At 38.1% G+C, this 57671-nt stretch carries 54 protein-coding genes, 2 tRNA genes and 1 other RNA gene (2 of these 57 only partly in view); 25 read left to right on the top strand and 32 right to left on the bottom strand.

Annotated elements, in window-relative coordinates; genetic code table 11:
* Both ACUXZ4_RS07690 and ACUXZ4_RS07685 read right to left on the bottom strand, forming a co-directional pair.
* Window positions 1–260 carry the 5' portion of a tetratricopeptide repeat protein gene (locus ACUXZ4_RS07690; protein ID WP_464972624.1) on the bottom strand. It extends 595 nt beyond the left edge of the window, so the window shows 260 of its 855 coding nt (coding positions 1–260); it begins with the start codon at window positions 258–260; the stop codon falls past the left edge of the window.
* Between the two features lie 18 nt (window positions 261–278).
* Window positions 279–1058: a Zn-ribbon-containing protein gene (locus ACUXZ4_RS07685; protein ID WP_464972623.1), complete on the bottom strand. Its 780-nt coding sequence runs from the start codon at window positions 1056–1058 to the stop codon at window positions 279–281.
* Window positions 1059–1147: 89 nt separating this feature from the next.
* On the opposite strand from ACUXZ4_RS07685, the gene ACUXZ4_RS07680 reads away from it, so the two are divergent.
* The 3 genes from ACUXZ4_RS07680 to ACUXZ4_RS07670 are packed head-to-tail and all read left to right on the top strand — an operon-like array spanning window position 1148 to window position 4912.
* On the top strand, window positions 1148–1471 hold the full coding sequence (locus ACUXZ4_RS07680; RefSeq protein WP_464974017.1) for a YqcC family protein: 324 nt from the start codon (window positions 1148–1150) through the stop codon (window positions 1469–1471).
* Window positions 1464–2180: a tRNA pseudouridine(65) synthase TruC gene (gene truC / locus ACUXZ4_RS07675; RefSeq protein WP_464972622.1), complete on the top strand. Its 717-nt coding sequence runs from the start codon at window positions 1464–1466 to the stop codon at window positions 2178–2180. Before ACUXZ4_RS07680 ends, truC begins: the two co-directional genes overlap by 8 nt.
* 41 nt (window positions 2181–2221) lie before the next feature.
* Window positions 2222–4912, top strand: a complete 2691-nt coding sequence (locus tag ACUXZ4_RS07670; RefSeq protein WP_464972621.1) for a copper-translocating P-type ATPase — start codon at window positions 2222–2224, stop codon at window positions 4910–4912.
* A gap of 258 nt (window positions 4913–5170) precedes the next feature.
* On the opposite strand, the gene ACUXZ4_RS07665 is transcribed toward ACUXZ4_RS07670, so the two are convergent.
* The gene (locus ACUXZ4_RS07665) at window positions 5171–5887 is read right to left on the bottom strand and encodes a YwiC-like family protein (protein WP_464972620.1); all 717 of its coding nucleotides are present in this window, start codon (window positions 5885–5887) and stop codon (window positions 5171–5173) included.
* Window positions 5888–5987: 100 nt separating this feature from the next.
* On the opposite strand from ACUXZ4_RS07665, the gene ACUXZ4_RS07660 reads away from it, so the two are divergent.
* The gene (locus ACUXZ4_RS07660) at window positions 5988–6338 is read left to right on the top strand and encodes a RidA family protein (protein WP_464972619.1); all 351 of its coding nucleotides are present in this window, start codon (window positions 5988–5990) and stop codon (window positions 6336–6338) included.
* A gap of 500 nt (window positions 6339–6838) precedes the next feature.
* Here ACUXZ4_RS07660 and ACUXZ4_RS07655 read toward each other — a convergent pair whose 3' ends face one another.
* The 3 genes from ACUXZ4_RS07655 to ACUXZ4_RS07645 form a co-directional block, all read right to left on the bottom strand.
* On the bottom strand, window positions 6839–9868 hold the full coding sequence (locus tag ACUXZ4_RS07655) for an autotransporter family protein (protein WP_464972618.1): 3030 nt from the start codon (window positions 9866–9868) through the stop codon (window positions 6839–6841).
* 411 nt (window positions 9869–10279) lie between these two features.
* Complete coding sequence (locus ACUXZ4_RS07650; protein WP_464972617.1) at window positions 10280–10825, bottom strand: KdsC family phosphatase; 546 nt, start codon at window positions 10823–10825, stop codon at window positions 10280–10282.
* 9 nt (window positions 10826–10834) lie between these two features.
* The gene (locus ACUXZ4_RS07645; RefSeq protein WP_464972616.1) at window positions 10835–11770 is read right to left on the bottom strand and encodes a KpsF/GutQ family sugar-phosphate isomerase; all 936 of its coding nucleotides are present in this window, start codon (window positions 11768–11770) and stop codon (window positions 10835–10837) included.
* 114 nt (window positions 11771–11884) lie between these two features.
* On the opposite strand from ACUXZ4_RS07645, the gene rnpB reads away from it, so the two are divergent.
* Window positions 11885–12265, top strand: an RNA gene (rnpB, locus tag ACUXZ4_RS07640) — RNase P RNA component class A.
* Between the two features lie 63 nt (window positions 12266–12328).
* Here the strand turns inward: rnpB and ACUXZ4_RS07635 are convergent.
* The 5 genes from ACUXZ4_RS07635 to hldE form a co-directional block, all read right to left on the bottom strand.
* On the bottom strand, window positions 12329–12664 hold the full coding sequence (locus ACUXZ4_RS07635) for a carboxymuconolactone decarboxylase family protein (protein WP_464972615.1): 336 nt from the start codon (window positions 12662–12664) through the stop codon (window positions 12329–12331).
* A gap of 49 nt (window positions 12665–12713) precedes the next feature.
* Window positions 12714–13850 carry a molecular chaperone DnaJ gene (dnaJ, locus tag ACUXZ4_RS07630; RefSeq protein ID WP_464972614.1) on the bottom strand — a complete coding sequence of 379 codons (1137 nt, stop codon included), beginning with the start codon at window positions 13848–13850 and terminating at the stop codon, window positions 12714–12716.
* A 202-nt stretch (window positions 13851–14052) separates the two neighbouring features.
* On the bottom strand, window positions 14053–15633 hold the full coding sequence (gene prfC, locus ACUXZ4_RS07625) for a peptide chain release factor 3 (protein WP_464972613.1): 1581 nt from the start codon (window positions 15631–15633) through the stop codon (window positions 14053–14055).
* Between the two features lie 107 nt (window positions 15634–15740).
* Window positions 15741–15817, bottom strand: a tRNA-Val gene (locus ACUXZ4_RS07620).
* Window positions 15818–15904: 87 nt separating this feature from the next.
* A complete protein-coding gene (gene hldE / locus ACUXZ4_RS07615) occupies window positions 15905–17335 on the bottom strand; it encodes a bifunctional D-glycero-beta-D-manno-heptose-7-phosphate kinase/D-glycero-beta-D-manno-heptose 1-phosphate adenylyltransferase HldE (protein ID WP_464972612.1) in 1431 nt (476 codons plus the stop codon).
* A gap of 134 nt (window positions 17336–17469) precedes the next feature.
* On the opposite strand from hldE, the gene ACUXZ4_RS07610 reads away from it, so the two are divergent.
* The 8 genes from ACUXZ4_RS07610 (at window position 17470) to ACUXZ4_RS07575 (ending at window position 23326) form a co-directional block, all read left to right on the top strand.
* The gene (locus tag ACUXZ4_RS07610) at window positions 17470–18405 is read left to right on the top strand and encodes a Kdo(2)-lipid IV(A) acyltransferase (RefSeq protein WP_464972611.1); all 936 of its coding nucleotides are present in this window, start codon (window positions 17470–17472) and stop codon (window positions 18403–18405) included.
* 178 nt (window positions 18406–18583) lie between these two features.
* Window positions 18584–19411 carry a 2,3,4,5-tetrahydropyridine-2,6-dicarboxylate N-succinyltransferase gene (gene dapD / locus ACUXZ4_RS07605; protein WP_464972610.1) on the top strand — a complete coding sequence of 276 codons (828 nt, stop codon included), beginning with the start codon at window positions 18584–18586 and terminating at the stop codon, window positions 19409–19411.
* A 134-nt stretch (window positions 19412–19545) separates the two neighbouring features.
* Window positions 19546–20139, top strand: a complete 594-nt coding sequence (locus ACUXZ4_RS07600) for a histone (protein WP_464972609.1) — start codon at window positions 19546–19548, stop codon at window positions 20137–20139.
* A gap of 116 nt (window positions 20140–20255) precedes the next feature.
* Window positions 20256–20726, top strand: coding sequence for a 6,7-dimethyl-8-ribityllumazine synthase (gene ribH, locus ACUXZ4_RS07595; protein ID WP_464972608.1), 471 nt, complete (start codon window positions 20256–20258; stop codon window positions 20724–20726).
* A gap of 1 nt (window position 20727) precedes the next feature.
* Window positions 20728–21156 (top strand): transcription antitermination factor NusB, encoded by a 429-nt coding sequence (gene nusB / locus ACUXZ4_RS07590; protein ID WP_464972607.1) that lies wholly within the window; start codon window positions 20728–20730, stop codon window positions 21154–21156.
* Window positions 21157–21202: 46 nt separating this feature from the next.
* Window positions 21203–22198 (top strand): thiamine-phosphate kinase, encoded by a 996-nt coding sequence (gene thiL / locus ACUXZ4_RS07585; protein WP_464972606.1) that lies wholly within the window; start codon window positions 21203–21205, stop codon window positions 22196–22198.
* 2 nt (window positions 22199–22200) lie between these two features.
* Window positions 22201–22689, top strand: a complete 489-nt coding sequence (locus ACUXZ4_RS07580) for a phosphatidylglycerophosphatase A family protein (RefSeq protein ID WP_464972605.1) — start codon at window positions 22201–22203, stop codon at window positions 22687–22689.
* A 7-nt stretch (window positions 22690–22696) separates the two neighbouring features.
* Window positions 22697–23326, top strand: a complete 630-nt coding sequence (locus ACUXZ4_RS07575) for a homoserine/threonine efflux transporter (protein ID WP_464972604.1) — start codon at window positions 22697–22699, stop codon at window positions 23324–23326.
* Between the two features lie 27 nt (window positions 23327–23353).
* Here ACUXZ4_RS07575 and matP read toward each other — a convergent pair whose 3' ends face one another.
* On the bottom strand, window positions 23354–23800 hold the full coding sequence (gene matP, locus ACUXZ4_RS07570) for a macrodomain Ter protein MatP (protein WP_464972603.1): 447 nt from the start codon (window positions 23798–23800) through the stop codon (window positions 23354–23356).
* Between the two features lie 138 nt (window positions 23801–23938).
* Between matP and ACUXZ4_RS07565 the strand changes: the two genes are divergently transcribed.
* Window positions 23939–25696 (top strand): AAA family ATPase, encoded by a 1758-nt coding sequence (locus ACUXZ4_RS07565; RefSeq protein ID WP_464974016.1) that lies wholly within the window; start codon window positions 23939–23941, stop codon window positions 25694–25696.
* A gap of 122 nt (window positions 25697–25818) precedes the next feature.
* Window positions 25819–26349: a 3-hydroxyacyl-[acyl-carrier-protein] dehydratase FabA gene (gene fabA / locus ACUXZ4_RS07560; protein ID WP_464972602.1), complete on the top strand. Its 531-nt coding sequence runs from the start codon at window positions 25819–25821 to the stop codon at window positions 26347–26349.
* 43 nt (window positions 26350–26392) lie between these two features.
* Here fabA and smrB read toward each other — a convergent pair whose 3' ends face one another.
* Window positions 26393–26902 carry an endonuclease SmrB gene (gene smrB / locus ACUXZ4_RS07555; protein WP_464972601.1) on the bottom strand — a complete coding sequence of 170 codons (510 nt, stop codon included), beginning with the start codon at window positions 26900–26902 and terminating at the stop codon, window positions 26393–26395.
* 73 nt (window positions 26903–26975) lie between these two features.
* Here smrB and prmB point away from each other — a divergent pair, with 73 nt between their 5' ends.
* Window positions 26976–27908: a 50S ribosomal protein L3 N(5)-glutamine methyltransferase gene (gene prmB / locus ACUXZ4_RS07550; protein WP_464972600.1), complete on the top strand. Its 933-nt coding sequence runs from the start codon at window positions 26976–26978 to the stop codon at window positions 27906–27908.
* Between the two features lie 62 nt (window positions 27909–27970).
* On the opposite strand, the gene recN is transcribed toward prmB, so the two are convergent.
* Window positions 27971–29647 carry a DNA repair protein RecN gene (recN, locus tag ACUXZ4_RS07545; protein ID WP_464972599.1) on the bottom strand — a complete coding sequence of 559 codons (1677 nt, stop codon included), beginning with the start codon at window positions 29645–29647 and terminating at the stop codon, window positions 27971–27973.
* A gap of 72 nt (window positions 29648–29719) precedes the next feature.
* Window positions 29720–30610 carry an NAD(+) kinase gene (locus tag ACUXZ4_RS07540; protein WP_464974015.1) on the bottom strand — a complete coding sequence of 297 codons (891 nt, stop codon included), beginning with the start codon at window positions 30608–30610 and terminating at the stop codon, window positions 29720–29722.
* A gap of 143 nt (window positions 30611–30753) precedes the next feature.
* Between ACUXZ4_RS07540 and grpE the strand changes: the two genes are divergently transcribed.
* Window positions 30754–31371: a nucleotide exchange factor GrpE gene (gene grpE, locus ACUXZ4_RS07535; protein WP_464972598.1), complete on the top strand. Its 618-nt coding sequence runs from the start codon at window positions 30754–30756 to the stop codon at window positions 31369–31371.
* A 51-nt stretch (window positions 31372–31422) separates the two neighbouring features.
* Here grpE and ACUXZ4_RS07530 read toward each other — a convergent pair whose 3' ends face one another.
* The 5 genes from ACUXZ4_RS07530 to ACUXZ4_RS07510 are packed head-to-tail and all read right to left on the bottom strand — an operon-like array spanning window position 31423 to window position 36827.
* A complete protein-coding gene (locus ACUXZ4_RS07530) occupies window positions 31423–32220 on the bottom strand; it encodes a peptide ABC transporter ATP-binding protein (protein ID WP_464972597.1) in 798 nt (265 codons plus the stop codon).
* 2 nt (window positions 32221–32222) lie between these two features.
* Window positions 32223–33275: a peptide ABC transporter ATP-binding protein gene (locus tag ACUXZ4_RS07525; RefSeq protein WP_464972596.1), complete on the bottom strand. Its 1053-nt coding sequence runs from the start codon at window positions 33273–33275 to the stop codon at window positions 32223–32225.
* Between the two features lie 9 nt (window positions 33276–33284).
* Complete coding sequence (locus tag ACUXZ4_RS07520) at window positions 33285–34172, bottom strand: ABC transporter permease subunit (RefSeq protein WP_464974014.1); 888 nt, start codon at window positions 34170–34172, stop codon at window positions 33285–33287.
* The gene (locus ACUXZ4_RS07515) at window positions 34165–35133 is read right to left on the bottom strand and encodes an ABC transporter permease (protein WP_464972595.1); all 969 of its coding nucleotides are present in this window, start codon (window positions 35131–35133) and stop codon (window positions 34165–34167) included. The genes ACUXZ4_RS07520 and ACUXZ4_RS07515 overlap by 8 nt, the downstream gene beginning before the upstream one ends.
* Window positions 35130–36827, bottom strand: a complete 1698-nt coding sequence (locus ACUXZ4_RS07510) for an ABC transporter substrate-binding protein (protein ID WP_464972594.1) — start codon at window positions 36825–36827, stop codon at window positions 35130–35132. Before ACUXZ4_RS07510 ends, ACUXZ4_RS07515 begins: the two co-directional genes overlap by 4 nt.
* Window positions 36828–36937: 110 nt before the next feature.
* Here ACUXZ4_RS07510 and ACUXZ4_RS07505 point away from each other — a divergent pair, with 110 nt between their 5' ends.
* The 3 genes from ACUXZ4_RS07505 (at window position 36938) to ACUXZ4_RS07495 (ending at window position 40468) form a co-directional block, all read left to right on the top strand.
* Complete coding sequence (locus ACUXZ4_RS07505; protein ID WP_464972593.1) at window positions 36938–38347, top strand: YcjX family GTP-binding protein; 1410 nt, start codon at window positions 36938–36940, stop codon at window positions 38345–38347.
* 11 nt (window positions 38348–38358) lie between these two features.
* Window positions 38359–39426 carry a TIGR01620 family protein gene (locus ACUXZ4_RS07500; protein ID WP_464972592.1) on the top strand — a complete coding sequence of 356 codons (1068 nt, stop codon included), beginning with the start codon at window positions 38359–38361 and terminating at the stop codon, window positions 39424–39426.
* A 70-nt stretch (window positions 39427–39496) separates the two neighbouring features.
* A complete protein-coding gene (locus ACUXZ4_RS07495) occupies window positions 39497–40468 on the top strand; it encodes a sigma 54-interacting transcriptional regulator (RefSeq protein ID WP_464972591.1) in 972 nt (323 codons plus the stop codon).
* A 2-nt stretch (window positions 40469–40470) separates the two neighbouring features.
* On the opposite strand, the gene hflX is transcribed toward ACUXZ4_RS07495, so the two are convergent.
* The 6 genes from hflX to tsaE all read right to left on the bottom strand — a co-directional run bounded on the left by hflX (window position 40471) and on the right by tsaE (window position 46972).
* On the bottom strand, window positions 40471–41844 hold the full coding sequence (hflX, locus tag ACUXZ4_RS07490; protein WP_464972590.1) for a ribosome rescue GTPase HflX: 1374 nt from the start codon (window positions 41842–41844) through the stop codon (window positions 40471–40473).
* Between the two features lie 2 nt (window positions 41845–41846).
* Window positions 41847–42116 carry an RNA chaperone Hfq gene (gene hfq, locus ACUXZ4_RS07485; protein ID WP_464972589.1) on the bottom strand — a complete coding sequence of 90 codons (270 nt, stop codon included), beginning with the start codon at window positions 42114–42116 and terminating at the stop codon, window positions 41847–41849.
* Between the two features lie 66 nt (window positions 42117–42182).
* Complete coding sequence (gene miaA, locus ACUXZ4_RS07480) at window positions 42183–43127, bottom strand: tRNA (adenosine(37)-N6)-dimethylallyltransferase MiaA (RefSeq protein WP_464972588.1); 945 nt, start codon at window positions 43125–43127, stop codon at window positions 42183–42185.
* Window positions 43124–44941: a DNA mismatch repair endonuclease MutL gene (gene mutL, locus ACUXZ4_RS07475; RefSeq protein WP_464972587.1), complete on the bottom strand. Its 1818-nt coding sequence runs from the start codon at window positions 44939–44941 to the stop codon at window positions 43124–43126. The genes miaA and mutL overlap by 4 nt, the downstream gene beginning before the upstream one ends.
* 2 nt (window positions 44942–44943) lie before the next feature.
* A complete protein-coding gene (locus ACUXZ4_RS07470) occupies window positions 44944–46488 on the bottom strand; it encodes an N-acetylmuramoyl-L-alanine amidase (RefSeq protein WP_464972586.1) in 1545 nt (514 codons plus the stop codon).
* A gap of 7 nt (window positions 46489–46495) precedes the next feature.
* A complete protein-coding gene (tsaE, locus tag ACUXZ4_RS07465) occupies window positions 46496–46972 on the bottom strand; it encodes a tRNA (adenosine(37)-N6)-threonylcarbamoyltransferase complex ATPase subunit type 1 TsaE (RefSeq protein ID WP_464974013.1) in 477 nt (158 codons plus the stop codon).
* A gap of 265 nt (window positions 46973–47237) precedes the next feature.
* On the opposite strand from tsaE, the gene ACUXZ4_RS07460 reads away from it, so the two are divergent.
* Window positions 47238–47720, top strand: coding sequence for a Dps family protein (locus ACUXZ4_RS07460; protein ID WP_464972585.1), 483 nt, complete (start codon window positions 47238–47240; stop codon window positions 47718–47720).
* A gap of 99 nt (window positions 47721–47819) precedes the next feature.
* On the opposite strand, the gene ACUXZ4_RS07455 is transcribed toward ACUXZ4_RS07460, so the two are convergent.
* Together ACUXZ4_RS07455 and orn are read right to left on the bottom strand one after the other, a co-directional pair.
* Window positions 47820–47895 (bottom strand) — tRNA-Gly (locus ACUXZ4_RS07455).
* Between the two features lie 89 nt (window positions 47896–47984).
* Window positions 47985–48533 carry an oligoribonuclease gene (gene orn / locus ACUXZ4_RS07450; RefSeq protein WP_464972584.1) on the bottom strand — a complete coding sequence of 183 codons (549 nt, stop codon included), beginning with the start codon at window positions 48531–48533 and terminating at the stop codon, window positions 47985–47987.
* Between the two features lie 83 nt (window positions 48534–48616).
* On the opposite strand from orn, the gene rsgA reads away from it, so the two are divergent.
* Window positions 48617–49663: a small ribosomal subunit biogenesis GTPase RsgA gene (gene rsgA / locus ACUXZ4_RS07445; protein ID WP_464972583.1), complete on the top strand. Its 1047-nt coding sequence runs from the start codon at window positions 48617–48619 to the stop codon at window positions 49661–49663.
* Window positions 49664–49715: 52 nt separating this feature from the next.
* Here the strand turns inward: rsgA and trhP are convergent, their stop codons facing one another.
* The gene (trhP, locus tag ACUXZ4_RS07440; protein WP_464972582.1) at window positions 49716–51101 is read right to left on the bottom strand and encodes a prephenate-dependent tRNA uridine(34) hydroxylase TrhP; all 1386 of its coding nucleotides are present in this window, start codon (window positions 51099–51101) and stop codon (window positions 49716–49718) included.
* A 116-nt stretch (window positions 51102–51217) separates the two neighbouring features.
* Between trhP and ACUXZ4_RS07435 the strand changes: the two genes are divergently transcribed.
* Both ACUXZ4_RS07435 and thiQ read left to right on the top strand, forming a co-directional pair.
* The gene (locus tag ACUXZ4_RS07435) at window positions 51218–51778 is read left to right on the top strand and encodes a TorD/DmsD family molecular chaperone (RefSeq protein WP_464972581.1); all 561 of its coding nucleotides are present in this window, start codon (window positions 51218–51220) and stop codon (window positions 51776–51778) included.
* Between the two features lie 3 nt (window positions 51779–51781).
* Window positions 51782–52411 carry a thiamine ABC transporter ATP-binding protein gene (gene thiQ / locus ACUXZ4_RS07430; RefSeq protein WP_464972580.1) on the top strand — a complete coding sequence of 210 codons (630 nt, stop codon included), beginning with the start codon at window positions 51782–51784 and terminating at the stop codon, window positions 52409–52411.
* 66 nt (window positions 52412–52477) lie between these two features.
* Here the strand turns inward: thiQ and mrcB are convergent, their stop codons facing one another.
* From mrcB to znuC, 3 genes are all read right to left on the bottom strand, one after another.
* Complete coding sequence (gene mrcB / locus ACUXZ4_RS07425; RefSeq protein WP_464972579.1) at window positions 52478–54826, bottom strand: penicillin-binding protein 1B; 2349 nt, start codon at window positions 54824–54826, stop codon at window positions 52478–52480.
* A gap of 73 nt (window positions 54827–54899) precedes the next feature.
* Entirely contained in the window at window positions 54900–55685 is a 786-nt protein-coding gene (znuB, locus tag ACUXZ4_RS07420) for a zinc ABC transporter permease subunit ZnuB (protein ID WP_464972578.1), read from the bottom strand.
* Window positions 55686–55698: 13 nt separating this feature from the next.
* Entirely contained in the window at window positions 55699–56493 is a 795-nt protein-coding gene (gene znuC / locus ACUXZ4_RS07415; protein ID WP_464972577.1) for a zinc ABC transporter ATP-binding protein ZnuC, read from the bottom strand.
* 194 nt (window positions 56494–56687) lie between these two features.
* On the opposite strand from znuC, the gene mepM reads away from it, so the two are divergent.
* On the top strand, window positions 56688–57671 hold the 5' portion of the coding sequence (gene mepM, locus ACUXZ4_RS07410; RefSeq protein WP_464972576.1) for a murein DD-endopeptidase MepM. It continues 480 nt past the right edge of the window; only the first 984 of its 1464 coding nucleotides appear in the window; the start codon lies at window positions 56688–56690; its stop codon lies off the right edge, out of view.

Below are 57671 nucleotides of genomic sequence, written 5' to 3'. Positions count from 1 at the left end.
TCTTTGAATAAATAGGTTGTTGGCAACGCTTGAATACCAAATTGCATGAGAATATTTTGCTCGGTTTCGCAATTCACTTTTCCTAGTAAGAATTGCCCTTGGCATTGTTCACAATACTGTTCAAAAAGTGCGGTGAATTTTAGCGAAGTTTCATGACTTGGCGCATAAAACACAATCGCCAGTGGCGTGTTTTGCGAACGTTGTAAGATTTCTGTGAGGTTGTGTTCAGTTACATCAATAATATAGTTGCTCATGTTCATTCCTTTAAAATGTATTATTTATAAGCAATTCCAAGAAATATTTGATACAAGACGACAAGTATCACATTTAAAATGAAAAATATCTAATATTGGAGTGGATAATGTCCATTTCCCTTGGCAAATAGGACAACGACGTTGTTGTTCTTGCTCATAATCTTTGGCACCGACGCGATATAAATAGTAATAGGTGGGCGTGCCTGTTTGTTGTTCCACTTCTTTCGCCAAAGCATAGCCATGCTTAAATAAATGGCTATCAACATTGGAAATTTCAAGTAGCGCCTGTTGTTCAAGGGTTGAACCATTCATTTGTAGCTGATCGCAAGCTTGCCAATTTTCTTGCCATTTTATTAAATCCATACTTAAGTGCGGTTGATTTTTTAAGGATTTATACAAAGGGATTGGCGCTAAATTTTCCCCATTATGCAAGGGTGAACAGGATTGCAAATGAGTAGTATAAAGTACTTGCCAATCAATCTGGTCTTCATTGGTTTGATCAGAATTAAAGTCTTCCGCCACAATTTGAAAACTCTCTAAATTTACACCGCACTTTTGTAACTTTGCTAAGCAATCTTGCACAGGTTGGTTGTTGTTATCAAATAATAAGCTATGTTGTTCGGGGCAAATGACACGAATACCAAAACCATTACTTTGTTCTTGTTCCGCTAAAAATAAGGGGATTTCACGCCCTATAATTTGCCCGTTATAACGCCATTGATCAATTAATTGATTTAATAACAACATTTGTTGTTCATTTTGTTGGGTTTGATTATGCGTGAAAAAAATATCGATTATGTACATAGGGGTTGAATTTTGCTTAGCTTGTGCAATATATTAGCACATCAACGATTAAAAAGCTTAAATGGCTTTCTGAAAACGCTAACGCTATGATGAAAAAACAAACGCAAAAATATTTAGATCAACTCCAACAAACCTTGCAAGAACTTGCCTTTTGGCAAAGTATGCCGCCTTCGGCAGAAGCCTTATCTAGCACTGAACCTTTTGCTATCGATCATTTAAGTGCAACGGAATGGTTGCAATGGATTTTTATTCCAAGAATGACCGCACTTTGTGAGAGTGAGCTACCATTACCTCGTAATATGGCAATATCGCCTTATATTGAAGAAGCATTGAAAGATCACGAGCAATTGGCGAAATTGTTAGCGCCAATTCTTGCGATTGAACAGTTATTACAAGGCGAACAACGTGCTTGAAATTTTATATCAAGATGAGTTTATCATCGCGGTAAATAAACCTGCGGGAATGTTGGTGCATCGCAGTTGGCTCGATCCTCATGAAACGCAGTTTGTGATGCAAACATTAAGGGATCAAATTGGACAACATGTTTTTCCAATTCATCGCTTAGATCGCCCCACTTCAGGTGTTCTATTATTTGCTTTAAACCCTGAAATTGCCAATTTGTTGTGCCAGCAATTTGAAAATAAAGTGGTAGAAAAGTCTTATTTGGCTGTGGTGCGTGGCTATTTAACGGGCGAGGAAAAAATTGATTATCCTTTGAAAGTACAAAGAGATAAAATTGCGGATAAGTTTGCTCAGCAAGAAAAAGAAGCACAAAGTGCGGTGACAATTTATCAAGGTTTACAACAAGCTGAAATGCCTTGGTCGGTAGGAAAATATCAAACATCGCGTTATTCTCTTGTGCGTTTAATGCCACAAACAGGGCGAAAACATCAGCTTCGTCGCCATATGAAGCATATTTTTCATCCTATTTTGGGCGATACTCAATATGGTGATTTACATCAAAATCGCGCATTAACTCAGCATACAGAAGTTGCGCGATTAATGTTGCATGCAGAAAGGCTAGCTTTTTCTCATCCCGTAACAGAACAACACTTGACCATTCAAGCAGGATTAGATTTGCAATGGCAAAGACTGTTTGAACGGTTTAATTGGACTATTTAATTTATTGTTAGATTGGCAAATATCAAATTAAGGAGAATATTATGTCAACAATTGTTTTAGCATTAGGCGATCTCTCTTGTGGACATTGCGTTAAAGCAGTGCAAAAAGTGCTAACAAATATGGAGGGCGTAGAGCAAGCAGAGGTAAGTTTACAGTTTGCCAAAATCGTGGGCGAAGTCGATGCGCAAAAATTAATTGATACTATTGTTGAGGCTGGTTATCAAGCCAAACTTGCACAAGCGGACGCTTTATTGGCGTTATCGGGTTTGAACTGCGGACACTGTGTGAAAAGCGTGGAAAAAGCTTTAAGTGCGGTGGAAAATTTGGATGTTTTTGAAGTCAGCAAAACTGAAGCTAAACTTTATGGCAAGTTAGATGTAAACAATGCAATAAAAGCCATTATTGACGCCGGATTCGAGGCGGAATTAGTGACTAGCCCAAAGTCTGATCTACCAACACAAACCTGTACAGAGCCTGATCCTGTGGTGGTAGAGCTAAAAAATGATCAGGCAATCAATGACGAGCTGCCACAATATCATTTTCTATTGACGGGAATGAGCTGTGCAGCTTGTGTCGCTAAAGTGCAAAAAGCCATACAAGCAGTGGACAATGTGCAATATGTACAAGTTAATCTTGCTGAATCCACTGCATTAGTCAATGGTGAAATCGATCCTCAACATGTAATTCAATCTGTTGTTCATGCGGGTTATGGTGCAGAACTCATTGAAGATGAACAAACTCACCGAGAAAAGCAACACCATTTTATTCAATCGGAAATAAAGCAACGTCGTTGGCAGGCCATATTGGCTTTATTGGTTGGATTTGGCTTGTTTTTCTGGATGATTTTGGGCGGACAAACACAAGTCACGCCACAAAACCAGCAAAATTGGCTCATCGTTAGTTTCGTTGTTCTCGTTGTTATTGGATTAACTGGTGGGCATTTTTATCGACGAGCTTGGCAAAATTTACGTAATCGTACCGCTACCATGGATACTTTAGTCGCCTTAGGTACTGGTATGGCTTGGCTTTATTCCACTGTACTGGTATTGAATGTGGATTTTTTCCCAGAACATTCTCGCCATCTGTATTTTGAAAGTAGCGCTATGATTATTGGATTAATCAATGTGGGTAAAATGCTTGAAGCGAAAGCGAAGCAACGTTCTTCTAAGGCGTTGGAACGCTTATTGGATTTAACCCCTAAAACCGCGAGAGTTGTGGGCGAGCAAGGTGAATATGATTTGCCTATTCAACAGGTACAAACCCAGATGATTTTGCGTTTACAGACTGGAGATCGTGTTTCGGTTGATGGTTCAGTTATTCAAGGTGAAGCTTGGATTGATGAGAGTATGCTTACTGGTGAGCCATTGGCGATACATAAGCAAATTGGCGATAAGGTCAGCGCCGGAACGGTAGTCAATGATGGGACCTTATTATTTCGTGCAGAGCAGGTCGGTAAGCAAACCAAATTAGCCAATATTATTCGTTTAGTGCGTCAGGCACAAAGTAGTAAACCTAAAATTGGGCAATTAGCTGATCAAATCGCGAATTGGTTTGTGCCAGTGGTGATTGTGATTGCACTCATCGCTGCGATAACTTGGTATTTAATTACCCAACAAATTGCCTATGCTTTTGTGGTTTTAACCACCGTTCTTATTATTGCTTGCCCATGTGCTTTAGGCTTAGCCACTCCAATGTCGATTATTGCTGGCGTTGGTCGTGCGGCAGAATTAGGCATATTAGTTCGTGATGCCGATGCGTTACAAAAAGCATCACAAGCGGATACCATTGTTTTTGACAAAACCGGTACGCTAACGGAAGGTAAGCCGCAGGTGACGGACATTTATACCTTCAATGGTTTTGATGAAAAAAGTGCGGTGCAATTTGCGGCAAGTTTGGAGCAAGGGGCGAATCATCCTTTAGCAAAAGCCATTTTGGATTATGCACAAGACATGGCATTGGAAGAACCACAACAATTTAGTACATTAAAAGGGATGGGGGTAAAAGGGCATATCGCTAACAAAATGGTGCTGTTGGGCAATGCAAAATTTTTACAACAGCACGAAATTGATGTACAAATTGCGGAACATGAATTTACTCAACTCTATCATAAAGGTGCCACTGTTGTTTTCTTAGCCATCGATCTGCAACTTGCCGCAATTTTTGCTATACGTGATCCATTACGCCAAGAAACTGTGACAGCTATTCAACGTTTGCATAAACAAGGCTATCAATTGGTCATGTTGACGGGGGATCAGGAAAAAACAGCTCAAGTTATTGCAAAAGAAGTGGGGATTGAACAGGTAATTGCAGGTGTATTGCCGGAAGGAAAAGCGCAAGCTATTCAACAATTACAGCAACAAGGACTAAAAGTCGTGATGGTTGGCGATGGTATTAATGATGCTCCGGCACTGGCACAAGCGGATGTGAGTATTGCGATGGGAAGCGGTAGTGATATTGCGATTGAAACCGCTGAATTAACCTTAATGCGACATAGCATTGACGCCATTGCTGATTCTTTATCTTTGGCTAAAGGCACTTTACAGAATATGAAACAAAATCTATTTTTTGCCTTTATTTATAACAGCTTAGGGATTCCTTTGGCAGCAGGCGTATTCTATCCTTGGTTAGGTGTATTGCTTAACCCAATGGTTGGTGGCGCAGCTATGGCATTTTCATCCATCACCGTTGCTAGCAATGCCAATCGCTTATTACGTTTTAAACCTAAATCTTAAAAAAGTGCGGTAGAAAATACTAAAGTTTTATCTTTGGGATGAAGTTAATCTTAATGATGGATATTTAACCAAATAAAAGATGTGTTTTGATTTAAATCAACTAATGTTTATCTTTTACTTTGAGAACAGGGAACTTTTCTGTATTATCACACACATCAGGTCAAGTGCTTGATAATTCATAAAGTTCCTAAATAAAATAATCTTAATAAATAGCTAAACTACTTTCCTACCACCTCAGTTGAGGTGGTTTTTTTATGTCTACAAAGTAGCAATTAATAATGTAATAAAAAATTGCAGCGAGATTGCCATTTCAATTAAGCCAATCTGTTTAGTGGATAATTTTTGCGTAGGAAGTATGACTGCACGAATTAAAGCTGGCAAAAATGTGAGGGCTAAGAAAAGTTGTTGTAATGCTAAAAATACTATGATTAAAACACAGTGAAAGAGAATGGAAGAAAATAAATAATAGGGATTTTTTCGTTCTCGTAAGACGGATTTGACATATAGGGTTACGCCGATAAAAAATAAACTTGGGAAAATAGCTGTCCAATAAATTTGATCATCAACTTGGCGATGAGGAAAATAATAGGCTGCCATTCCTACAACAGCAAAAATAGAGATAGCATTTAAATCATTGAGCAATGCACGTTCATCTTTTTTCTTCGCATAATAAATGCTGATTAAACTGAGAGGAAGAATGGCAAGGGCAAAATAAATCAGCTGCCAATTATGTAAAAACGCAGGAGCAGAAAAAATGAGACAAGCGACACCATAAATCATTGTCCATTTTCGATACAGCTCAAGATTTCTACCTTTAAACAAATTTAGAAAAGGGTAGGTCATTAAATATAGACTAAACCACGCGAGTAGTAGAAAAAAATGCTGCCAAATAGGATCGGAAAGTAACATGCCGTATAAAAATGGCATTAATGCCATGACAATTGCGCCATGTTGATTTGAAATTAAGAGTTTCATAATTGAATGCGAAAATTTATTTTTGGTAAAATTTTAGTGGGTTTTTATTTAAATTGGTATAAACTTTTTGCGTAATTTTATTAAAAAATAAGGAGAGAAAATGAGTATTCAACGCTTTCATGTGGGTAAACGTTATTCTGAAGTCGCGCTGCATAATGGTGTAGCATATTTAGCCGGACAAGTGCCTGAAAATACAGCAGGACAAGCAATTTATGAACAAACAAAAGATGTATTAGGTTTGATTGACAAATTGCTTGCCGAAGTGGGGACAGACAAAAGCCGAATTTTAATTGCGCAAATTTTTCTAACAGATATGAAAAATTACGCAGAAATGAACCGCGCTTGGGATGAATGGGTAGCTGATAACAATGCGCCACCGAGAGCCTGTGTAGAAGCAAAATTGGCTGATCCAGATTGGTTAGTGGAAATTGTGGTGACAGCCGCAGCATAATAAAAAGCGCGGTCAAATTTCCCAGTATTATGTAGCAGTTGTAAAAAGACTTAACTAAAAAACATACAGTCCTTATCAAGGTGCATTCTTTGATAAGGATTTTTTATGATGATTAATTCTGATTTAATTGTTAGGTTAGGGTAAGAAATTAAACACTATCAGAAAGAATATAAGTCGATTATTGTATGAAGGAAATTGAATTACGTTCATTGCCGAAATAGTGGAGCAAGCAGACGGAATGGCAACAGGTGATGTAAATAGTATTTTTGATTTAAAATCAGCAGCTCTTCATCAAGGCATATTGTTCTTCTTTCAAAAGAGATGGTTGAGATAACCAAAGTACTCATGATTGAGTGCGCATAAATAGATCTGATAGTAAGATAAAAAGAGCGGTGGATTTTCAGAAAGTTTTGAAAAATCCACCGCACTTTGTTTAGATTAAATTATCAAGGGGGGCGAACATTGTGTTTAACCCTCTGATAATCTGTTGGTTATATAACTTACCAGCTATAACGCACGCCAATATGTCCATTGTAGGATTTGCGTGATACGCTTGAATCACGGTGTACACGGTTGCGATCTTGGATGCCAATGACATAGCGTGCGTCCGCATAGACACTTAAGTTTTGGTTGATTGGGTATTGTCCACCTAAACCAAACTCTGCCGCTAAGTCGCCGAAACGCTCTTTCACTTGTTCTCTTCCTACTTGGATAGTGCTGCCTTTACCTGATAAGGTTTGGATTAAGTTAGCAGTAAAGTAAACTTGTGGGCTGTTTTTGTCTAAAGTTTCAGACCAGTTTACTCTCACACCTAAACGACCCACTAGGCTGTCTTGATGGGATTTTTTCACTTGTCTAATGCCATCGTTAAAGCCGTTTAACCAAATGCTTTGGTAGCTTAATTGGGCTTGTGGCTCTACGGTCACTTGTGGGTTGAGTAAGTGGTATGGTTTACCCACTTCAATAGACGCCCCTAAGCCGTAGCCGTTTTGCTTCACTTGCGTGTTGCCACTGCGGTAACGGTTTTGTAACCAAGACACTTGTCCAACTAAGTCAAGGTAAGCCCCTGCTGGACTATAGTATGTGTGGTAGCCACCGATTGAGAGCATGTCAGATTTAGCGCTGCCAGTGAACTTATTACCAACCACTACGCCATTCTCTGCGTTGTATTTATCAAAGAACTTGCTGTTTGCCCAACCGTACGTGAAAGTTAAGCCCGTGTGTTGTTGGCTCTTGTCGTCGTTAAGTTTGAAATCAATATCACGACCGAATTGTACAAAACCTGATTTTACATCTGCACCAAAACGATCTCTGCCTTGAAGTGCAGTGGAATCTAGGTTCATTCTGCCCCATACTTGATTGAGGGCATTGCCGTTTTCCCAACCTGCGTTGCGTTGTTCGCCCACACGTTCATGTAATTTACCTAATTGCGCTAAGCCCATTTGGCGGTTGATGAACGGTTGTTGAACATAACCCACCACAGGTTTGCTGATAATATCAACAGTTTCGGGTTCAACTGGTGTAGTTGGTGCCACTGGGTTGTCTGGATTAACTGGATTGCTTGGGTTAGCAGGGTCGCTTGGTTTCGCTGGCGGTGTTGGCGTTGGTAATTTCGCTTTCAATGTCCAGTAGTAGCTGTTGCCTTCACGTTTTAATTGTGCCTCGCCTGCGTTAGTGGTTTCCGCGCTACCTGTAAATGTACCTGAGTCAGTGCCTTTCACAGTTATCACTGGGTTATTAAAGCCACCATTTTTCTCGGCTTCTGCACGTGTCACATCACCTAAAATTTTATTCGGTACCACAACGGTAGTAGCGCCAGTGGCATTACCTTCAATCACAAGTAAGTCATTTTTCTGTACATCAGGGTTGTTCCAAACCGATTTAACTAACACTTGTGAACCTACTTTACCTTCGTAGTTGCCTTTAATGGTCATCTTCGCTTCAGGTTGGTCTGGTGGTGTCGCATTGACAAGGTCAATTTTGCCCTCATTAACCACGTTGTAGCCTACCGTTGAAGTAGCTGTGTTTGGTGCTAACGCCAGTTTACCTTGTGTACCAATGGTCATATTGCCTAAGCCGTCATTGGGTTTTCCACTTAATAAATCACCTGTTAGGGTTAAAGTTGCTTCTTTGTCTTTTGCAACATTAATGGTTGTCCAGTTGCTGATTTTAGTATTATTCGGTTCGCCTGCTACAGTTGAAGCACCTGTTAAATTTTGATTTAATACGAAAGTGTTTTCTTCGCTATCTGACAGCGATTCGCCACTATCAAGACCGCCATTAATTCTAATTAAATTGGCAATATCAGTACCAGAAAGCGAAAATTTATCATTTCCCTTTCCCATAACAATATAGCCATTAAATATCCCAGCCGAGGAGGTCATTTGGTCATCACCATTTTGGGTATAGATGCCTCCAAGAATTTCACCTGTATTCTGAATCAGATCATTACCTTCTACAGTAATAATTGAAGTATCAACATCCTTATTACGATTAATCAACTTTCCTGCATTCGTAATATGTACTGGGGTCGTCTTACTATAGTCATTAAATGTAATAGCTGCGAAGCCTGTTTTATCTTCTATTTCAATTACACCGTTTTCTGTATTTTTTATAACAATTGTTGCTGTTGGCGAATGTTCAGTGAATCTGAGTAAACCAATTCCTATATAAGAAGATTTAATATAATGTTGATTGGTTATCTCAATTGTTTGCACATTTTGATTGATCTTCTGAAGCTCAATACCTACTGCATACTTAGTTGAAGACGAAGTTATATTACCTGAATTTATAATTCTTACTTTTTCCGAATCAGCCCCCCAAACAGTCACTCCCAATGCATCACCTTGTGAATTTTTGACATTAATATTTCCACTATTGATGATCTCAATCTCTTTACCAGCACCTGTTATCGCTGATATAGAATTATTTGGTGTGTTGGCTGTGATATTAATTGTCCCTTTGTTCTCAGTATAGGCTTTTGCAAATTTTGCATTGTTTGCAATACCCAAAATAGCACCTGATTTTTGCTGTGCATCAGCGACAATAACGTTAATTACCCCCGTAGTATCATTTAAAAAAGAGTTATCTTGATTTTGATTATTATTATTTAAATAATAAATATTTACTGCCGCATTGGAACTATTTATTTTTTGAAGTGATTTTGCATTTTGCCAGGTAATTGTGCCTCTATTAATGCCTGAAAATGCGGTTGCGCTATTTCGCGTAAAAATAGGCTCTATCCCGTCAGAAGAACTGATGTTACCTTCATTAATTAATGTTGTATTAACATCAGAGATAATTTGCGCACCATTATCTCCTGCACATATTACTGTAGTACGTCCGCTTGCGGATAAATTTGGATCATGAGTACAAGCTGCAATGCTGTCATTAGATAATATGAATAAGAAACTACCGAGGATTATTCCACAACTTTTATTCATGATTTTATGGCTTTTACCCAATTCAGATATTGCATAACTTAAGCCTGTATTTGGGTCAAATTTTGTTTTAAAAATGTGATTTAGCATAAATCTTCCTTTATTTTGCGTAAATGGTTGGTCAACACCAAACTTGCTATTAGAGAATTAGGTCAGACCTCATGAAAAGTCCTAAATTTTAATCCTATAACTTGTCATTTGCAAGGTTGTGTTTTTGTGAATATGCCCCTTTGTTATATTGAGATAACTAGGAGTCAAATGTCATCTTTTTGATCCGGAAGTGCTGATGCATTAATGATTATTTTTACCATTGTTGAGAATGAAACTCGATGTCTTATTGCTTGAAAGATTAGTTGTATTTAGTTATAAGAATTTGCAGCTTAATAAGTTGATTAGATAGTCCAACTTTTTCTGGGCTGATCAGAAAAGGCTTTTTATTATCCACTCACAATATAAAAATTTGCGGTCAAATTTCCTTTATTTTTGACCGCGCTTTTTAAGTTATTGTGCCATATTTTGTACTGATTTTAGGAAACCGGCAGCGGTGGCGTAAACGTCGGTTTTGCCTTGTGCCATTAAAATCATGTCTGACATTTCACGAAAGGCGCCTTTGCCTCCGCCTAAATTAAGGACGTAGTCCGCGCAATCTTTTACATAGTTAGCCGAATCAGCTACAGCAAAAGATAAGCCGCAAACCGCAAATGCGGGAAGATCAACACTATCATCACCGATATAAGCGGTTTGTTCTGGTGTGACGCCAGCTTGCTTCATTAATTCATAACAAGCTGTTTCTTTTTCTAATTTGCCTAATAGAGCAAACTGAATGCCTAAATCGGCAATTCGTTTCTGTAAAATCGGAGAAGAACGTCCTGAAAGTACAGCGACTTGAATACCTTGTTCAATCAGCATACGAATACCTAAGCCATCACGCACATGAAAACTTTTAATCGCTTCGCCATTGGCATCATAATGCAATAAACCATCGGTCAATACACCATCAACATCTGTTATCACTAATTTAATCTGTTGTAATTTTTCTGTGAGCATATTGATTCCTTAGCTTGAGAATTCAATTAAACCGACTACTTGCTGATTATCATCTAATACCACTAATGAATGGATTTTTTTCTCTTTCATAAAGCTTTCAGCGGCGGATAAAAATTCATTTTGATGAATGGTTTTTGGATTTTTGGTCATTAGATCCTGTGCTGTTTTATTGAGCGTATCTGCCCCATTGGCACTTAATGCACGTCGAATGTCACCATCGGTAATAATGCCTTGTAGTTTTTTATCTTGCATAACTAATGCCACGCCCATACGCCCTTCATTCATAATGGTTAAGCAATCAGTAAAGCTAGTTGAAGGTTCGGTCACAGGTAGGCGCGTTTGCATTTGATCTTTTACGCGACATAATAAACGACGACCTAATGAACCACCTGGATGGAATTTAGCAAAATCAATAGGCTGGAAGTTGCGTGCATGAATCAGCGCAACAGTTAGTGCATCGCCTAAAGCAAGAGTGACAAGAGCAGAAGTCGTTGGCGCTAGATTATTTGGGCAAGCTTCACGATCAATGGTGATATCTAAAACATAGTCGGCGTGTTTACCTAAAGTTGATTTTTTATTACTGGTTAGTGCAATGATTTTATTACCAAAATTCTTTAAGCTTGGAATCAGTTTGTTGACTTCATCGCTTTCGCCACTGTAAGAAATCAATACGACGATATCAATAGGTTTTAACATGCCTAAGTCGCCATGGAATGCTTCTGTTGGGTGTAAAAAGAAACTTGGCGTGCCTGTAGAAGCCAAACTGGCGACAATTTTTTGTCCGATTAAGCCCGATTTTCCCACGCCTGAAATGGCGACACGTCCTTCACATTGTAGAATTAATTCAACCACTTCATTGAATGTGTTATCTAAGTTTTGGCTCAATTTCGCTAATGCTTGTTCGGCAATAGTGATAGTTTGACGACCATTTTGTAAATGATTCATATTGTTCATCTCACAAGTGCGGTTAAAAAATTAAAAGTTTTAACTTGATGTTATGCCTGTATTTTAGCGTAAGTTTTCGTTTCACTCTAGGGAAAATTCCGTTATACTACGCCTTGAGTTAGTCAGACAATCGCTGGTTTATTGAAGCCCTTAACCGTTGTTTAACGACCTAGTGGGACAAGTAGACGAGAGGAAAGTCCGGGCTACATAGGGCAGAGTGCCAGGTAACGCCTGGGGGGCGTGAGCCCACGACAAGTGCAACAGAGAGCAGACCGCCAACTTCGGTTGGTAAGGGTGAAAGGGTGCGGTAAGAGCGCACCGCATGGCTGGCAACAGTGCATGGCAGGGTAAACTCCACTCGTAGCAAGACCAAATAGGAACTCAATGGGTGTGCCCGCTCAGAGTTCGGGTAGGTTGCTTGAGCATACATGCGAATGTGTGCCTAGAGGAATGATTGTCCAACGACAGAACCCGGCTTATCGACTGACTCATTCCAAATTTTAACCGCTGATTTTATCAGCGGTTTTTTTATGTGATGAAACGTTTTAAAACAGAATATTATTTCTGTTTTTCAACTGCTTCTAATGCTCTTAATGAATAAGTATAAGCAGCACCGGCATTTAATGCGATTGCTGTTGCTAATGCACCTGCGATTTCACTTTCTGTTGCACCTGCTTTAGCTGCTTCTGCTGCGTGTACGCTGATACAACTTTCACAACGCGTGGTTACTGCAACGGCTAAGGCAATGAGTTCGCGTGTTTTCAAATCAAGTGCTTCCGCCGCAGCTGCTTGATTAAGTGCTTTATAAGCGTCCAACATTTTTGGATGCTTTTTACCTAATTCCGCAAAAGAATCCTTAACAAGTGCGGTGTGTTCTGGCCAATTTTGAAACATAACAATCTCCTATATGATGATTTGTTGGGTTGTTTTAGATAAAAAGAGTTTATTTACCTAAATTATCAAAGAATTTTTTTACACCATCAAAGAAGTTAGAGGATTTCGGGCGTTGTGCATTTTGTCCTTCCAAACTTTTCTCCAGTTGTAATAGTAATTCTTTTTGCTCTTCATTCAGTGAAACAGGGGTTTCAATAATCACTTTGCAAATTAAATCGCCGCTGTAACCTGTGCGCATGGCTGAAATACCTTTGCCTCGCATACGGAACATTTTACCACTTTGTGTGCCTTCTGGGATTTTTAATTTAACGCGTCCATCTAATGTTGGCACGTCAATTTCCCCGCCAAGCGCGGCTTGTGTAAAGCTGATTGGCACTTCACAATAGAGGTTATTACCATCGCGCTCGAAAATATGGTGATCTTGAACATGAATTACCACATATAAATCGCCTGCAGGTGCGCCATTTTCGCCAGCTGCCCCTTTGCCTGCTAAACGTAATTGATTTCCTGTATCAACACCCGCTGGAATTTTAACTGATAGATTTTCGGTTTTATGTACTCGTCCATCGCCATGACATTTTTTACAGGTTTTTTCGATTTTTTTCCCTCTACCATGACAGGTTGGACAGGTGGTTTCTGTCATGAAGAAACCTTGTTGACGACGAACTCGACCTGAGCCATGACAAGTTGGACAGGTTTCTACTTTAGATCCTTTTTCTGCACCAGAGCCATCACAATGATCACAATGTACTAAAGTACGAATTTGGATATCTTTTGTTACGCCTTTCACCGCTTCTTCTAAGGTGATTTCAATATCGTAGCGTAAATCATCTCCACGAACTACACGTTGGCGACCAGATCCGCCACCAAACATTTCGCTGAAAATATCTTCAAAACCACCGAAGCCACTAAAACCGCTGAAACCTCCGCCAAAGCCGCCAGCACCACCAAAACCACCTTGTTCAAAGGCTGCATGTCCATATTGATCGTAAGCGGCGCGTTTTTCTTTATCGCTTAAAATTTCATAGGCTTCTTGAATTTCTTTAAATTTTTCTTCTAAGGCTTTATCCCCTTTTGTGCGGTCGGGGTGATATTTCATTGCTAGTTTTTTGTAAGCTCGTTTGATGGTTTTCTCATCAGCACCACGATCGACTTCAAGTAATTCATAATAATCTTGCTTTGCCATAATATTTCCGTTTTGTTGTTCTGATTTTTATCAAATAAAATTTTATTATTGGATATGGTGGCTTGTAACTAAATTACAAGGGGGCATTATCATTCTCTCTGTATTTATTTTAAAATAATGTTGAGGTTTATTCTTGCTCAAATGCTTATGAATGCTCCTCTGAATAAGAAAAGTGCGGTGGAATTCACCGCACTTTTGGGGATTAATGTTCTCTGGTTTTAAAGAACTCAACATCAGGGTAGCGTTCTTGTGCTAAATTCAAATTCACCATTGTTGGTGCGATATAAGTGAGGTTATCACCGCCATCCAAGGCGAGATTTTGCTCATTTTTACGCTTGAATTCTTCAAATTTTTTCGCATCGCTACATTCAACCCAACGCGCAGTAGCAACATTGACGTTTTCATAAATTGCTTCAACGTTGTATTCTGATTTTAGACGGGATACTACCACATCAAACTGAAGGACACCCACTGCACCAACAATTAAATCGTTGTTTGTTAAAGGGCGGAATACCTGTACTGCGCCTTCTTCTGAAAGCTGAACTAATCCTTTTAATAATTGTTTCTGTTTAAGAGGATCTCTTAAACGAATACGGCGGAATAATTCTGGCGCAAAGTTCGGAATACCGGTGAATTTTAACGTTTCACCTTGGGTGAACGTATCGCCGATTTGAATGGTGCCATGGTTATGTAAACCGATGATATCTCCGGCATAAGCTTCTTCAGCATGGGTTCGATCGCCCGCCATAAATGTGAGCGCATCTGAAATTACCACATCTTTACCAATACGCACATGGTGGAATTTCATCCCTTTTTCATATTTACCAGATACGATACGCATAAATGCCACGCGATCTCGGTGTTTTGGATCCATATTGGCTTGAATCTTAAAGATAAAACCAGTGAGTTTTTCTTCGCTACTTTCCACTAAACGTGAATCTGATTGACGCGCTTGTGGTGCTGGTGCCCATTCGGTTAAACCATCAAGGAAATGATCTACGCCAAAATTGCCTAATGCGGTACCAAAGAAAACAGGGGTGAGTTCGCCTTGAATAAATAAATCATGCTCAAATTCATTAGAAGCACCTTTCACTAATTCCAATTCATCACGCAATTGTTGAGCTAAATCATCACCAACCGCAGCGTCTAATTCTGGACTATTTAATCCTTTGACGACACGTACTTCTTGAATTCGATGACCTTGACCGCTTTGGTATAAATAGGTTTCGTCTTTATAAAGATGATAAACCCCTTTAAATAATTTGCCGCAACCAATTGGCCAAGTAATAGGTGCACAATGGATATTTAATACGCTTTCTACTTCGTCTAATAATTCCATTGGATCACGAATATCTCGGTCGAGTTTGTTCATAAAAGTAATGATCGGCGTATCGCGCAAACGAGTCACTTCCATTAATTTAATGGTTCGTTCCTCAACCCCTTTTGCACTGTCGATAACCATTAAACAACTGTCCACTGCGGTTAAAGTGCGGTAGGTATCTTCCGAGAAATCTTCGTGCCCCGGTGTATCTAATAAGTTGACTAAACAATCATTATAAGGAAATTGCATGACGGAGGTGGTGATAGAAATACCACGTTGTTTTTCCATTTCCATCCAGTCTGATTTGGCATGTGCTGCGGAGCCTTTGCCTTTTACGGAACCTGCTGTTTGAATAGCATTTCCGTATAATAGCACTTTTTCTGTAATGGTTGTTTTACCCGCATCGGGGTGAGAGATAATTGCAAAAGTACGTCGTTTATTGACTTGTTGTGGATATGACATAATTATTTCGTAATAAGTTAAAAAATTCTGCGTATTGTCGCTGAATTTCGGTATTTTTTCAAATAAAAAAGCCTTTCGGTAAATGCCGAAAGGCTTGGGAAATAGGATGGTGCGACTAGCTGGACTCGAACCAGTGACCCCCACCATGTCAAGGTGGTGCTCTAACCAACTGAGCTATAGTCGCATAAAAGTGCGGTTATAATATAGAAAGATTTTCTTAAAAACAAGCGTTTTTAGCAATCCCATTTTTGATTGATTAATAACTCAACGATTAACTTTTTAGCTGTTGAATTTTCTTTATTACATTACTTGTGGAACAACCATTTTCAAAGTTGAGCACCAGTACGTCACCGCCATTTGCCCAAACTTCTTTAGATCCTGCAATTTCTTCAGGTTTGTAATCGCCACCTTTAACTAGCAAGTCAGGGAGTATTTCGCTAATTAAACGTTGTGGTGTGTCTTCATCAAATTCGACTAGCCAATCCACTGATGCCAAACCAGCTAATACACTCATTCGGCTATTTAAATCGTTAATTGGACGAGTTTCACCTTTTAAACGTTTCACTGAATTATCCGTATTTACGGCAACAATGAGACGATCACCTAATTTACGCGCATTTTCTAAATAGGAAACATGACCAGGATGTAAAATATCAAAGCAGCCATTAGTCATCACAATTTTTTCACCGCGATCTTTCGCTAATTGGACTGCTACTTTTAAGTCCGCTTCGTTCATAATCCCGAAACCATTTGACGTTCGTCCATGAATTGCATTTTCAAGTTCGACGGTGGACACTGTCGATGTACCCAGTTTTCCAACCACAATGCCAGCGGCAACATTGGCCAAATAGCAAGCTTCTTCAAAAGAACGTCCATCTGCTAATGCGGTTGCAAGCACGCTGATCACTGTATCTCCTGCACCTGTAACATCAAACACTTCTTTGGCTTCTGTTGGTAAATGATAAGCAGGTTGAGCAGGGCGTAATAACGTCATGCCTTTCTCTGAACGAGTGACTAAAAGTGCGGTTAAATTTATGTCAGAAATTAATTTTAATCCCTTTTGAATAATTTCTTCTTCGCTATGGCATTTACCTACGACAGCTTCAAATTCAGACATATTTGGTGTTAGTAGGGTAGCACCGCGATAACGCTCAAAGTCAGTGCCTTTCGGATCGATCAACACCGGTACATTCGCTTTGCGTGCAATTTGGATCATCTGTTGCACATCGTTTAATGTACCTTTGCCGTAATCAGAAAGCACTAAAGCACCACAATTTTTTACCGCACTTTCTAGCTTATTTAGTAAATCTTGGTTGCGGACTTGATGAAAATCCTCTTCAAAATCAAGACGTAATAATTGTTGATGACGAGAAAGAATACGTAATTTAGTAATGGTTGGGTGAGAATCCAATTTGACAAAATCGCAATTGATTTTTTGTTTCTCTAATAATTGTGTAAGCGCATTACCCGCTTCGTCGTTACCTGTTAAGCCAAGCAATTTGACTGGTACATTCAATGAGGCGATATTCATTGCTACGTTAGCTGCACCACCAGCGCGCTCTTCATTTTCTTGCACGCGCACAACAGGTACAGGTGCTTCAGGGGAAATACGATTGGTTGCACCAAACCAATAACGATCAAGCATAACATCGCCGAGAACTAATACATTAGCGTTTGGGAAATGAGCTGAAAATTGAGTCATAATAGTTATCCTGAACATTAAAATAAATAATTTTACTGATTTTACCACAGCCAAAAAGAGTTTGGCTTAAAATTTCATTCAAATTCCGTTACACTATAACGAATTTATCTGTGGTTTCTATTCTGGATTAGGTTATGTCACAACAACAAATGCCGCAATTTCAAACTGCCTTTTTACACCCAAAATATTGGGGATTTTGGCTCGGATTGGGCGTCTATTGGTTAATACTTTGCTTGCCTTACCCTATATTGCTTAAAATTGGCGATGGTTTAGGTTGGCTTTTTTCAAAATTAAAAGTGGGCAAACGTCGTGAAAAAATTGCTCGCCGGAATTTAGAATTAGCATTTCCTGAGCTTTCTCAGCAACAACGTGAAGATATTTTACGAAAAAATATGCGGGCAGTAGGCATGGCGGTGATTGAAACGGGTATGGCGTGGTTTTGGTCTGATCGTCGCATTAAAAAATGGGCAAAAATTGAGGGTTTAGAACATTTAACCCATCATGCAAAAGACGGTATTTTGTTGGTGGGAATTCATTTTTTAACCTTGGAATTAGGGGCTCGAATTGTAGGATTACATCATGCAGGCGTAGGTATTTATCGCCCAAATGACAAGCCTATTATGAATTGGTTACAAACATGGGGGCGTTTGCGTTCTAACAAGTATATGTTAGATCGCAAAGATTTACGTGGTATGGTCAGAGCCTTGAAGAAAGGCGAAACTATTTGGTATGCGCCAGATCATGATTATGGGCGAAAAAGTGCGGTGTTTGTTCCATTTTTTGCGGTACAAGATGCGGCAACGACGACGGGTTCTTATTTTTTATTGAAAGCCTCTCCTAATAGTAAAGTGGTGCCCTTTGTACCTTTAAGAAATGAAGATGGAGCAGGCTATACCGTCAGTATTTCGCCAGCTGTCGATTTCTCCGATTTGTCAGATGAAAGGGATGTTGCGATTCGTATGAACCAATTGATTGAACATGAAATTCTAAAAGGCGTGGATCAATATATGTGGTTACACCGTCGCTTTAAAACAGAACAAGATGGCGACGATGGCAAAAAATATCGTTAGAGGAATTAAAGGGGGCACTTCAAGCCCCTTTTTATATAGCAAGACTTTGCAAAAGTGCGGTGTATTTTTTCTTTGTTTTATGTATAAGGCTAGCCTATTGAAATAAAAGGATGTGTTTTTAACTAAAATATGGTAAAACTATTTCCCGAATTTTACTAACAACTTATAGGAAACGAATATGTCGAATTTACAAGCAATCATTGAAGCCGCGTTTGAACGTCGTGCGGAAATTACACCAAAAACTGTTGATGCGGAAACTCGTGCAGCGATTGAAGAAGTGATTGAAGGCTTAGATAGTGGTAAATATCGTGTAGCGGAAAAAATTGATGGTGATTGGGTGACTCATCAGTGGTTGAAAAAAGCAGTATTACTTTCATTCCGTATTAATGACAATAAGCTAATTGATGGTGCAGAAACAAAATATTACGACAAAGTTGCATTAAAATTTGCAGATTATACGGAAGAACGTTTTGCGCAAGAAGGTTTCCGCGTGGTGCCTTCTGCAACTGTACGTAAGGGCGCATATATTTCGAAAAATGCGGTGTTAATGCCATCTTATGTAAATATTGGTGCTTATGTTGGCGAAGGTACCATGGTAGATACTTGGGCAACTGTTGGTTCATGCGCACAAATTGGTAAAAATGTACACTTGTCTGGTGGTGTAGGTATCGGTGGTGTATTGGAACCATTACAAGCAAATCCAACTATTATTGGAGACAACTGTTTTATTGGCGCACGTTCTGAAGTGGTAGAAGGCGTTATTGTAGAAGACGGTTGTGTAATCTCAATGGGCGTATTCATTGGTCAATCAACTAAGATTTATGATCGTGAAACGGGCGAAGTGTTCTACGGACGTGTGCCAGCAGGTTCAGTTGTCGTATCCGGTAGCCTTCCTTCAAAATGTGGCAAATATAACCTTTACTGTGCAGTTATCGTGAAAAAAGTTGATGCAAAAACATTAGGTAAAGTAGGTATCAACGAATTATTACGCAGTATTGAAGAATAATTCATATAAATTTGAACTTTCTTTTAATTTATATGTCTTAGAAATCTGAATGTGGCTTAAAAATGCCACATTTATCGTAGGTTCGTTATCCATATAGTGATAACTTTATTATGAACAATTTTATAGGTACAACAATGAAAAAATCAGTATTAGCAGCATTAGTATTAAGCTCAACATTAGCATTAGCGGCTTGTGATCAAGCGAAACAAGAAGTCGCTAGCAAAACTGAAGAAGCAAAAACAGCAGTAGCAGCGAAAGTTGAAGAAGCTAAAGCGGCAGTAAGCCAAGCAGCAAATGAAGTAAAAGATGCTGCAGTTGCTAAAGCAGATGAAGTTAAAGATGCGGCAGTTGCTAAAGCGAATGAAATGAAAGATGCAGCTATGGCAAAAGCTGATGAAATGAAAGATGCAGCTATGGCTAAAGCGAATGAGATGAAAGACGCAGCTATGGCTAAAGCAGACGAAATGAAAGACGCTGCAATGAAAAAAGTAAATGAAGCTAAAGATGCAGTGATGGATAAAGCAGCTGAAGCTAAAGACAAAGCTGCAGAAATGAAAGATGCGGCGATGGATAAAGCGGCAGAAGTGAAAGATGCAGCGATGGATAAAGCAGCTGATGCAAAAGAAGCAGCAATGGGTAAAGTTGAAGAAGCTAAAGAAGCAGTAACTAAATCTATGGATGCGGTTTCTGAAAAAGCTGCTGAAGTAAAAGATGCAGTGACTAAATAATTCATTCATCTTTAATCTATTATAGAAGGAAGCCAATCGGCTTCCTTTTTATTATCAATTCATAAATTCTGTGTTAGAATAGCCGACCATTATTGATGGTATATTAAGGAAAAAGAATGAAAGTATTAGAAGGCGTTTTAGCCGCTCCTCATGCAAAAATTGCTGTAGTAGTTGCTCGTTTTAATCATTTTATTAATGATAGTTTAGTTGATGGGGCTGTAGATGCATTAAAACGTGTTGGGCAAGTAAAAGATGAAAATATTACTTTGGTTAAAGTGCCAGGTGCTTATGAATTACCTTTAGCAGTTCGTCGTTTAGCAGAAAGTAAAAAATTTGATGCAATTGTTGCATTAGGTACAGTCATCCGCGGTGGTACTGCACATTTTGAATATGTTGCGGGAGAAGCGAGTAGTGGTATTGGCCATGTTTCTTTAAATTGTGATATCCCAGTCGCTTTTGGTGTATTAACCACTGAAAATATTGAACAAGCTATTGAGCGTGCAGGAACTAAAGCAGGCAACAAAGGGGCTGAAGCTGCATTAGTAGCATTAGAAATGATCAATTTATTGGATCAAATTAAAGCATAATATGAAAGAACAAATGAAGAAGCCTTCAGCTCGTCGTCGAGCGAGAGAATGTGCAGTACAAGCCTTATATTCATGGTTTGTATCACAAAATGATGTGGCGGAAGTTGAACTTACTTTTGTTACTGAACAGGATTTAAAAGGTGTTGATATCCCTTACTTCCGCAAATTATTCCGTCAGACTGTAGAATTTGTGGAAGCAGTGGACAGTACTTTAGCGCCTTTCTTAGATCGCACAACGGAAGAACTCACTCCAATTGAAAAAGCAATTCTACGTTTAGCTACCTATGAATTAAAGTATGAGTTAGACGTGCCTTACAAGGTTGTTATTAATGAAGCAATTGAAGTGGCGAAAACCTTCGGGGCTGAAGAAAGTCATAAATATATTAATGGTGTATTAGATAAAGTTGCACCAGCTTTAGGTCGTAAGTAAATAAAAATTAAAGGTGGGAAATCCCACCTTTTTTTAGGTTAAAAATATGGCAAATGGTGAATTTGATCTTATTCAAACATTTTTTGAGGCACCACGTCAAATTGGCAGGAATGATGTTCATTTAGCGATTGGCGACGATTGTGCTTTAACGCAAGTGCCTAAAGGTAAGCTATTGGCAATTACGACGGATACTATGGTGGAAAACTCTCATTTTTATCCCAATATTGATCCGCGTGATTTAGGTTATAAAGCCATTGCGACTAACCTCAGTGACTTGGCAGCCATGGGGGCTGAGCCAGCTTGGGTTTCTCTCGCATTAACTTTACCCAAAATTGATTCTGATTGGTTGAAGGGATTTAGCCAAGGAATGTTTGAGATTTTAAATCAATATAATGTGAAATTAATTGGTGGTGATACCACAAGTGGCAAAATCCCGACAATTACCATCACAGCGCAAGGATTTGTGGATGCAAACACAGCACTCAGTCGTCATCAAGCGAAAGTCGGTGATTGGATTTATGTTTCAGGCACTATTGGTGATGGTTTAGCTGGCTTTTATTTGCTATCAGAACATTATCAACATCATAAAACTGCGGTTAATTCTGACGAAGTTTTTTTGATTCGTCGTAATCTTCATCCAACACCGAGAATCGAATTAGGGCAATTGTTAGCGAAACATCAACTTTCCCATTGTGCCTTAGATCTTTCTGATGGTTTAGTCGGAGATCTTGGACATATTTTAGCGCGTAGCAATCTAAGTGCGGTGTTAAATTTAGAAGATTTGCCTTGCTCTGAAGCACTTGTTAATCTATATGGACGAGAGAAAGCCGAGCTATTGGCGTTACAAGGTGGTGAAGATTATGAGCTGTGTTTTACGGTGCCACAAGAGAAACAAGCGGAGTTAGAACAACATGTAGCTTCATTAGGTGTGCCTTGTACTTGCATTGGTCAAATGATAGAAAAGCAACCATCAAATATTCTCTATCAACGCCATAACCAACCGATTGATTTACAACTAACTAGTTTCGAGCATTTTAAATAAATATGAATTCTGAAAATCCCTTAGCAAAGGTTAGCTTAACAAATCCCATTCATTTTTTAGCCCTAGGTTTCGGCTCTGGTTTGATTCGCCCTGCACCGGGGACTTGGGGGAGTTTAGCTGGGTTGATTTTAGGTGCATTGTTGTTGCAATGTTTAACCATAAAAACTTTCCTTTTTTTCACCGCACTTTGTTTTGTATTAGGTTGCTATTTATGCCAAAAGACAGCCGATGATATGGGCGTTCATGATCATGGTTCAATCGTGTGGGATGAATTTATTGGTATCTGGTTAGTGTTAGCCGCGGTACCTGAAATAAATCTGTTGTGGTGCATTGTGGCATTTGTGCTATTTCGTTTTTTCGACATTTTAAAACCTTATCCAATTAAAATCTTTGATCAAAAATTAGAAAATGGTTTTGGCATCATGATTGATGATGTCTTGGCTGCTGTATATGCCGTATTATTGTTATTTTTTTATTCGTTGATTGCATAGGTTGATTATGCTTAATTTAATGATTGTACATTTCTTTGGCTTATTAACACCTGGACCTGATTTTTTCTATGTGAGCAGAATGGCTGCTAGTAATTCAAGACGTAATGCTGTTTGCGGTGTGATTGGCATTACGTTAGGCGTTACTTTTTGGGCTGTTGCTTCAATGCTTGGTTTAGCCTTTGTGTTTACAACCATGCCAATGATGCATGGCATTGTTATGGTTTTAGGCGGTGCTTATTTAACTTATCTGGGCGTATTAATGCTTAAAAGTCGTGGCAATGTAAAATTTGAGAACTATACCGAACAAGAATTTAACCAGCAGACGAGTATCAAAAAAGAAGTGCTAAAAGGATTATTTGTTAATCTATCTAATGCAAAAGCCATAATTTATTTTAGTAGCGTGATGTCACTCGTTTTAGTCAATTTAACGCAAACGTGGCAAATCCTCATTGCATTAGCGATTATGATTATTGAAACCTTTGTTTATTTTTATGTACTTTCGGTTTTATTTTCACGTCCAGCAGTAAAACAAATTTATACGCAATATAGTCGTTATATCGATAATTTTGCTGGATTAGTTTTCGCTTTGTTTGGTGGTTATTTAGTTTATAGTGGCATATTGGAACTTTCCATATAAATAAAACCTTCCATTTGGAAGGTTTTATTATTTGAGCAAATCTTTTAAGCTAGCTTTCATCATGGTCATTTGATTTTCATACAGGGCTTTGCTTTCTCGCTCATCAATCATATAAGAAATGGTTTCAGAAAGCGTCATATTCATTTTGCGAGAATAGCGAGAAAGGCGCTGCCACACCGCATATTCTAAATCAATAGATTTCTTTTTCGTATGCTGTTTTTCCCCATTGAAAAAACGCTTACGGCGCGCGCGAATGGCTTGATCAAGTTTTACTACTAAGCCTTGCGACATATGTTGTTTAATCCAATCTTCAATGGCTTTAGGTTGATTTTTGCACAAAATCAGTTCTTTCGCTTTTTCTTGCGCTAAACTTTGTTCTTGGTAGTCGGTAATATTTTCACCTTCGCGAAATTTTTTGGTGAGATATAACCATTTCCAATGGCTTTCTTGATTCTCAAGTTTCTGATATTTCATGATTTTTATGCTTTTAGTGACGTGGTAACTGAAATTAATATACGCTTTTTATCGTTTTTTGGCTAGTAAATTTTTAGCAAAAAGGCGGAAGTATGCGATAATAGCCAACCATTTAATCAACGAAAGAGAACGATAGTGATTTCATTGACTGAGCCAAAATTAAATTGGACAGATTTGCAGCCTAACTTAATTGAATCTGATGTGCCCGATAAATCTGTATGCTTGTTAGATTTACAACCTAAAGTAAAAACAGCTATTCATCAATTCTTGCAAAATTCACACCGCAGTTTATTAGTATTAAAAGCTGATAGCGTATTAGATTATGCAAGTGCGGTGGAAAATTTTATTAAATTACAACAGGCTCCGTTGTCGTTATCAGGTGTGCAATATATAGTGGAGCAAGCGGATAGCTTTTCTTTTGCTCAAGTGAGTGCATTACCTGCGCAATCCTTTGAAGATAATTTTGCAGCTAAGCAAATTGTTGCAACGGCTTTGTATTTTGATCAGGCAACTTTATTTGGTGCTATCCGAATTCATCCCACTTCTCATGATATTCAATTAAATGCAGGTTTGGTCCATCAATTAAATCAAGGCGTACTTATTTTGAGTTTATCTCACTTATTGGCGCAATTTGACTGTTGGTCTCGTTTGAAACAAATTTTATTAGAGCGACGTTTTACTTGGTATTCCACACATCCCTTTAAAGCCTTACCTTGTGAAATTCCAAGTTATGATTTATCGCTGAAAGTGGTATTGCTAGGCTCAAGAGAAGAAATTGCGACCTTTGAAGAATGGGAAAAGCAGCTATATCAAATGGCTGATTATGCGGAAATTGAGAATTATATTTCCTTACAAGAGCCAGACCAGCAAATTGTGTGGCAGCAATATGTACAATCTTTTGCTAAACAGCACGTTTTACCTAATTTGACAGCAGAGGGAATGAATAAGCTCTACCAATTATTTGTGCGTGAGAGTGAAAGCCGAATTCTTATTAATATTTCGCCGCCATTGTTAAAAAATGTACTGAGCGAAACGCAACAGATTGCTCAAGGTAAATTGGCATTAAGTGCGGTGGATTTTGAGGCATTTTTTCAACAGAAATCAGCACAATATGGTTTCTTAAAAGAGCAAGCTTATTCAGATATTTTATATAACCAAGTCTATGTTGAAACAGAAGGGGAAGCCATTGGACAAATTAATGGCTTGTCTGTTGTTGAATTTGCAGGTACGCCATTATCTTTTGGTGAGCCTTCAAGAATCAGTTGTATTGTTCAATTTGGCGATGGTGAAGTCATTGATATTGAAAGAAAAAGTGAGTTGGCGGGTAATTTGCATAGTAAAGGTATGATGATTGTTGAAAGTTGTCTATCCAATTTGTTGGATTTGCCTTCACAGTTACCGTTTTCGGCTTCACTCGTTTTTGAGCAATCTTACGCAGAAATTGACGGTGATAGTGCTTCATTAGCTGCATTTTTAGCCTTAGTGAGTGCATTATCTGAATTGAATATTCCACAATCCATCGCAGTAACGGGGACAATCGATCAATTCGGCATTGTTCACGCAGTTGGCGGTGTGAATGATAAGGTTGAAGGTTTCTTCGCTATTTGTAAAGCTAGAGGCTTAACAGGCAAGCAAGGCGTGATTATTCCTGATACTACTTGCTATCAACTTTCTCTGAGTGATGAAGTAGTAAGTGCGGTGAAAAATAATCAATTTTCTATTTGGGCAGTTTCTGATGTATTCGATGCTTGTGAAATTTTATTTGAACGAAAATTGGAGCAAGCCGAAACATCGTCAGATGAATTGTCTATTGCGCAATTAATTAATCAACGTATTGAAAGTCGTTCAGAGCAACAACATTCGTCTTTTTGGTCTAAATGGTTAAATAAAAAATAACTGATCGGAACAGTTTGGCGAACATGTGTTAGCTGTATATTTTTAGACTGGACTTTGTTAGTATAGGTTTATTCAGTGGTTTAATTGGATAAACCTATTTTATATAACAAAAAGAGAGAAAAATGACTAACACTTGTACACCCAAAAAGAGTTCTTATTCTTATGAGGAATTATTAGCTTCTGGTCGTGGAGAACTTTTTGGCGAAAAAGGCCCACAGCTCCCAGCACCAACAATGCTAATGATGGATCGTATCGTTGAAATGAATGAAACAGGCGGATTATTCCAAAAAGGTTATATTGAAGCTGAATTAGATATTCATCCAGATTTACCTTTCTTTGCTTGTCATTTTATTGGCGATCCAGTTATGCCTGGTTGCTTAGGTTTAGATGCAATGTGGCAACTCGTTGGCTTTTTCCTCGGCTGGATTGGCGGTGAAGGGAAAGGACGTGCTTTAGGTGTTGGTGAGGTCAAATTCACAGGTCAAATTTTACCAACAGCGAAAAAAGTGACTTACCGCATTAACTTAAAACGCGTGATTAATCGTAAGTTAATTATGGGCGTTGCAGATGGCGAAGTCGAAGTGGACGGAAAAGTCATTTACACTGCGACAGATTTAAAAGTGGGTCTATTTCAAGATACCTCAGCTTTTTAAATAATAACGATATTGTAAAGCCCGAATATTTATTCGGGCTTTTTTATACATCTAATAACACTAAAATTGCAGCTTCTCCGCCCCATTCTCGTGGTGCTTGATGTAGTGCTCTTACTTTGGGATGTTGAACAAGCCAACGGGGAATTTGTTTTTTTAAGGTAAAAGTGCCATAGCCGGTCATAATACTTGCGCAGTAAATATTTTCATTTTCACAAGCTTGAATTAAGCTGGCTAACTCCAATTTGGCTTGCTCTCGAGTTAAACCATGTAAATCTAAAAAAATTTCTGGAGAAAAATCACCTCGTCGAAGCTGCTTTAACAGATAGCTATCTTCATTTTCTCTTAAATATTTCACCGCACTTTCTTCTTCTAACAATGGCTCATATTCATCAGAAAAATAAAACAATGTATCTTCTTTTTCTCGTAATTCTTTTTGCTCTGCTTTTTTTCTTAATTGCTTTTTGCTGCGTTCAGGCACAAAAATATCCTGTTTTAAGGGTTTAATACCTTTAATTTCGTCACGAAATAGATTTAAATCATCATTCTGTAGCATTATACCTTTCCTTGTTGAGCGAAATTTCTATATACTAACGGAAAATTTGTATTTTACCAAACAGGAGCATTGGATGACTTTTTTCGAAAAAGGAGCAAAAGAGATTTCGGTTTTAACAGATTTACACACAATTAAGGATTATCTCCGTTGGGTGTACAGTATGTTTAATTCACAAGAGATCTTTTATGGTCATGGCATGGATAACGCTTGGGATGAAGCCTCATTATTGGTGCTTTCCAGCTTAAATTTGCCGATGGATGTGCCAACAGACTTATATGATGCGCGTCTTACTGAGTTTGAAAAGCAAGAGATTATTGAATTAGCCATGGCGCGCATTTCAGAGCGTATCCCAACCCCTTATTTAGTGAATTCATCTTGGTTTTGTGGGTTACAATTTTATGTGGATGAACGCGTGCTCATTCCTCGTTCTCCAATTGGCGAACTTATTTTAAATAAATTTGACGGGTTATTGGATAAAGCTCCAACTCGAATTTTAGATATGTGCACTGGCAGCGGTTGTATTGCAATTGCTTGCGCAGATCAATTCCCTGAAGCAGAAGTGGATGCGGTGGATCTATCAACAGATGCGCTCGAAGTGGCAGAATATAATATCGAGCGCCATAATATGCTTGGACGTGTTATCCCAATTCAATCGGATCTTTTCACCGATGTGCCTCAAGATAAATATGATCTTATTGTCACAAATCCGCCTTATGTGGATAAAGAAGATTTAGACAGTATGCCGGCCGAATTTCAACATGAACCTGAATTAGCGTTAGCCGCAGGTGAGGATGGATTAGCTTTAGTGACTAAGATCCTTGCTCAATCTGCAAACTATTTAAATGACAATGGTGTGTTAATTTGTGAAGTAGGCAATTCAATGATTCACTTAATTAATGCTTATCCAGATGTGCCATTCAATTGGATTAATTTTGAAAATGGCGGCATTGGTGTGTTTTCATTAACTAAACAACAATTACTGGATTATCAACATTTATGGCATTAATTCGCTTTAATGTGAATAATAGATAATTACCTACAATAAAATTTTTCTATAAAAAATATTGATTAATCGACCGCACTTAACATTTCTTCGGCATTTGCTAATGCAGTGGCAGTGATTTTACTTCCACCTAACAATTTAGCAATTGCTTGAATACGGTCTTGGTGAGAAAGTGCGGTCATTTTTGTTTCTGTTTTTTCATCCACAATAAATTTTTCCACCATAAAATGATTGTGTCCATGGCAAGCGACTTGCGGTAAATGGGTAACACAAATAACCTGACATTTTGTTCCTAATTGGCGTAACAATTTTCCTACTACATTAGCAGTTGCCCCGCTGATACCTACATCTATTTCATCAAAAATTAATGTAGGGATAGCACTTTTATCTGAAGTCAGGACTTGGATGGCTAATGCGATACGAGAAAGTTCCCCACCTGATGCTGTTTTCGCTAACGGTTGACTGGATTGCCCCAAGTTGCTTTGTAAATTAAATTGAATACTGTCAGCGCCATTGGTGGTGATTTTTTCGTAATCAGTATTTAAATCAATAAAAAATTGCGCATTTTCCATTGCAAGTTGTTTAATTGAGGCTGTAACTTGGGTTGCCAATTTATCAGCACCGATTTTGCGACTGTTGTGTAGTGCTTTTGCCGTTTCTTGCATTTGGGCTAAAGCTTGTTGTTCTTGTTCAATAAGAGTTGCTTCACTTTCGGAAAAATCAACTAATTGTGCTAATTCTTGTTTTAAAGTGCGGTGAAATTCCACTAAGTTTTCTGCATGAATATGATGTTTCTTCGCAAGGTGAATCGCTTGGCTCATTCGTTGTTCAATTTGTTCTAACAAATAAGGATCTTGTTCAATATGAGAAGAAAGATGCTGAACTTCATTGCTGGCTTCTTGAACCTGTATTAATGCTTCTTGTAATAAATCTTGTACAGAACTATAACGAGGATCTAATTCCACTAATTCATCTAAATATTGGGTTGCTTTGTACAGTAAGCTGTCTGCACTAACGGTTTCGTTTTCACTTAATAACGTCAGCACTGATTGTGACAAAGAGGTTAGTTCTTCACTACTTGAAAGGCGTTTATGTTCTTCTTCTAATTCTAAAAATTCATTAGGTTGTAAATTAAACTCATCCAGTTCGTCTACTTGATATTGTAAAAGTTGTTTTCTTGCTTCATTTTCAATGCAGCGTTGTTTAAATTGCTCAACCTGTTGTTTGAGTTTTTTCCATTGCTGATAGTCAGCGTTCATTTGGTTGAGCAAATCTGCATGATTGCAAAAATTATCGAGGGTTTGTAACTGGAAATCACTCTTTAATAATAGCTGTGAGGCATGTTGTCCATTAATATGAATAAGATAGGTTGCCAATTCTTTTAACTGTGAGGCAGAAACCGGAGTACTATTAATAAATGCTTTTGAGCGCCCATCTTGATTGATGATACGGCGTAATATACAGTTTTCAGGGTGATCGTTATCTTGTAATTCATTTTGCTGTAACCATTGGGCTACTTTAGTTTTTGGTTCAATATAAAAAGTTGCACAAACGTCAGTTCTTTCTTGATCTTCTCTAATCATTGAAAGCTCTGTTCGTTGACCTAGGCATAACCCTAGCGCATCAATTGCAATTGATTTTCCTGCACCTGTTTCCCCTGTAATAACAGACATGCCGTTGGATAATTCGATATCTAAGTGGCGGACAATAGCAAAATTATTAATGGTAAGTTGGGTAAGCATAACAAAACTCCTTTACTGTATGTTATACAGTATATTATATGATTTATATACAGTAAAGTGTTTTGTGATAAGTTAAAATAATTTTTTCGACCAACCTAATTTTGTTCGCAATACATTGTAATAATTGTAATTATTTAAATGGGCGAGTTTAAATTTGTGTTGGCTTTTTTGTACAGTAACAATATCGTCATTTGAAAGTTCTAATGCTACTTGGCTATCGCAACTGACTTCTAAACTCGGCACAATATGACCAGCAAAGCGAATTGAAATTTTGCTGTCTCCATCAATAACTAATGGGCGTGATGATAAGGTGTGTGGATACATCGGCACTAATGCGATGGCATTAAGCTGAGGTGTGAGAATTGGGCCACCAGAAGAAAGCGAGTAGGCGGTTGAACCTGTTGGGGTAGCAATAATTAAGCCATCAGCACGTTGTGAGAAAGCAAATTTATCATTTATGTACACGTGGAATTCGATCATATGTGAAATTTTGGCACGATGCACTACTAATTCATTAATCGCATTACCACTAGATACGATTTGATTATCTCTCATTACATTTGCTTCAAGTATAAATCGTTCTTCAACGAAGAACTCACCATTTAAGCAAGCTTGTAGCTGGGAATAAGCTTCTTTGGGATCGATGTCGGTTAGGAAACCTAAATTACCTCGGTTAATACCAATTAAAATAATATCGTATTTTGCTAATACGCGAGCATGACCCAGCATATTACCATCGCCGCCAATAACAATGGCGAGTTGTGCTTGTTGGCCAATTTGATCTAGTGAGGCAATATATTTAGGTTCTAATCCAATTGTTGTCGCAAGATTTTTTTCAACAAGTACGTTGTAACCGCGTTCTTGTAACCATAAGAAAATATTTTTATGCATTTGTAAATTGATATCATCGCGCGGATAGCCTACGATACCAATGGTTTTGAATGATTTATGTAGTGGATTGATATTATCTCGGTTGCTGTACATAGTTATTACTTGAATTTTAAAAAAACGCCCTTATATTACAATGTAAATTACTGACGAGTAAAGATGAACATTCATTCGCCCTTTTATTACAATTAATTTATTGATTTTTTATGGAGAATTCTATGTCGGAAACTGAATACAAACAAGAACAAACCGAAGAGCAACAAGTGGAACAACATGCTGAACAAGAGGTTGAGCAGGTTGTAGAAACTGCAGAAGAACAAGTGGATAACAATGCTGAGAGTACTGAAGTCGATCCATTAGAAGAAGCGATTTTACGTGTCCAAGAATTAGAGCAACAACTTGTTGAAGCCGGTAAAAAAGAGCAAGAAATTCAGTTACGTGCACGAGCTGAAGTCGATAATATTCGTCGTCGTGCGGAGCAAGATGTGGAAAAAGCACATAAATTTGCTTTAGAGAAATTTGCGAAAGATCTGTTAAATACTATTGATAATCTTGAGCGCGCGTTGGCAACACAAGCCAATAAAGATGATGAATGTGTGAAAGGTTTATTTGATGGCGTAGAATTAACGTTAAAAGAATTGCTCGCCACTGTTGCTCGTTTTGGTATTGAACCAGTGGGTGTTGTAGGAGAAAACTTTAATCCTGATTTACACCAAGCGATTTCTATGCAACCAACGGAAGGATTTACAACTAACCAAATCACCACTGTATTACAAAAAGGTTATTTGTTAAATGGTCGAGTGATTCGTCCTGCGATGGTGATGGTTGCTGCTTAATAAAACTTCATAAAATTCCACCGCACTTTTAATCAAAAGTGCGGTTTATTTTTACCATTCTTTCTTCCAAGCACTTTGGTCTAATTCTTTACCAAAATAACTTTCTACTAGGCGTTTAGTAATGTCGGTTTGCGGATTACTAAAAATATCCTGTGTTTTTCCATATTCAATGACTTGCCCTTTATCCATTACAAGTACTTGATCCGCAATATGTTTAACAATACCAAGATGTTGGCTGACATAAATATAGGACACTGCGCGGCGTTCCTGTACATCAAGCATTAAATTTGTTAGCTGCGTTTTGACGGAAGAATCAAGAATACCCAAAGCATCATCGGCAATAATAATTTGGGGATCGAGAATTAATGCTTGTGCTAAAGCAACACGTTGCATTTGGCTAGCAGACATCGTATTGATTTTGACATTTGTATGATCGGGGTAAAGTCCAACTAAACGTAATGTATTGAAGATTTTTTCATCACGTTGCTCTTGATTTAAGTCCGTCATATAACGTAATGGCGTATCTAATATTTGCCCTACATTTAAATGTGGATTAAAGGCAGAATGGGGATCTTGATATACCATGCGAATATATTTTGTGCGATTGGGATCGTTAAATTCTAGCGTTTTTCCTCGGAAGATAATGTCACCAGATGTAGGACGCGTAATGCCCATAATCATTTTCGCTAAAGTGGATTTACCAGAACCATTATTGCCAATAATCGCTAAGGTTTTTTTACGATCAAGTTTAAAGCTGACATCTTGTACGGCATGAAAATAGCTATGCTGGAGCAAACCATAATGTTCTTTAAAGGACTTGCAAAGTTGATTGACTTCTAATAATGCCATATCTATTCCGTATTTTGATTTTCTACATTGAGTGTTAATGGACTATTTACTTCTTTTACTTGGCTAATTTCTCGTAAATTTAGCGGGTAATGGCAAGCAAATTCATGTTGTCTCACTCGTCGCATTGGCGGTTTATTGACGCATTTTTTTTGAGCGAAAGGACAGCGTGGTCCTAAACGACAACCCATTGGCATATGTTCTAGTAATGGCACGCTGCCTCTTAATGTGCTTAAACGACTTTTTAATGGTAAAGGTTGACTAAAATCAGGGGCTGAATGAAGAAGTGCCACTGTGTAAGGATGATGAGGCGTTTCTAAAATACTTTCTTTAGGCCCTGTTTCGGTATTTTGTCCGCAATATAAGACGACAAAGCGATCGCACCATTCACTTATGGTACTGATGTCATTACTCGATAGTAAAATTGAGGTGCCGTTATTTTGATTCATACTTGAAAGCAAGCGGAATATTTGTAGCTGCGTTGTAGATTCCAATGAATTCGTGGCTTCATCCGCAATCAATAATCGAGGTTGGTTGGCAACAGCGATGGCTATCATCACTTTTTGCCCTTCTCCTTCAGTAATATCACCAGGATAGCTGTTCATGATATCTTTATGATCTTTAATACCAACGCGGTGTAATAGCTCAATAGCACGACGTTTTTTCCAACCAAACCATTGCCACCAGCGCCCTTTGAATGTCCAAGAGGGGATATGTTGAATGATTTGTGCGCCTATTTTCATACTCGGATCTAAATAGGAGAGAGGCTCTTGATAAATCACTGAAATGGATTTGCCCACCAGTTTTTTGCGTTTGCTTGGATTGAGTTTAAGCAATTCCACATCAGCGAAGCGGAAACGATCCGCTGTAATAATCCAATTTTCTTTCGCCGCGTTACAAATCACTTTCGCGATTAAACTTTTGCCCGATCCTGTTTCCCCAACCAATCCACAAATTTCGCCTTCGTTTAGTGTCAAACTCACATTATCTACTAATTTAATGCGTCCTTGTGGTGTTTGAATTTCAATACAAAGATTACGAATATCTAATAATGCCATTGTTGACTCCTATTCATAATATTTGTCGATAGCTTTACACAAACCATTGCCAAAGATACTCACGATTAACAGTGAAATAAAAATTGCAATACCAGGTAAAATCATTGACCAAGGGGCGAGATAAACAAGTTCAAGACTATCTCTGATCATAGCTCCCCATTCTGGTGTTGGGCGCTGTGCGCCTAATGATAAAAAACTTAATGCGCTAATTTCCATGATAGTAACAGTAAAAGCTCTGATTACTTCGCGCAAATAACGCACAGTAATATGAGGTAAAATAGTTTCGGTGAGCAAATTCCGCGTTGAAACACCATTTAAACGCAGGATAGAAACGTATTCTTTCTTTTTCTCCAATTGAATAGCCTGATAAATTTCATGGATAAAATGAGGCAACAGAGCAAGGGTAATCGCCAGCATTGCATTTGGTAAGCTTGGTTCCATTAATGTGGCAATAATGATACTAATTAATAGAATAGGCACCGATAAAAAAGCATCTAAAAAGTGACCTAAAATACGCGATTTCAATCCTTTTGAAATGCCCGCTAAAATCCCTAAAAAGCCACCAATAAGTGCGGTGAAAAAAACCACAATTATGCTTGAACCGAACGTATAGGTAATACCATTAAGAAGGCGGCTAAAAATGTCTCTTCCTAGATCATCAGTGCCAAAGAAATAAGCTACTTTACCTTCTGTATTCCAAGACGGTGGAATGAGTTCTGCACCAACAAATTGCATATGGCTTGGATAAGGCGCAAGCCAAGGACTGATCATCGCAATGATTGTCATAAAGACGAAAGCATAAAAACCAAATAAGGCAATACGATCTTGTCGAAAAATATGCCAAATTTGTTTTATTGTGTTGGTTTCGCGGAATTCGTTGGGTTCTTTATCAAATATCATTTGCCCACCCTTTTTTTCCGAAAGGATCTAATAAAAAGCTCAGTAATTCGGCGATTAAATTGATGGTAATGATAAATAATCCAATCACAATAACGCCAGCAGCAATACTGTTATAATCTTGTTGAGAAACGGATAGCATTAACCAGCGTCCAATACCAGGCCAAGCAAATGTACTTTCAACTAACATCGATAATGCTAAAACAAACGTAATCAAGCGGGGTAACTGTGGTATTAAATGTGGCAAACTATTTCGCAATACATAGCGGAATAGGATGCTACAAGTTGACCAACCTCTTGTTTGTGCAAACTTCACATAGTTTTGATTTAAGATTCTTTCACCTTGTTGTTGAATTAAGCGGGTAATTTCCATTGTTGGCGAAAGCATTAACACCAATGAAGGCAAGGCCAAATGTTGGAGAACATTTTGGACTATTTTAATGCGATATGGCACATCAACGAACCACATATCAATGACGGCAAAGCCCGTAATTTGTTTGATTTCATACAGTGCATTATATTGTCCTACTGCAGCAATTTCCCAGCGATATACTGCAGCAAAATAGAGCAGAATGGGGGCAATCCAAAAAAACGGAATTGAAATACCAAAAGAGGAAATGGCATTAATGGCTTTTCCATATATGGTGCGATGTTGGAAAGCTGCAAATATGCCTAATGGTACACCAAATAAAAAGGCCAAAAAGATGGCTGCGAAAACCAATTCGATAGTCGGCGGCAATACAGTGAAAATAACTGAATTTAATGAATCTCCGCCGTTATAGGTAATGCCTAAATTGCCTTTTAATAAACCACTGACATAATCCATATAACCAGAATAAAAGTGCGGTTCAGAAAATGAAATATTTGATGGCTCACGCATAAAAATATGATAGCTCACCAACGTCAGAAAAAATAAAATGGCTGAGGTTAAAAATAAGCGACGAAAAAGAGCATATATCATTTTTTACGCTCCTGTTTAAAGGATAGTTTTTCAAAATGAATGTTGCCAAATGGAGTAATGTCAATGCCACGTACTTTGGTATTGGAAATTAATAAACGTCCCACATTGGCAATGGGGAAAATCGCGAGTTCCGACAAGGCAAATTCTTCCGCTTCTTGATAATCAGCTGCTCTTAAATGGGCGTTGCGATTGAGTAACGCCACATCAAGTAATAAATCAAAACGGCTTGAACACCAGTTGGCGATATTGGTAATTTCACTGGCGCTGTTGCAACTAAGAATCGGGCGTAAGAACGCATCTGGGTCCAAACTGCCAGATAACCAGCCACCTAAAATCAAGTCATAATCTTCAGTTTTATTTGTCAGATTTTGGATTAAAAAGTTGCGAGAAACAGACCGCACTTTTACTTTTACACCTACTTGCGCCAAGTCAAATTTAATCATTTCTGCCATTTTTATTGGGGCAGGATTGTAAACTTGATCTTCATTAATTACCCACAAATCTAAGTTAAGATCGCGATCTGCTAGAACTTTTTTAGCCTGTTCTGGATCATAATGATAGCTTAGTTTTTTGGGTGATGATTCAGCAGCCCATGATACTGGCGGAATAATGCGGTTAGCCAAGGTCGCTTTTTTGTAATAAATCAAATCGATAATTCGTTGACGGTTAATAGCTTGTGCAATAGCTTTGCGAACTGATTTATCTTGCACCGCAGGGCGTAAGGCATTAAAAGCAAGAAAAGATAAATTCATGCCATCAACCATGGTCGTTTGGTAGCGGGTTTCTGCATTTTTTAATAAACCCAGTTGGCTTAACTCTGGGAAACCCACAATCTGGCATTCATCATTTAAGAATTTTGCTAATCGACCTGTGCGATCCGTTGAAAAGTCGATCACAATATGGGGAATATCTGCTGTTTTTTTCCAATAATGAGGATTACGCGTTAAACGAATATATTGGCTGCGGAAATAATCCTGTACTTGATAGGCTCCTGTGCCAACGGGAAGTTGGTCGAGCTGGCTGAGATTGTCATCTGCATTGAGCTGTAAAGCATATTCTTGCGATAAAATGACCGCATACTGACTGGCTAAATGAGATAAAACAGAGGTATCAGGCTCAAATAGCGTAATTTTTACTGTACGAGCATCGATGCTTTCTACTTGTTTAATTTTTTTGTCGAGTTTCACACTTTCAAAATAAGGAAAACGTGATTTACGAGCTAAATCGTGGAAGATTTGATATTGTCGATCCACATTATCATTGTTATCTTCACTGAATTCAGGTAAGCCAGTAGAGTGGCCTAACACACGATTGAGTGAAAATACCACATCATCTGCGTTTAAATCTCGGCTTGGTGTAAACCAAGCAGTGTGGTGGAATTTTATGCCCTTACGCAGTTTTATTGTGATGGTCTTGGCATCCGATGAAATTTGATAGGATTCGGCAAGTGAAGGCTCAATTCGAGCACTATTATCCGCAGGTTCAAATAATTTATTATAAATTTGTTCTGTTACCACATTCATGCTTGTGCTCGTATCCGCAGTTTGTGGATTAAAGGAAAAACCCGTTGCATGAGTACAATAAATTAATCCATTATTTGATACCGACGAAGGCACGCGAGGTGTTGCCTGTGCTGATGTTGCAACAGCGCAAGAAAAAAGTGCGGTTAAAAAAGGAAGAATTTTTTTAAGCATAAATTAAGGTATTCGTGGTAAATTAGCCTAAATTTTAGAATATATTTGTTAGGTTGGCTACCTGATTTATGTGAATCCCGCATAGTTGCCTAATTTATGAGAATTTAAATATGCTAAATAGTTTGCAGAAAGAAATAAATCAATTTATTGATCGTGGCTTGGATCGTTCCTTGCGAATTGCTGTGACAGGGTTAAGTAGAAGTGGGAAAACTGCTTTTATCACAAGTTTTATCAATCAATTGTTACATATTGATAAAGTCGACAATTACCATTTACCTTTATTTGAAGCAGCGCGTAATAACCGTATTATTGCCGTAAAACGTGTGGCGCAATTGGATTTACGTATTCCTCGCTTTGAATATGAAAAAAATTTGGCAGAACTTAGTCAAATTCCACCGCGCTTTCCACAATCTACGCGTGGCGTGAGTGAAACGCGCCTTGCTATTCGGTATCAACGTCATAATGGCTTAATGAGTTATCTTAAAGATACTGGCACCTTATATGTGGATATCTTTGATTATCCTGGGGAATGGTTGCTCGATTTGCCTTTATTGCATTTGGATTATCAGCAATGGTCACAATCTTTGACGCAATTGTTTACTGATAACCGCAAACATTTAGCTCAAACTTGGTTGCAAAAAGTGCAACAACTGGATTTATTGGCTGTGGCAAATGAAGATAAATTGGCTGAAATTGCACAGGAATACACCGCCTATTTACATCGTTGCAAAGAACAAGGGTTACATTTTATTCAACCGGGACGTTTTGTTTTACCAGGTGAGCTTGAAGGAGCTCCTGTATTACAATTTTTTCCGCTATTAAATGTTGATGAATCACAATGGGTTAAATTGAAAAAGCAAGCTTCATCAAATAGTTATTTTGCTGTTTTACAGAAACGTTATGAATATTATCGTCACAAAATTGTGAAGCATTTTTATCAGGATTATTTTGCTAAATTTGATCGTCAAGTGATTTTGGCAGATTGCTTAACGCCTTTAAATCATAGTCGTCAGGCTTTTGTGGATATGCAAGAAGGATTAAGTCAATTATTTCAGAATTTTCATTATGGCAAGCGAAATTTATTACATCGGTTATTTTCGCCTTGCATTGATAAATTAATGTTTTTAGCCACTAAAGCGGATCATATTACCAGTGACCAATTGCCTAATTTAGTGAGTTTAATGCGCCAGCTAGTGCAAGATGGTGGACGACATGTTGAATTTGAGGGTATTGAAACGGAGTACAGCGCAATTGCGGCAATTCGTTCGACCCAGCAAATGAACGTTGAGCAGAATGGTCAACATTTTAAAGCGATTCAAGGGATTAGAACCAGTGATTTGAAAAAAGTAACGCTTTATCCTGGTACTGTACCAAGTAAAATTCCTAATCCGGAATTTTGGCAAGAGCGGAAGTTTGAATTCGATCAATTCGAGCCTCAACCTTTATCACCTAACGAACCCATTCCTCATTTGCGCATGGATACGGTGTTACAATTTTTATTAGGCGATAAATTAGCGTAAGTGAGAAAACAATGAACGATAAAATTATTTTTGAACATCAAGATCATTCAGATAATGAACAGCAGTTTCAAGCTAAGCAAGAGTTTGATCAACAAGCGAAGATTGAAGTAGATAATGAGCCATTAGAAGCAGAACTATTAGATGAAAAATTTGATCAAGCCATAGTGGCGAAACCGCGTTGGTGGGTAAGAGCGTTAATTGGCGTGATGTTATTATTTTTATTAGCCATAGTGGCACAATCAGTCCAATGGTTGATTGATACTTGGCAGAATCATCAATGGATTTATTTCGCTTTTGCTTTGGTAAGTTTTTCAACAGTATTGCTAGGTTTAGTGGCAATTGCTCGAGAATTCTCACGCTTGCGTCAATTGCGTCAGCGTTTATTGTTGCAGCAACAAAGCAGCGAGTGGCAGCATAAAAGTGCGGTGCAAATTGACACAGATTTTTCGGTGGATAAAATGCGCCATTTTTGTGATGAAGTGGCAAAAAATATGGGGCTAGATGAGCAACATACCGCATTAATTCAATGGAAAAAGCAAATTTCATTGGGACATAATGCACAAGAAGTAGGATTTTTATTTAGCCAAAATGTGCTTCTTCCCGTTGATCAAAAAGCAAAACAATTAATTACAAAAAATGCCATTGAAAGTGCGGTGGTGGTAAGTATTAGTCCTTTAGCGGTGGTTGATGTATTTTTTATTGCTTGGCGTAATATCCGTTTAATTAATCAAATTGCACAACTTTATGGTATGGAATTAGGTTATTTCAGCCGTTTGCGATTAATGAAATTAGTGCTATTAAATATGGCACTCACAGGTGCCACCGAATTGGTACAAGAAATGGGCATGGATTGGCTATCGCAAGATATCGCAGCAAAACTCTCTGCACGAGTGGCTCAAGGTATTGGTGCGGGTTTATTAACCGCTCGTTTGGGGGTTAAAGCCATGGAGTTTTGTCGCCCAATGGCATTTAGCCGTCAAGAAAAGCCGAAGTTAGCACATATTCAACGTGAATTATTAAGTCATTTAAAAAGTACCATATTAAACCCATTAAAAATAAAGCAAAGCGAAAAGATGTAACGATTTATTGACGTGTGTATATTTATGATTTACAGTTTAAGCCAATGACTGTTTTCCTTTGGGTTTAAAAATGAACGAAAATACACCGCACTTAACTTATCATATTGATGATATTGTGGCATTAAGTCCAAAAATGCAAAATTTGATTGATAAAGCGAAGAAATTTGCAGTCCTTAATGCGCCTTTACTCATTCAAGGTGAAACGGGAACTGGCAAGGATTTGTTAGCCAAGGCTTGCCATCAATGGAGCCCTCGTCGAGATCATAAGTTTATCGCGGTGAATTGTGCAGGCTTACCAACAGAAGACGCTGAAAGCGAAATGTTTGGACGCATGCAAGCAGAGCAAACCACTCAGGGATTTTTTGAATATGCCGATGGCGGTACAGTATTATTAGATAGCATTGCTGAGTTGTCCTTGCCATTACAGGCAAAACTGTTGCGCTTCCTGAATGATGGTACTTTTCGTCGCGTAGGAGAGGAGCGAGAACATTATGCCAATGTGCGTGTGATCTGTACTTCTCAAGTGCCACTGTTGCATTATGTGAATGAAGGGAAAGTCCGTAGTGATTTATTTCATCGCCTCAATGTGCTGACGTTAGATCTGCCGCCATTAAGTGGGCGTCAACAGGATATTGAACCTCTCACTCAATTATTTGTTCAGCAAATCAGTCAAAATCTTGGTATTTCTCCACCGCACTTTGATCAAGCATTTATTCAATATTTACAGCAACATCATTGGGCTGGTAATGTGCGTGAATTGTACAATGCCTTATATCGAGCTTGCTCTTTATGTGAAGGTCAGCCGCTTGCCATAGCACATCTTAATTTGGCAGAAAACACATCTGTGAATTTGAATGTAGATCCTGTGGGGATTGAACAGTTCGAGAATTTGAATTTAGAACAAATTATGGAAAACTTTGAAAGCCAGGTGTTACGTCAATTTTACAGCCAATATCCAAGCACCAGAAAATTAGCGACACGTTTAGGGGTTTCGCATACTGCCATAGCCAATAAATTAAAACGTTATGGCATAAGCAAATAGACTTAGCTTTCTTCTAAATCAGAAATGGGATTAAATAGGGCTAATTCAGGGAATTTTTTTACACGTTTAAGCCATTCCACTTTTTCAATGTCGATCTGTAATTCAAATTCGCCTTGTTCAGAAATTTTCTCTTGGCGTATACAGTCCAATTGATAAAAACTATGGCGAATTTTGCCTTGGTTGGCATTTAATGTGATGGTTAAAGACAAAATCGTATTTTGTAACCGCTGATGAATAGCTTGAAATAGCAAGTCTATACCAGCACCAGATTGGGCAGAAAGATAGACCGCAACAGGCTGATTTTCATCATTATATTCAATGTGTGGCTGGATATTTTCTTGTTGATCGATTTTGTTATAGACCAATAAGCTTGGTACTTTATCCGCATGAATTTCCGCTAAAACCTCATTTACTGCCGCAATATTTTCCAATTTTCTGCTATCAGCGCTATCAATAATATGTAGTAATAAGCTGGCTTCAGTCGTTTCTTGTAGAGTTGATTTAAACGCATGTACCAAATCATGAGGCAAGTCACGAACAAATCCTACGGTATCTGCTAAAATAACGGTACCAATATCTTTGATATTTAAACGGCGCAATGTAGGATCGAGCGTAGCAAATAATTGATCTGCTGCATAAACATCCGCTTGAGTGAGACGATTAAATAATGTTGACTTTCCCGCATTGGTATAACCCACTAAAGAAAGCGTTGGTATATTCGCTTTTTGACGGGTTTGCCGATTTTGATTGCGTTGTTTTGTCACTTTTTCTAAACGACTTTGTAATTGTGCTATTCGCACTTTAATTAATCGTCGATCTGTTTCTAATTGGGTCTCTCCCGGTCCACGTAAACCCACAGCCCCTTTTTGTTGGTCTAAGCCTGTTTTTCTGCGCACTAAACTCGAAGATAAATATTTCAGTTGTGCCAGCTCAACTTGCAACTTGCCTTCATGTGAACGTGCACGCAAAGCAAAAATATCTAAAATTAACCCTGTTCGATCGACTACTCGGCATTGACAAATTTGTTCTAAATTTCGAATTTGTGCTGGTGTGAGACTATGATTGACGAGGACAACAGTAGCCTGTCGTTGTTCAACTGCTTGAGCAATTTCTTCGGCTTTGCCTTGTCCCACAAAATATTTTGCTTGTGGTGTTGAGCGTGAAGTTGTAATAACTTGTGAGATTTCTACCTGAGCCGATTTCGCTAGCAATTGAAATTCAACAAGATCTTCAAGATTTTTATTTTGGGAAAAGAATACATGAACAACAACAGCACGATCTTGGCTATTGCTTAACGCGGGTGTTTCACAAAGCGCGGTGGAAATTTCATTATTTTTCACCGCACTTTGTTGATTTTGGGTGCTAAATAAAGTCAATGTTATTCAGCTTGAGAATCCGATTCTGCATATTGTTGAGGTTGTTGCTGCGTATTGTTGTGATGTGACACTGAACGAGCTGGAACCACAGTGGAAATTGCGTGTTTGTAAACCATTTGATTAACAGTATTTTTTAATAAAATCACAAACTGGTCGAAAGATTCAATTTGACCTTGTAATTTAATACCATTCACCAAATAAATGGAAACAGGAATACGTTCACGGCGAAGTGCGTTTAAATAAGGATCTTGTAATGATTGTCCTTTTGCCATTTTATTTTCCTTCTTTATAGTTATTATAAATAAGATTATTCATCTTATGAGGATAATTCTACCATATCAATTTTGCATAGCAAGCTCAAAAGCTTGTTTTACTTTTTCTGGGTTTTGTTCGTTTTCTAAACTATTTAACCATTGAATTGGACTTTTCCAACCGCGTAACCAAGTGATTTGTCGCTTAGCTAGCTGACGTGTTGCACATATACCACGATAAATTGCTTCATCTAAATTATAGTCGCCTTGTAAATGTTCCCACATTTGTCGGTAACCCACACAACGAATAGATGGTAAATTTAAATTTAAATCACCTCTTGCGTAAAGCTTTTCAACTTCTGCTTGAAAACCTTGCTCAATCATAAGATGAAAGCGTTGTTCAATACGTTGGTGTAAGATCGAGCGATCTTCTGGTGCAATTGCAAACTGTAAAATATTGTAGGGGAGCGCTTCCCCTTTTTGTTCTGTTAATTCAGTGAGGGATTTTCCGGTTATATAAAAGACTTCTAGCGCACGATTAATGCGTTGGCTATCGTTGGGATTAATGCGTTGTGCTGATATGGGATCAATCTTAGCTAATTTCTGATGTAAAGCCGGCCAGCCTAATTGCGCAGCTTTTTGTTCAATTTCGGCCCGAATATTTTCATCTGCATTAGGAAGAGGGGAAAGCCCTTCTAATAAGGCTTTATAATAAAGCATTGTACCACCCACTAAGAGTGGCACTTTACCTTTAGCACTAATATCCGCCATTTCAGTTAAGGCATCTTGACGAAAATTCATTGCAGAATAGCTTTCTGCTGGATCAAGAATATCAATCAAACGATGTGGTACTAGCGCTTGTTCCTCTTTGCTTGGTTTGGCAGTACCAATATCCATGCCTTTATAAATCAAGGCGCTATCTACGCTGATGACTTCAATTGGCAACATTTGACTTAGCTTAATTGCTAAGTCCGTTTTGCCTGAAGCTGTTGGGCCCATTAAGAAAATAGCGGTTGGTTGCGTAGATTTCATGATTCATCTCTGTTTAATTGTGCTAAGTAATGGCTAAAATCTACTTGAATAGCGAAGTCGAGTAGATTGAGCGATTGTTGATTCAGTTGCAGTTCCACTTCTTGCAATAAATTGACTGCTTGGGCAAATACCTCAATGTTAGGAAATTCCAACAAAGATAAAAGTGCGGTGCAAAATGGCTCAATTTTTGGGTAATTATTTTGTAATAATCCCATCACAATCTTTTGTAAATTTTGTTGGCGTAAGCATTGTGGTACTTTGTTTAAGGTCAGACGTTGCTGTGCAACATTTTCAACAAATTCAAAGCCTAATTCAGCAAATAACGGTTTTTGTTGTTGCCACTGTTGTTGTAATTGTTCGTTTAAGCGAAATACAACGGGAATTAATAAAGGTTGTTGTGAAATTTGTTTGCTTTTCAAACTAAGTTGAATGTTTGTTTGTTGTAACTGTTTGATACTTAACAAATAAAATTGGGTATTTTGTTGTAACAACAATGCTTGATTATCAACAAGTGCTAGGGCTTTTAGCATATGTTGTTGCACAATTTCTTGCGTTGCAACCACATTGATTGGTGGCGATGAGCTTGGCGTGTTATCGGTTTTTAATAATTCACCATAAGCTTTTTGTTCGCTTTTACTAATATAAGGTGCCTTATCGTAATGATGCGTTGAATGTGAGCCATAAGCAGACGGATTTGCCCCAGAAGTAAAAATATTATGTCCTGCAGCTGCGCGATTAGGTTTTTGTGCCACATAATGGGCTTGTGGTTCTTGGGTTTCGTTATGTTGTTCTGCTGCTGCTGAGAAATCCAATTGTTCAGCACTGGATAACGCATTTTCAACGCCCTGACAAATAAAGTCATGGATTAAACGGGATTGATGAAAACGCACTTCATGTTTGGTTGGATGAACGTTCACATCCACTTCGTTTGGATTGAGATCTAAAAAGAGAACAAAAGCAGGGTATTGTTCCGAATGTAAATAATTGGCATAGGCTTGACGAATAGCGTGCGTGATGACTTTATCTTTCACCATTCGTCCATTGATATAGCAATAAGCCAAATCATTTTGCGTGCGATAAAACTGAGGTGCAGCCACCCAGCCTGATAGGTGCAAATCATCATGTTTCCAATCAATATGTAAGGCATGCTGTACAAAATCATCACCACAAATGGCAGCAACCCGTTTTAAAACTTGCGCAGTTTGCACCGCACTTTTATATTGGCGAACCGTTTTGCCATTATGGGTTAGGGTAAAACTAATTTGTGGCTTGGCGAGTGCAATGCGGCGTATGACTTCATCAATATGCGCAAATTCGGTTTTATCACTACGCAAAAATTTACGGCGCGCTGGCGTATTAAAAAATAAATTAGCTACTTCGACAGTGGTACCCACAGGATGAGAGGCGGGTTGAATGTGACTCTCTTGTTCTCGACCTTGAACATAAACTTGCCAAGCTTCATTTTGATCTGCTGTACGCGAAGTGAGGGTTAAGCGAGACACTGAGCTAATACTGGCTAAGGCTTCGCCTCGAAAGCCAAGACTTAAAATAGATTCTAAATCTTCAATATTGGCAATTTTACTGGTAGCATGACGAGCTAGCGCCAAGCTTAATTCGTGTTTTGGAATACCAATGCCATTGTCGCGGATTTTGATTAGGCTCGCACCACCATTTTCAATATCAATTTGAATACGGTTGGCTCCGGCGTCTAAACTATTTTCCACTAATTCTTTCACCACAGAAGCAGGGCGTTCAACCACTTCTCCTGCTGCAATTTGATTTGCTAACTGAGGTGATAGAATTTGAATTGGCATAACTATTCCTTAATTTGAATTTTCTGACCGACAAATACTTTGCCATGCTTTAATTTTGGGTTTAATTTCAATATCTTGTCTGGAGAAATACCATATAAACGACCGACGGCATAAATGGTTTGATTTTTCTCCATAACGTGATATTTCGGTACTTCTTTTATTTTTTCTGTGCCTACTTTTTTATCCGTTTGTTTATTTTTCTCGGTTTTGCTGTCTTTGTTCTTTTCAGTAGTTGATTTTACTGGCGCATTTTTTTCATGTTCATTGCTTGGTTTTGTTTTAGTGCTAGCTGGGATTTTAAGCTTATCACCAATTTTCAGCTCTTTTTGTTTAAGCTGATTGAGTGCCATAATATCTTTAACGCTCACTTGATATTTTTTCGCAATTCTATCCAAGCGTTCTCCCGATTTCACTTGATGAACAACACCGCTTTCTTTAATGGATTGTTTTTCAGTATTATTCTGTTCTGTTTTTTCTTTTGATGATTCAATGACTTTTTTCTCTGTGGCAGGAATTTTAATCGTTTCACCAATCCACAATTCCTTACGTTTCAATTTGTTTAACGTCAGAATATCAGCTGAACTTACCGCATATTTTTGTGCTAAACCACCAAGGGTTTCGCCTTTTTTAACTTTATGGCGAACACCACTATCTTTTATTGTGTTTTCAGTTACTTTTTTGTCTTCTACCTGATTTTTTTCTTCTTTTTTATTCTCTTTCTTATCTTCTTTTCCTTTGTCTGAATTTTTCTCTGTTTGCGTTTCTTTGTATGACACAGTGGTATTTACATCTAAGCCACCATTACGGCGACGATAATCTACCAATCCCTGATAAATAATATAAGCAATACGTTTACGATAAGCGCTGGTACTTAATTTTGCTTCTTCTTCAGTGTTGGATAAAAAGCCGGTTTCAACTAATACAGAAGGAATGTCTGGCGAACGTAATACACCTAAACTGGCATGCTGTGGTTTGCTTCGACTGAGTTGGGTAATTTTGGCGAAATTGCGTAAAATCGCATTGCCCATTTCATAGCCGACACGTTGGCTGTGTCCAAATTGGAGATCCAATACGGTTTGATTAAGATAGACTTCATTACTATTAGAAAGCACTCTGCCAGCACCACCAAGCAGTTCAGATTGCTTTTCATGATCTTCTAACCATTGTCCCATTTCATCATTTGCACGACGATTGGATAATACCCAAACGGAAGCACCTCTCAGTGCATTATTTGTTGAGGAATCCGCATGAATGGATATCAAATAATTGGCTTTATTACGGCGAGCAATTTCCGAACGAGCAGGAACAGAAATATAATAATCGCCTGAACGCGTTAGAACGCCACGAAAATTAGGATCTTTATCCAACAAGGCTTTTAATTCTTTAGCAATGGATAAGGTGACGTTTTTTTCATAAATGTTGAGATTGCGTCCAATGGCACCGGGATCTTTGCCCCCATGTCCTGGATCAATCGCAATTGTCCAAGCCACTGAAAATGAAAAACTGGAAAAAAGTGCGGTGAAAATTAATACTAAAATTCTTCTCATTTTATTATTATGCAATCTGTTGAATAACCTGTTGTCCTAATGAACTGTTCGCAACTAATTCAATATGGCGAGCCTCATTAGCATAAGAAATATTGACAATTAAATCAGCGCTGGTTAATAAATTTGCGCCTTTTTCTGCCCATTCAATCAAGCAAATACTGTTTGCTGAAAAATAATCACGAATTCCCATAAATTCTAATTCTTCGGGATCATTGAGACGATATAAATCAAAGTGATAAATGCGTAATTGTTGTAATTGATATTCTTCCACTAATGTATAGGTTGGACTTTTTACATTACCCTTATGACCTAACCCCTGAATCATTCCGCGACTTAATGTGGTTTTACCTGCACCTAAATCTCCATTCAAATAGACCACAAAGCCATTTTGTGCGGATAAAGGTGCAATAATATGAGCTAATGTTTTACCAAATTGGCAGGTCATTTCTTCATTAGCAAGATATGTTGTATAAGTCGGGTTCATCATGAGAATTAACGCAAAATCAATATAAAATAACGCAAAATTATACCGCACTTTATATTGATTCTAAAGGGACAAGCGGACTTTATTTGTCACTAGGATAAAATAAATCCATACAAAAAATAAGTATTAATCTGAATTACCTATCGAATTTATTTGAGTAAACCATTTTCATTCTTGGGCGAATAGTATTATACTTAACCCACTTTCAACGCATCTTGTAGCAAAGAAAGGAAGACCTTTTATTTATCATTTATGGAGAATTATTATGGCAATTAATTCAATTGGTTTATCTTCTGAATCATCTAAAACATTAGCGCAAGAATTAAACAATTTATTAGCAAGCTACCAAGTGTTTTACACCAATGTTCGTGGATATCACTGGAACATTAAAGGTTGTAACTTCTTTGAATTACACGCAAAATTTGAAGAAATCTATGATGACTTAGTGGTTAAAGTAGATGAAATTGCAGAACGTATTTTAACTTTAGGTCACACACCTAATAACGGTTTCAGCCAATATTTAAGCGTTTCACGCATTAAAGAAGATATCGGCGTGAGCGATGCTCAATCTTGCTTAAAAGGCACATTAGAAGGTTTCAAAACCTTATTAAAACAACAACGTGAAATTTTAGCGCTTGCTGGTGAAGTGGATGACGAAGGTACAGCTTCACAAATGAGCGATTACATTACTGAACAAGAAAAATTAATTTGGATGTTTAGCTCAGCTTGTGGTTGCTGCAACGGTTAATTTCTCTGATTAAACAAAAAAGTGCGGTGATTTTTACCGCACTTTTTTTATTGCGCTTAAAACGAAAAAAGACGCTTTTTAAAGCGTCTTTTAAGAATTTGGAGCGGGAAACGAGGCTCGAACTCGCGACCCCGACCTTGGCAAGGTCGTGCTCTACCAACTGAGCTATTCCCGCATGCTGTTTGTCTAAAACAGGGCTTATTATACGAAGATTTTTATTCTGTGCAAGCGAAAATTTTTTAAAACAATTCACTTGACTGAATTTTAATCTAATTTAATAAAATGTTGTCGATAATAAGCTAATTCTTTGATGCTTTCTTTAATATCATCTAATGCAAGATGTGTATTGCCTTTTTGTAATCCATCTAAAATTTCAGGTTTCCAACGGCGAGCCAGTTCTTTTAATGTGCTGACATCTAAATGGCGGTAGTGAAAATATTCTGCTAAATCAGGCATGTATTTAAATAAAAAGCGTTTATCTTGCGCAATACTATTGCCACAAATTGGTGAGGCACCTTTGGGGACCCACTTTTTTAAGAAATCAATGGTTTGTAATTCAGCTGCACGTTCTGTTAATTTGCTTTGTTTGACTCGATCAACCAAACCATTTTCAGTATGGGTTTTGACACACCAATCGCTCATTTTATTTAATAATTCATCGGATTGATGAATGGCTAATACGGGTCCCTCCGCTAAAATATTAAGATTTTTGTCTGTAACGATGGTTGCAATTTCAATAATTCGCTCTTTTTCGGGATCTAAGCCCGTCATTTCTAAATCAATCCAAATGAGATTTTCTTTATCTTGTGCCATAATTTAAGGTATCCTATACAAAATTTTGTCCTATTTTAACTAAAATTACGATAAAAAACGACCGCACTTTTAAGGAATTCAGATTGGCAAAGCATAAACTTACTCAAAACCAGAAACGTCGTATTCATGCTAATAATGCAAAAGCATTGGATCGTCATCGTCGCCAAGCGAAAAAAGATATTGATTGGCAAGAGGATATGTTAGGCGAAACCCAAGATGGCGTGGTGGTAGTGCGTTATTCTATGCACGCAGACGTGGAAAATAAAGATGGGAAGGTTTTTCGCTGTAATTTGCGCCGTACTTTGTCAAATGTGGTGGTGGGTGATTTGGTTGTTTGGCGTGAAGGTCATCAGCAATTACAGGGTATTAGTGGTGTGATAGAAGCGGTTTTACCGCGTAAAAACGAGTTAAGTCGTCCAGATTATTATGATGGTTTAAAAGTGATGGCGTCGAATATCGACCGTATTATTATTGTGTCAGCGGTGTTGCCAACGCTGTCATTAAATATTATTGATCGCTATTTGGTCATTTGTGAAACAGCCAATATTCCAGCGGTGATTGTATTAAATAAAGTGGATTTATTATCTGAACAAGAATACCAACAAGCTGAGCAACAACTTAAAATTTATCAAGATATTGGTTATCAAACCATGATGATATCAGCGAAGACGGGTAAAAATATGTCAGAATTGACCGCACTTTTAACGGAAGGGATATCCATATTTGTGGGGCAATCAGGAGTAGGGAAATCAAGTTTAGTCAATCAAATTTTACCTGAAGTGAATGCGCAAACGGGCGAAATTAGTAGTGTGTCAGGGCTAGGACAACATACGACTACCGCTTCTCGTTTATATCATTTATCGCAAGGCGGTCATTTAATTGATAGTCCGGGTATTCGAGAATTTGGTTTGTGGCATTTAGAGGCAGATCAAATCACAAAAGGTTATAGGGAATTTCAAGCATTTTTAGGCACTTGTAAATTTAGAGATTGCAAGCATTTACAAGATCCGCAATGTGCATTACGAGAAGCGGTGGAACAAGGCAAGATTCATCCTACGCGTTTTGAAAATTATCATCGTTTGATTTTAAGTCGGGAAGAAAATAAATCTCAGCGACATTTTGTTGAATAAAGCAAAAATACAAAGACCGCTCTTTAAAAGTGCGGTCTTTTTTATACTATTTTTATTTTTCGTGCGGGTTACGCGTGTTGGTTCCTGATAGATTTCTCATTAGTAATGCATAATCTAATTCGATATCTTGTGGAATATCCAGGAACACGAAATGTCCATCGCCTAGTCCAGCTTCAACAGTTTCATTTTTACGATTTAGCAAACGTTGAATTTTGAATGTGATGTTGCCTTTTGGAGTCATCATTTCCACTTCATCGCCTAGTAAAAATTTGTTTTTAACTGCAACTTCCGCCATACCTTGTTCATTACGTTTACCCGTAAATTCGCCCACGAATTGTTGACGCTCAGAAATGGAATAGCCATATTCATAATTTTGATATTCATCATGCGTATGACGACGTAAGAAACCCTCGGTATAACCGCGATGTGCTAGGCTTTCTAATGTATCCATTAAGCTTTCATCAAATGGTTTGCCTGCTGCTGCATCATCAATAGCTTTACGATAAACTTGCGCGGTTCTTGCACAATAATAAAAGGATTTTGTTCGTCCTTCGATTTTTAATGAGTGAACACCTAATTGCGTTAATTTTTCCACATGTTGAACTGCTCGTAGATCTTTTGAGTTCATAAAGTAAGTGCCATGTTCATCTTCAAAGGCAGTCATTTGTTCATCTGGACGATTAGGTTCTGTGTAGAGGAACACCTTGTCTGTTGTGCTACCTTCGCCTAACGTTGGCTCAATATTTTTGACTTCAATTTCCGGTTGATATTTTTGCACATCGTTTTTAGGGACGATATTTCCCACATCATCCGTTGTGCCTTCTTGCATTTTATATTCCCAACGGCAAGCATTGGTACAAGTGCCTTGATTTGGGTCGCGTTTGTTAATGTATCCTGATAATAAACAGCGTCCAGAATAAGCCATGCATAATGCACCATGAACGAAAATTTCTAATTCAATATCAGGCACTTGTTCGCGAATTTCTGCAATTTCTTCAATGGAAAGTTCACGAGATAAAATTACGCGTGTTAATCCCATTTGTTTCCAGAATTTCACTGTTGCCCAGTTCACCGCATTGGCTTGTACGGATAAATGGATATCCATTTCAGGAAAATGCTCACGCACCAACATAATTAAACCTGGATCAGACATAATCAGTGCATCGGGTTGCATATCGACCACAACTTGCAGATCTTTAATGAAGGTTTTGAGTTTGGAATTATGTGGCGCAATGTTGACCACCACATAGAATTTTTTGCCTAAATTATGGGCTTCTTCAATGGCAATTTTTAAATTGGCATGATTGAATTCATTGTTACGCACACGCAAGCTATAGCGAGGTTGCCCTGCATAAACCGCATCTGCACCATAGGCAAAGGCGTAACGCATATTTTTTAATGTTCCCGCAGGGGAAAGGAGTTCGGGTTTGAATGTCATAAATTTCTCTCTGAGTACAAGTCAGTAATTTGCCGAGGCAAATTGTTAAAGGTGCAGTATTTTAGCAGAAATTGTGGTAAAGTGCGGTGCAATTTTCGCAAATTTTAGGAATTTTTATGTCAGAGCAACAACTTAATAATTTTTCGTTAATTAGCCGTTTATTTGGTAATTTATTTTATCGTTCACCAACAGATCCTATTTTGGCGAGCGTATTTAACTGGTTACAGCAAAAGGGTTTGCAACAGGTTTGGGCGTTAGAAACGGATAAAAATACGCAAGCAGCGATTGAAAGTTTACAAATGCCATTGGACGTTAATTTGTTAGCACAAGAATACCAGCGTTTATTCGTGGGTGAAAAGGCGATTTCAACGGCAATATCCGATTACGGTATTGATGTGGCGGAATTTGTGGCATTTCGACAAGAACGTGCTATGCCAGAAGTAGAAAGTACGGATCATTTTGCTTTAGTTTTTTTAACTGCTTCTTGGATTGAGGATAATTTGGATTCACCGCAGGCACAGCTTGAGCTATTTGAACGCTTTTTATTGCCTTGTGCTAATTTATTTCTGAACAAGGTGGAGCAACAAGCTAATTTGCCTTTCTATCGTGCTTTAGCCTTGCTATCTCGTGAAATTTTAGCAGCAATGGCAGATGAATTAGAGGAAGTTCAGGCATAAGTTATGATTCATTTAAAGCAAGTCCAGTTTCAATATAAAACCATGGCAATGCAATTTGACTTGCATATTCAAGCAGGTGAAAAAGTGGCGGTGATTGGAGCAAGTGGCGCAGGGAAGAGCACTTTGTTGAATTTAATTGCAGGTTTTGAATTCGCCCATCAAGGCGAAATTTGGCTAAATGGCGAAAATCATTTCTCAACGCAACCCCATCAACGTCCCGTTTCGATGCTATTTCAGGAAAATAATTTATTCCCACATTTGACGGTTTATCAAAATATTGCTTTGGGGATTAAACCCAATTTAACGTTGGATGAACAGCAAAAACAAGCGGTAGAGCAGGCAGCAACTGCGGTAGGTTTGTCTGCATTTTTATCGCAGAAACCCACTTCACTTTCAGGTGGACAAAAACAGCGCGTTGCTTTAGCTCGTTGCTTGTTACGTGATAAACCAATTTTATTGTTAGATGAACCCTTTTCTGCTTTAGATCCCCAATTACGCCAAGAAATGCTTCAGTTGCTATTAACATTATGTGAACAGAAGAAGATTACTTTAGTATTGGTTACTCACCAACCTAATGAATTAGAAGGGAAAATTGATCGCCTTATTCAGGTAGAAAATGGCAAAATTATATAAATGAATATTCAAAGTGCGGTGCATTTTTGTTAAGTTTTAAAACTTTCAAAAAATACACCGCACTTTTTATTCTGCTGGTCGCGCTTCTTCTACTGGCGCTTTTGTTTCTGTTGGCGTAGATTGCTCAACTGGTTTTGGCGACATGGCACAGAAATTTTGTGCGTTATCTATCCATACAGGGATATTGCGTACTGGCGAATAGCAATTCCAACCGCCGTAAGCGTTCACCCCAACCCATTTTATATTTTGTGGTTTGCTTGGTTTAAGTGGGGAAATTTCAGCACGACGAAGATAATTTTTATAAATTTCTAAGGCACCACTTGCGCCTGTTAAGCCAGTGCTGCCGTTATCATCACGTCCTAGCCAAATTGTAGCAACATTTTGACCGTCTATACCCACATACCAGGTATCACGCGCATCATTGGTAGTGCCCGTTTTTCCTGCTAATTTTAATTCAGCAAAATCATTCATTAGGCTTCGTGCTGTTCCGCGTTCAACCACTTGTTGCATAGCATATAATGTTTGGAATGCAGCTTCCGCTGGCACAACTTGTTCGGGTTCTGTTGAATGTTCATGTAACAATTGACCCTGACGATTGCTAATGGAATTAATGGTGCTAATCGGAATTTTACCGCCATTATTTGCAATCACTTGGTAAGATTTTGTTACATCATAAGGAGAGATACTGTATGAGCCTAGTAACATTGCCGGCACTTTGGGGATATTCACGCGATCCCATCCCATTGCTTTTTGGGTTTCAATTACCTGTGTTAATCCTACTTTCATACCGATGTTGACCGTTGGAATATTAAGGGAGCGTGCAAGCGCATCCATTAATAGCACAGAGCCACTATAACGGCGATCGTAGTTACGAGGTTGCCAAGGTGGACTACCTTTAATATTAATAGTAATAGGTTGATTGTTAATGGCTGTATTTAAACGGAATTGTTGTGGATTGCTTAATGCTGTTAAATAAACGGAAGGTTTTACCAAAGAACCAATTTGACGATTTGCCATGATCGCGCGGTTAAAACCAGCATATTGTGTTTGTGTGCCACCAACGATGGCGCGAATTTCACCATTATGATAATCAGCAACAACCATGGCAGCCTGTAAATGTGGATTTTTCACTTTAAGCTGCAATTCTCTTGTTGCATTTACAACCGCTTGTTCCGCATAAGCTTGCTGTTTTATGTCCATATTGGTAAAAATTCTCGCCCCCAGTAAATCGGCTGGTTTGATGTGGGTGAGATTTTGGCGTAGTTCAGATTGCAATGTTTGAATAAAGGCAGGATAAGGGCGTGAGATATTCCCTTTTTCTTGCACACCTAATGGGCGCTGGCTGAGCATATCAAATAATTCTCTATCAATCATTTGATGTTCTAACATTAGACCTAATACAACATTGCGACGATTTTTCGCATTTTCAGGATTACGCCAAGGGTTATATAAAGAAGGGCCTTTTACCATGCCGACCAACAGAGCTATTTGGTCTAAACTGATTTCGCGTACTGGGCGCCCAAAGAAAAAGTGGCTCGCTAATTCAAAACCATGAATTTGGCTGTCGCCATTTTGTCCTAAATAAATTTCGTTTAAATAGGTTTCTAAAATGGTATTTTTGTCGTAACGCCAATCTAAAATCACCGCCATTAAGGCTTCATTGATTTTTCGAGTGAAAGAACGTTCATTGCTTAAAAAGAGGTTTTTAACTAATTGTTGGGTTAATGTACTTCCACCTTGAACAGTATGCCCAGCTTTGATATTGGTAAACATCGCGCGCGCAATGCCTAATGGACTAATTCCATCATGTTCATAGAAACGACGATCTTCAGTGAGGATTAGTGTATCAATTAATAAGCGCGGGTAATTTTGTAGCGGTATTGCTAAGCGTTCTTCTTTATCTGATTCGGATTGCAACATAGCAATGAGTTTTGGTGCCAAGCGAAAATCATTAATTGTTTTACGATTAATTAAATCTTCAATGACAACTAATTTTTCATCATGGAAACGCAAACGAAATACGCGTTGTGCTTCTGCTACATCGGGGAAAGGGAAAGCACGACGTAATAAAACAATACTATCGTTTTCAATTTTAAAATCACCTGGTGCTGCCACGATAGTTGTCTGACGATAATCATTATTTAGCAACAATTGAATAACATCATTTAGATTGAGATTATCTTGCAAGCGGATACTTTCAATACGACTATACACTTCGGTGGGGAGTCGCCAAATTTGTCCATCCATTTTTGAACGAATTTGCGAGTCCAAATAAGCGCCATAAGCAAAGGCTAAACAACCGACAGTAAAAATCGTTTTAGCAAAAAACAGTTTCCATTTGTGCTTTTTGGCGAAAGGTATTTGTTCGGTGGATTGTTCCGTTTGTTTTTCTTGAGGATGTTGTTCCGATGACATTAAATAATCCTAGTTTCCATGCAAACTGGCACAATTCTAGCACAATTTTATTTTCTGCGTGTAGCCTCTCTTGTTAACCCTTTTCTTTTTTTAGCAATGAGAATAAAAAGAGCAGTGCAGCAGCGATAACCACAGAGGGACCTGCGGCAGTATTGTAAAACATGGAAAATGCCAAGCCCATATTCACTGCAATCATACTCACAACAATAGCAACAACTACCATGGTTTCCGGAGTACGAGCAAAACGTCTTGCCGTAGCGGCAGGGATAATAAGTAATGAAGTGATGATTAAAGCACCAACAATTTTCATGCTGAGAGCGATCGTAAGTGCGGTTAAAATCATTAACAAAAATCGCATTTTCTTAATGTTAATCCCTTCAACTTGGGCAAGATCTGGGCTAACGGTTGCTGAAATAAGTGGTTTCCAATAAAACACTAATAGCGACAATACGATGATTACGCCACATAAAATATAAAGCACATCATCAAAATTGACGGATAGAAGATCACCAAATAAATAACTCATTAAGTCGACACGAACGTTTTGTAATAAGCCAACGGTAACCAAGCCTAAAGACAAGCAACTATGGGCAATGATGCCTAATAAAGTATCTACGGCAAATTGGGTGCTATTTTCTAACCAGACCATCACAATGGCAAGGATTAAAGTGAGGATTAAAATCGCAACATAGGGATTGATTTCAAAGAAAATACCAAGAGCTACACCTAATAAAGCAGAATGTGCAAGAGTATCGCCAAAATAGGCCATTTTACGCCACACAACAAAAGCGCCTAAAGGTGCGGTAATAAAAGAAAGTAGCATGCCGGCAAGCCAAGCGGGAAAAATAATATCAAACATAATGATGACCTATTTATTTATGTTGTGCGCAAGTCGTCTGACCTTGGCAACAAATATCGCCATGCATATCGTGGCGATGATTATGATGGTGAGTATAAAAGGCAGTGTTTTTAACAAACTGATCACCAAATAATCGGATAAATTGTGGATTATTAGACAAAATCTCTGGTGTGCCTGCACAACAAATATGTTGATTAATACAAAGCACTTCATTTGTATCCGCCATCACAATATGTAAATCATGGGAAACCATTAAAACGGCACAATTTAATTTTTCTCTGGTTTGATGAATTAATTGGTACAATTCCGCTTGTCCTCCTAAATCAACGCCTTGAGTTGGCTCGTCTAATACTAATAAATGGGGTTTGTTCAAAATAGCCCGAGCAATTAAAACGCGCTGCATTTCACCACCCGATAATTTTTGTAGGATATTTTTTTGTAAATGAGAAATAGATAATAATGAAAGTGCGGTTAAAATTTCGTGTTTTTTCACGCCTTTCTTTAAGGACAAAAATTTTTCTACTGTAATCGGTAAAGTTGGATCGATATACAATTTTTGTGGTACATAACCAATGGATAGCCCTTTTTTATAAATTACTTCGCCTGAGGTTGGGGTAAGCAATTTGAGTAACACTTTTAAAAATGTTGATTTCCCACCACCATTTGGACCAACAATGGTAATGACCGAATTAGGATAAATTCGGAAATTAATATCTTGTAATGCAATTTTTTGTGGAAAACGTACACTAATCGATTTTAATTCGACTAAAGGTTCGTTTATTGCTGAACGAATGGAATGAATTAGCATAAGTGGATATCGGTGGCAAAATAAAATGGCGTTTAACATAGCTTATTTTATGCAATAAAACAAGTTTAAGTGCTTAAAAAATGAATGATATGAGTTATTTACTCATTTCTCTGATTTTTTTATTGTGTATAATGAATTTTCTTTATTTATGCTTGTCATAAAAACAGCCATTTAGAATTAGGATCATTATTATAGTGAAGCAAATCAAGTTAGCTCGTGATAGACGCAAAAGAAAATCTTACATTAAAGCTGGGGTTTTCTTTTTGGCTTTGCTATGCATTATCACAGGGGGAATTCTCAGTTTAAAGGATACTGTAGAGAATAATGAACCTATTAATATTACTTCGACGCAAGAACAAGCTGAATTTCAACATCTCAAACCAACCTCAACTCAATCTGACGAAAATCTAAATAATGAAGATTCATCTTCTATTGTTCAAACCACCTCAGATCAAAATGAAGAGAATGCAACCTCTTATGATGATGAATTGTTAGAAAAGGATGATGAGTCCGACCAAATCGATTTAACTCAAGATAAATTACCTGAAGATGCACAGAATGTATTGGATGATTTATTGGATGCGGTTGATCAAGCAAAACGCATCACCGATCAATTCTCTCATACTATTGTGAAAGGGGATAAGTTAAAAGATGTATTAGAAATGTCTGGTTTAGAAGATGAAACTAGCCAAAAATTAATTGCAAGCTACCCCGAGTTAAAAAATTTAAAACCGGGTCAGCAAGTCTATTGGATTTTAGATAATGAAAATGAACTAGAATATTTAAACTGGCTTATTTCTGAAAGAGAAGAGCGCATTTATGAACGCAAAGAGAGTGGACAGTTTGCGCGTCAAATTATAGAGAAGAAAAGTATCTGGAAGAAAGATGTGCTAAAAGGTCAGATAGAGAACAGCTTACGAGCTAGTTTACAAAAATTGGGTTTAGATAATCGACAAATTCATCAATTAAGCACCGCGCTTCAATGGCAAGTGAATGTAGCCAAATTAAAAAAAGGTGATAAGTTTGCAGTATTAGTATCACGTGAATACTTAGGTGATAAGTTAACTGGTCAAGGTAATGTTGAGGCCATTCATATTGTGGCGAGTGGCAAAAGCTATTACGCCATTCAAGCAAATAATGGACGCTACTATAATCGCCAAGGTGAAACAATTAGCAAA

It is taken from the genome of Reella acinonychis, from assembly GCF_052828705.1.
This window is presented reverse-complemented; position numbering and strand designations above follow the sequence as displayed.

Bases quoted from the DNA above. Each gene is read 5' to 3' on its own strand.
- ACUXZ4_RS07500 (WP_464972592.1), top strand. From the start codon at position 38,359: ATGAACGATAAAATTATTTTTGAACATCAAGATCATTCAGATAATGAA.
- matP (WP_464972603.1), bottom strand. From the start codon at position 23,800: ATGAAATATCAGAAACTTGAGAATCAAGAAAGCCATTGGAAATGGTTA.
- ribH (WP_464972608.1), top strand. From the start codon at position 20,256: ATGAAAGTATTAGAAGGCGTTTTAGCCGCTCCTCATGCAAAAATTGCT.
- znuC (WP_464972577.1), bottom strand. From the start codon at position 56,493: ATGCTAATTCATTCCATTCGTTCAGCAATAAACGAACCTTTAGTCGAA.
- ACUXZ4_RS07665 (WP_464972620.1), bottom strand. From the start codon at position 5,887: ATGAAACTCTTAATTTCAAATCAACATGGCGCAATTGTCATGGCATTA.
- miaA (WP_464972588.1), bottom strand. From the start codon at position 43,127: ATGAAATCTACGCAACCAACCGCTATTTTCTTAATGGGCCCAACAGCT.
- mutL (WP_464972587.1), bottom strand. From the start codon at position 44,941: ATGCCAATTCAAATTCTATCACCTCAGTTAGCAAATCAAATTGCAGCA.
- ACUXZ4_RS07670 (WP_464972621.1), top strand. From the start codon at position 2,222: ATGTCAACAATTGTTTTAGCATTAGGCGATCTCTCTTGTGGACATTGC.
- hldE (WP_464972612.1), bottom strand. From the start codon at position 17,335: ATGACTCAATTTTCAGCTCATTTCCCAAACGCTAATGTATTAGTTCTC.
- znuB (WP_464972578.1), bottom strand. From the start codon at position 55,685: ATGTTTGATATTATTTTTCCCGCTTGGCTTGCCGGCATGCTACTTTCT.
- fabA (WP_464972602.1), top strand. From the start codon at position 25,819: ATGACTAACACTTGTACACCCAAAAAGAGTTCTTATTCTTATGAGGAA.
- ACUXZ4_RS07470 (WP_464972586.1), bottom strand. From the start codon at position 46,488: ATGAGAAGAATTTTAGTATTAATTTTCACCGCACTTTTTTCCAGTTTT.
- grpE (WP_464972598.1), top strand. From the start codon at position 30,754: ATGTCGGAAACTGAATACAAACAAGAACAAACCGAAGAGCAACAAGTG.
- ACUXZ4_RS07660 (WP_464972619.1), top strand. From the start codon at position 5,988: ATGAGTATTCAACGCTTTCATGTGGGTAAACGTTATTCTGAAGTCGCG.
- ACUXZ4_RS07600 (WP_464972609.1), top strand. From the start codon at position 19,546: ATGAAAAAATCAGTATTAGCAGCATTAGTATTAAGCTCAACATTAGCA.
- hfq (WP_464972589.1), bottom strand. From the start codon at position 42,116: ATGGCAAAAGGACAATCATTACAAGATCCTTATTTAAACGCACTTCGC.
- ACUXZ4_RS07460 (WP_464972585.1), top strand. From the start codon at position 47,238: ATGGCAATTAATTCAATTGGTTTATCTTCTGAATCATCTAAAACATTA.
- smrB (WP_464972601.1), bottom strand. From the start codon at position 26,902: ATGCTACAGAATGATGATTTAAATCTATTTCGTGACGAAATTAAAGGT.
- mrcB (WP_464972579.1), bottom strand. From the start codon at position 54,826: ATGTCATCGGAACAACATCCTCAAGAAAAACAAACGGAACAATCCACC.
- ACUXZ4_RS07635 (WP_464972615.1), bottom strand. From the start codon at position 12,664: ATGTTTCAAAATTGGCCAGAACACACCGCACTTGTTAAGGATTCTTTT.
- ACUXZ4_RS07645 (WP_464972616.1), bottom strand. From the start codon at position 11,770: ATGAATCATTTACAAAATGGTCGTCAAACTATCACTATTGCCGAACAA.
- ACUXZ4_RS07505 (WP_464972593.1), top strand. From the start codon at position 36,938: ATGCTAAATAGTTTGCAGAAAGAAATAAATCAATTTATTGATCGTGGC.
- prfC (WP_464972613.1), bottom strand. From the start codon at position 15,633: ATGTCATATCCACAACAAGTCAATAAACGACGTACTTTTGCAATTATC.
- orn (WP_464972584.1), bottom strand. From the start codon at position 48,533: ATGGCACAAGATAAAGAAAATCTCATTTGGATTGATTTAGAAATGACG.
- ACUXZ4_RS07495 (WP_464972591.1), top strand. From the start codon at position 39,497: ATGAACGAAAATACACCGCACTTAACTTATCATATTGATGATATTGTG.
- trhP (WP_464972582.1), bottom strand. From the start codon at position 51,101: ATGACATTCAAACCCGAACTCCTTTCCCCTGCGGGAACATTAAAAAAT.
- ACUXZ4_RS07575 (WP_464972604.1), top strand. From the start codon at position 22,697: ATGCTTAATTTAATGATTGTACATTTCTTTGGCTTATTAACACCTGGA.
- ACUXZ4_RS07655 (WP_464972618.1), bottom strand. From the start codon at position 9,868: ATGCTAAATCACATTTTTAAAACAAAATTTGACCCAAATACAGGCTTA.
- ACUXZ4_RS07685 (WP_464972623.1), bottom strand. From the start codon at position 1,058: ATGTACATAATCGATATTTTTTTCACGCATAATCAAACCCAACAAAAT.
- ACUXZ4_RS07435 (WP_464972581.1), top strand. From the start codon at position 51,218: ATGTCAGAGCAACAACTTAATAATTTTTCGTTAATTAGCCGTTTATTT.
- ACUXZ4_RS07525 (WP_464972596.1), bottom strand. From the start codon at position 33,275: ATGGCATTATTAGATATTCGTAATCTTTGTATTGAAATTCAAACACCA.
- dapD (WP_464972610.1), top strand. From the start codon at position 18,584: ATGTCGAATTTACAAGCAATCATTGAAGCCGCGTTTGAACGTCGTGCG.
- prmB (WP_464972600.1), top strand. From the start codon at position 26,976: ATGACTTTTTTCGAAAAAGGAGCAAAAGAGATTTCGGTTTTAACAGAT.
- dnaJ (WP_464972614.1), bottom strand. From the start codon at position 13,850: ATGGCAAAGCAAGATTATTATGAATTACTTGAAGTCGATCGTGGTGCT.
- thiQ (WP_464972580.1), top strand. From the start codon at position 51,782: ATGATTCATTTAAAGCAAGTCCAGTTTCAATATAAAACCATGGCAATG.
- tsaE (WP_464974013.1), bottom strand. From the start codon at position 46,972: ATGAACCCGACTTATACAACATATCTTGCTAATGAAGAAATGACCTGC.
- ACUXZ4_RS07680 (WP_464974017.1), top strand. From the start codon at position 1,148: ATGAAAAAACAAACGCAAAAATATTTAGATCAACTCCAACAAACCTTG.
- ACUXZ4_RS07650 (WP_464972617.1), bottom strand. From the start codon at position 10,825: ATGCTCACAGAAAAATTACAACAGATTAAATTAGTGATAACAGATGTT.
- thiL (WP_464972606.1), top strand. From the start codon at position 21,203: ATGGCAAATGGTGAATTTGATCTTATTCAAACATTTTTTGAGGCACCA.
- ACUXZ4_RS07580 (WP_464972605.1), top strand. From the start codon at position 22,201: ATGAATTCTGAAAATCCCTTAGCAAAGGTTAGCTTAACAAATCCCATT.
- ACUXZ4_RS07530 (WP_464972597.1), bottom strand. From the start codon at position 32,220: ATGGCATTATTAGAAGTCAATCAACTTTGCAAGTCCTTTAAAGAACAT.
- recN (WP_464972599.1), bottom strand. From the start codon at position 29,647: ATGCTTACCCAACTTACCATTAATAATTTTGCTATTGTCCGCCACTTA.
- ACUXZ4_RS07510 (WP_464972594.1), bottom strand. From the start codon at position 36,827: ATGCTTAAAAAAATTCTTCCTTTTTTAACCGCACTTTTTTCTTGCGCT.
- ACUXZ4_RS07515 (WP_464972595.1), bottom strand. From the start codon at position 35,133: ATGATATATGCTCTTTTTCGTCGCTTATTTTTAACCTCAGCCATTTTA.
- ACUXZ4_RS07610 (WP_464972611.1), top strand. From the start codon at position 17,470: ATGTCACAACAACAAATGCCGCAATTTCAAACTGCCTTTTTACACCCA.
- nusB (WP_464972607.1), top strand. From the start codon at position 20,728: ATGAAAGAACAAATGAAGAAGCCTTCAGCTCGTCGTCGAGCGAGAGAA.